The organism is Streptomyces sp. NPDC058646 (genome assembly GCF_042716875.1).
Taxonomy (GTDB): Bacteria; Actinomycetota; Actinomycetes; order Streptomycetales; family Streptomycetaceae; genus Streptomyces.
On sequence record NZ_JBHXRK010000010.1, the window covers coordinates 201,089 to 253,892 of the forward strand.

The following is a 52,804-nucleotide window of genomic DNA, read 5'->3' on the forward strand; positions in this document are numbered from 1 at the left end:
GCGGGCCAGGAGCTGACCTCCTTCGGCAGCCCCTCCGACCAGGTGTTCCTGCTCGCCCACGGCCGCATCGACCACGTCGGCCCGGGCCCCTACGGCGAGGACGCGGTCCTGAAGACCATCGCCGACGGCACCTACTTCGGCGAGGACTCCCTCGCCGACGAGGAGTCCATCTGGGAGTACACCGCCCGCGCCGCCACCGCCGGCACCGCGCTCGTGCTGACGCGCCAGGACTTCCAGCTGCTCGCCGACCGCGTCGACTCGCTGCGCGAACACGTGGAGCGCGTACGGTCCCAGCCCGCCAAGCACACCAACAAGTACGGCGAGGCCGCCATCGACCTCTCCGCCGGCCACCAGGGCGAGGCCGTCCTCCCCGGCACCTTCGTGGACTACGAGGCCCGCCCGCGCGAGTACGAGCTCTCCATTGCACAAACGGTCCTGCGGGTGCACACGCGCGTCGCCGACCTGTACAACCAGCCGATGAACCAGACCGAGCAGCAGTTGCGGCTCACGGTCGAGGCGCTGCGCGAGCGCCAGGAGCACGAGATGCTCAACAACCGCGAGTTCGGCCTGCTCCACAACGCCGAGTACGACCAGCGCATCCAGCCCCACGACGGCGCGCCCAGCCCCGACGACATGGACCAGCTGCTCAGCATGCGGCGCGGCTCCAAGTTCTTCCTCGCCCACCCCAAGGCCATCGCCGCCTTCGGCCGCGAGTGCAACCGGCGCGGGCTGTACCCGGAGTCGGTGGACATCGGCGGCAACCGGGTGCCCGCCTGGCGCGGCGTGCCGATCTTCCCGAGCAACAAGATCCCGATCAGCGACGCCCGCACCACGTCCATCCTGTGCATGCGCACCGGCGAGGACGAGCAGGGCGTGATCGGCCTCCACCAGCCGGGCATCCCGGACGAGATCGAACCGAGCACCTCGGTCCGCTTCATGGGGATCAGCGAGCAGGCGATCATCTCCTACCTGGTCACCGCCTACTTCTCCGCCGCGGTGCTGGTGCCGGACGCGCTCGGCGTCCTGGAGAACGTCGAGATCGGCCGTTGGCGCTGAGGCGGCAGGCCGAGGGACACCAGGGTCACCAGGGATACGGAGGCGCCATGGCGACCACCGAGGCGATCACGACCGGCGAGGGCCAGGAGGCCGTGGCCCTGCTGGAACGCACAAGAGAAACGGTCAACCCGGAACTGCGCCGGGCCGTCGAGAGCCTGCCCGGCACGACGCGGCGCGTGGCCATGTACCACTTCGGCTGGGAGCATGCGGACGGCTCCCCCGCCGCGGGCCATGCCGGGAAGGCCGTCCGGCCCGCCCTCGTGCTCGCGGCGGCCCAGGCCCTGCGGGGGTCGGCGGGCCGCCCCGAGGACCCCGTACGGGCGGCCGTGGCCGTGGAGCTGGCGCACAACTTCACGCTCCTGCACGACGACGTCATCGACAAGGACGCCCGGCGGCGCGGCCGGGCCACGGCCTGGACCGTGTTCGGGATGCCGGACGCGATCATCACCGGCGACGCGATGATGGCGCTCGCGCTGCGGGTCCTCGCGGAGGACGCGCATCCGGCCTCGGGGGCCGCCGCCGCACGGCTCGCGGCCTGCGTCATCGAGCTGTGCGCGGGCCAGCAGGCGGACTGCGCCTTCGAGCAGCGGCCGCACGTCTCGCTCGACGAGTGCCTGACCATGGCCACGGCCAAGACCGGCGCCCTCCTGGGCTGCGCGTGCGCGCTGGGGGCGCTGTACGCGGGGGCGGGACCGGACGAGGTCGACGCGATGGACGCCTTCGGCCGGGAGGCCGGACTGGCCTTCCAGCTGATCGACGACCTGCTGGGCATCTGGGGGGACCCGGGTCACACCGGCAAGCCCGCCGGGGCGGATCTGCTCGCCCGCAAGAAGTCCCTCCCGGTCGTGGCCGCCCTCACCTCGGGCACCGCGGCGGGGGAGGAGCTGGCCGCCCTGTACGCGGGCCCCATGGCCGCGGCCGAGGTGGCCCGGGCCGCCGACGCGGTGGACCGGGCCGGCGGGCGCGACTGGGCACAGGCCCACGCCGCCGACCGGATGGGCCGGGCGGTGCAGCAGCTGTCCCGGGCCGTACCCGATCTCGGGGCGGCGGGCGGACTGCTGGCGCTGGCCGAATTCGTGACGCGCCGCACGAGGTAGACGGAAGCAGGACGGCAGGCCCGTTCCGGTACCCCACGGTGCCGGAACGGGCCTTACGCCGTCCCCGGCCCAACTCTAGGATCACTCACGGTTGTTGACATGTGAGTGAAGGGTGTGACCAGTGGCGCTGGAGATACGTCAGGCGGATCAGTCGGACCGGGACGCGGTGACCCGGCTGCTCGACGAGGCCTTCCGCACCGACCCGGTCAGCAGCTGGGTCTTCCCGGACCCGGAGCACCGCGCCGCCGTGCACGGCAGGTTCCTCGGAGTCTTCGTGGACGTGGCCCTCGCGGAGGGGCGGATCGACTGCGCGGCGGACGGTTCGGCGGCCGCGCTGTGGCTGCGGGTCCCGGCCGGCGAACCGGAGGGCGAGGACGAGGTCCCGGCCAGGATGCGCGAGGTGGCCGACCCCGGCAACGAACGCTGCGAGCTGGTCGGCCGGCTCACGGGCGCGGTCCACCCGACCTCGGAGGAGCACGAGTACCTGCTCATGATCGCGGTGGCGCCGGGCCGGCAGGGCGAGGGGCTGGGCACCGAGCTGATCAGGCCGGTGCTGGAACGCTGTGACCGGGAGGGCGTACCGGCGTACCTGGAGGCCAGCAGCGAGCGCAGCAAGCGGCTGTACGAGCGGCTCGGCTGGGAGTTCACGGGCGAGGCGGTACGGCTTCCGGACGGCCCGCTGATGTGGCCGATGTGGCGCAAGCCGCAGGGGTGAACCCGCGGCACCGGGGCGGCGGATGACGCGGCGGATGTCCGGACGGGCGGCAGCGCGGGTCGCCGGCGCGGGTCGGAAGGCATCCGAAGGGGCTTGGCAAAGTACTTCAGGCACAGTACTTTGATCGACGTGCCCCGGAGCGGCGGCACCACCGGACGGAAGAGGACCGCTTGCGCAAGCTCACGTACTTCATCGCCACCACGGTCGACGGGTTCATCGGAGCCCCCGACGGCGAAGCCGATTTCATCTACGCCTTCCTCGACCCGGAGTTCATCGGCCACCTGACGGCCGAGTACCCCGAGACGATCTCCACACCGGGCCGCGAGCAGCTCGGGATCGCGGACGCCGCCCCGAAGCGCTTCGACGCGGTCGTCATGGGGCGGGGCACCTACGAGCCGGGCCTCAAGGCCGGCGTGAGCAGCCCCTACGGCCACCTGCGGGAGCAGTACGTCGTCTCGCGCTCCCTCACGGTCCCGCCCGACCCCCAGGTCGAGCTGATCAGCGGAGACGTCGCCGCCGAGGTCCGCGCGCTCAAGGAGCGGGACGGGCTCGGCATCTGGCTGTGCGGAGGCGCCGACCTCGCGGGGCAGCTGGCCGACGAGATCGACGAGTACATCGTCAAGACCTACCCGGTCGTCGTGGGGACCGGCATGCCCATGTCCCGGGCCGGCTTCGGGGTGCGCCCCCTGGAGCTGACCGGCTGCACCGCCCTCGGCGGAGGCCAGGTCGTCACCTCGTACGCCGTCAAGCGCTGACCCGGCGCAGGCGCGTCACCGGCCCTGCGCGGCGGCAGGGCCGGTGACGCGGCGCGACTAGCTCTTCGTCCCCAGGCCGGAGGCGACGAGGCCGTTGGCCCACAACTGGTTGACGCGCGCCCGCTCGGTGCTGTTCGGGGTGGCGTTCGTGCACGACGTGCCCGGGCCGCCGCCCGACATCAGCTCGCTGCACGGGCCCGAGTAGTGGTCCGGCAGGCCGAGCACGTGGCCGGTCTCGTGCGAGGTCACGCGGGTGGAGTTGTACTGCTGGTTCTGCCGGTAGTCCAGGAAGATGTAGCCCCGGCCGTGCCCGTCCGTGCTCGCGTAGGACCCGCGCGAGTCATTGCCCTCGCGGTACGAGAAGTTGCCGCCGGAGGAGACCTCCTGCAGCTTGACGTTGCTCACCGAGCTGTTCCAGATCTGCGTGGAACGGGCTATCTGGGTACGGAAGCTCGGCGCGTTGCGGGTGTTGTACGTGACGGTCACCGCCAGGGCGCCCGGGTTCGCGGCGCGCTGCTCGGCCACCGAGCGCTGCACGGCGTCGAAGAAGGCGCGGTTGGCGGTCTCGTTCTCCTGCGAGCGCTCGTACGCCGCGTAGCTCGCGGCGTTGCCCGGGGCGGGGGCGGAGGCTGCGCTGGCGCTGGGGACGGCGCCGAGCGCGGTGGCCATGCCGAGGCCGATCGTGGCGGCCAGCAAGGCCTTTCGGGAGTGGCGCATGTGGGGGGCTCCTACTCGTCCGGTGCGGTGGGGGGTGGTCGTTCGGTACCGGAGTCTGCGGGAGCGGATGGGCCGGGCGGATGATGTCAGCCACCGATAACGCCGGGCTATCGGGGAGTTTCGGATGGGCGACCAGGAAGAGAATGGCGGGATTCGGGGGGCTATAAGTGGCTGGTGCGGTCCACCCGGCCCGCCCTACTCTCGGGGCATGGAGCTCGAGGTGAGGCACCTGCGCGCACTGTGCGCCATCGCCGATGCCGGCAGCCTGCACAAGGCCGCCCGGCAGCTCGGCGTGAGCCAGCCCTCGCTGACGACCCAGCTGCGGCGGATCGAACGGGCCCTGGACGGCGAGCTGTTCCTGCGGGAACGCACCGGCTGCCGCCCCACGCCGTTCGGCCGCACGGTGCTGGGGCGGGCCCGCCCCCTGCTCGCCGAGATGGCCGCTCTGGTCGCCGAGGCCCGGGCGCTGGCCCGCGGTCCGCGGCTGCGCATCGGGTCCACGGCCAGCCGCGCGCTGCCGGGCTGGTTGCGCAGACTGCACCGGCGGCTACCGGACACCGAGACCTCGCTCGTGGTGGACGTCTCGGCCAACGCCCTGCTGCGGATGGTGGATTCGGGGCAGCTGGATGTCGCGTTCGTGCACGAGGTGGAGGGCAGCCCCCTGCGGGTGCCCGCCGGGTTGCAACTGCACGTGCTGATGGAGCGGGAGCCGCAGTTCGTGTCGATGGCCCGCGACCATCCCGCGGCGCGGCGGCCGGTGGTGGACTTACGGGACCTCGCCGCCGACCGGTGGACCGTGGATCCCTCGGTGGACGGTGAATGGGACGGCCTGCGGCGGATCTTCGCCGGGGCCGGGCTCGACCCGCCGGTCCTGCACGCCGACTACCACACCGCGACCTCGCTGATCGTCTCCGGCGAGGCGGTGGCCCCCTGCCAGCCCACCTCCGGGCCGCGGGACGACATGGCGATCCGGCCGCTGTCGGGCGACCCGCTGGCCGTCCGGCTGCTGCTGGCGACCCGGCCGGGCGCCCACGCCGAGGTCTACGGGGACCTCCGCGCCGCCTACCGCGAGGCCGCGCTGAGCACGCCCCCGTACCGGGCCTGGCTGCTCCACCACGCGAGCCCGCTGCTGAAGCCGGAGCCGGAGCCGGAGCCGGACCCCGCGGCCGCGGCGGAGGCACCCGCCCCGGCGCGAGCGGAGGCGGAGGCGGCCTGAGCGGCGGCGGGACGCCCTGAGCGCCGCCCGGGCCCGCTTCGGCGTGGGCCCGCTCCGGCCCCAGGCCTGGCGCGGCCCGGCTGACGCGGCTCGACCCGACGCGGCCCGGCCCGGCCCGCTCGCAGGCCGGGGTCCGGGTGCCGCACCCGGGTGCGGCGGCGCTGCCGGGCGTTGCCGCTCCGGGCCGCCGTGATCGCGTACGCCTGCCCGCTCCGGCAGCGGAGCCCCGGCCGCCGCGCCTTCGGCGGGCCGACCGGCTCGTGCGGGCCCCTCCTCCACCGCCGGCCCCGCACCCTCCACGAGCCCCCGCAGCCATGCGCAAACTCCCTGATCAGGCGTTTACCGGGAGAAACCACGCGCTTGACTTCCCCAGGCCGCGATATATCGTGTTATGCAGAAGACGCGATATGTTGCGTGCGTCGAGCCCCGGTCCGTGAACGCACGAGGAGGATCAGCACCATGGCAGAGCAGATGACGTGGTCGGTCGCCGAACCGCAGAAGCTCACCTTCGAGGAGCCGGTGACCGAGCTGCGGGTCCGTCTCGTGAGCGGCACGGTGAATGTCGTCGCCGCCGAGGCCGGACCCGCCCGCCTGGAGGTGACCGGGGTCGACGGACCGCCCCTGCACGTGGTGCAGGAGGACGGCGTCCTCACCGTCTCCTACGAGGACCTCCCCTGGAACGGCTCCCAGGGCTTCAAGCAGTGGGTCGAGGCCAAGCCCTGGAAGGCCTGGTCCGGTTCGGCCTCGGGGCGCAAGGCCTGGGAGCGCAGCGCGGCCGTCACCCTCACCGTCCCGGCGGCCACCCGCGTGCACGTGGCCGCGGTCGACGCCGCGGCCTTCGTCTCCGGCATCTCGGGCGGCACCGACGTGCACGGGGTCTCCGGCGACGCCACGCTGGTCGCGCTCTCCGGCCGGGTCAAGGCGCGCACCGTATCGGGCAGCGTCGAGGCCCAGTCGGTCACCGGCGACCTCGGCTTCCACTCGGTGTCCGGCGGTCTGACCGTGGTCGACGGCGTGGGCGTGAGCGTACGGGCCGACTCGGTCAGTGGCGACATGCTCATCGACCTGGACCTCGACCCGGCCGCCTCGCGTCCGGTGGACATCGCACTGAACTCGGTCTCCGGCCAGGTCGCGATCCGGCTGCCGCACCCGGCCGACGCCCGCGTGGAGGCCAACACGGCCACCGGCGGCGTCTCCAACGCCTTCGAGGACCTGAGGGTCTCCGGTCAGCTGGGTGCCAAGCGGATCACCGGCACGCTCGGTTCCGGTACCGGAACCCTGCGGGCCACCACCGTCTCGGGTGCGATCGCGCTGTTGCGCCGCCCGGCCGCGGACACCCCCCTGACGCTCGACAAGAAGGTGATCTGAGATGCCGCCCGTCTTCGCCCACGGCCGCTTGCGCCTGTACCTCCTCAAGCTGTTGGACGAGGCCCCGCGCCACGGGTACGAGGTGATCCGCCTGCTGGAGGAGCGCTTCCAGGGCCTGTACGCGCCCTCCGCGGGCACCGTGTACCCGAGGCTGTCCAAGCTGGAGGCCGAAGGCCTGGTCACGCATGCCAGCGAGGGCGGGCGCAAGGTGTACTCCATCACCGACGCGGGCCGCGCCGAACTGGCCGACCGGGGCGGTGAACTGGCCGACCTGGAGCTGGAGATCCGCGACTCCGTCTCCGAACTGGCCGCGGAGATCCGCGACGACGTCCGGGGCGCCGCGGGCGACCTGCGCCGCGAGATGCGGGCGGCGGCCTCGGCCTCCGCCACCCGGGTCGAGGACGAGTCCTGGAAGGCGGCCAAGGAGGAGCTGCGCAAGGCCAGGCAGGAATGGAAGGAGCAGGCGCGCCGGGCGAAGGACGAGAGTCGGCGGGCCCGCGAGGAGGCCCAGCAGGCCCGCCGCCAGGCCAAGGAGGCCCAGGAAAGAGCCCGCGAGGAGGTCCAGCGCATCGCGGGGCAGCTCCAGGAGCAGTTCGCGAAGTCGGGCGGAGTCCTGGGCAGCCTGGCCGGAGCCTGGCTCGGCGGCGGCCCCGGCACGCCCCCCGCGGGCCCCGGCGACCCCGCGGGCCCCGCCGCACCGCCGTCCCCGGCCTCGCCGGAACCGCAGGGGCCACGGGGATCCCAGGGCTCCCCGGGACCTCAGTGGGGCGAGGCCTCCGCGGCGGCGGACGGCTGGGCCGGGGACGTGACGCCGAGCGGTGACCCGGGCCGTGACCTGGACCGCCTGCTGGACCGCTTCCGCGACGAGGTACGGGACGCGGCCCGCGACCACGGGGTCACCCCGGCCCGGGTGGCCGAGGCCCGCGCGGGCCTCGCGGCGGCCGCCGCGAGGCTGACCGCGGTCCTCCGGGCCGGGGCGTAGGCCCGCCAGGCCGCGCTCAGGCCGCCAGCCGGGCCTCCGCCGCGGCGTAGGTGACGCCGTGGTCCGTCAGGACCTCGGCGGTCGTGCCGGGCCGGGAGAGCAGGGCGAGCAGCAGGTGCACGGTGCCGATGTGGCGGTCGTGGCGGCCCAGGGCGATGCGCAGGGACTGCTCCAGGACCTTCTTCGCGCCCTGGGTGAAGGGCACGTGGCGGCTGCCGGAGCGGTCGTCCCCGTCCCCGCGGCCGAGCGCCGAGCGGAGCGAACCGCCCAGGGTCCGCCGGCGCGGTGCCGGGGCGGCCAGGGCGCCCTCGCCGTGGGTCTCCTCCACGCGGGAGACGATCTCCGTGAGGTCGATCCCGAGGCCCGCCAGGGCTTCTTCCTCGGCCCGCGACATGCCGCCCCGGCGGCGGGCGGCCGCGAGGTCGGCGACCACGGCGGCACGGTCCACGCCCAGGGGGTCCAGGGCTCCCCGGGAGAGCAGGGAGAGCAGCAGGTGTTCCTCGGTGACCGTGGCGGCCCCGGCGCGCTGCGCCTCGGTCACCGCGCCCGTCACGGTGTCCCGGGCGTCGCGGGTGAAGCGTTCGAACATCAGAGCCTCCCGTACTTCTTGTGCACGGCCTGCCGGCTGACGCCCAGCTCGGCCGCGATCTCCTGCCAGGACCACCCCTGTGCGCGGGCACTGCGCACCTGTACGGCTTCCAGCTGTTCCAGCAACTTCCGCAGGGCGGCCACGGCGCGCAGGCCCACGCGCGGGTCACGGTCGCCGGCCCGCTCGGCGAGATCGGTAGCATCCGTCATGCCTGTCAATGTAGGTTGACACGGGAGGGGTGTCAACCCACATTGACAAACGGGGCCGGGCGGCCCGGACCGGCCCCCGAACGGCCTACGGGGTGAGGACGATCTTGCCGAACAGGTCACCCGACGCGAGCTTCTCGAACCCCTCCCGCGCCCGGTCCAGGGGCAGGACCTCGTCGATGACCGGCCGCAGCCCCGTCGCCGCACAGAAGGCCAGCAGGTCCTCCAGCTCGTCCTTCGAGCCCATCGTCGACCCGACCACCTTGAGCTCCAGGAAGAAGATCCGCGTCAGCTCGGCGTGCGCGGGGCGGTCACCGCTCGTCGCTCCGGAGATCACCAGCGTGCCGCCGGGACGCAGGGACTTCACCGAGTGGGACCACGTGGCCGCGCCGACCGTCTCGATCACGGCGTCCACCCGCTGCGGCAGCCGCGCCCCCGGCTCGAACGCCTCGACCGCCCCCAGCTCCACCGCCCGCTTGCGCTTGGCCTCGTCCCGGCTGGTGGCGAAGACCCGCAGGCCCGCCGCCCGGCCGAGGGCGATCGCGGCGGTCGCGACCCCGCCGCCCGCGCCCTGCACCAGGACGGAGTCCCCGGGCCTCACCCCGGCATTGGTGAACAGCATCCGGTACGCCGTCAGCCAGGCGGTCGGCAGGCAGGCGGCCTCCTCGAACGACAGCTCGGCGGGCTTGCGCAGGACGTTCCAGGCCGGGACGGTCACCTGCTCGGCGAAGGTGCCCTGGTAGCGCTCGGTCAGGATCGAGCGCGGCTCGTCCGGGCCCACCCCGTGGCCGCTCTGGCCGATCACGGAGTGCAGGACGACCTCGTTGCCGTCCTGGTCGGTCCCGGCCGCGTCGCAGCCCAGGATCATCGGGAGTCTGTCCTCGGCCAAGCCCACCCCGCGCAGCGACCACAGGTCGTGGTGGTTGAGGGAGGCGGCCTTGACGTTCACGGTCACCCAGCCGGGGCGGGCCTGCGGGGCCGGGCGGTCACCCAGCACGAGGCCGTTCAGCGGCTGGTCACGGTCGATTCGAGCAGCGTAGGCAGCGAACATGCCGCGACGCTACCGCTCGGTAGGGTGCCGTACCACCCCCTGCTTCGCCACACCGCCCCACCGGGCCCGGGCGGGCCGGCCCCGGGTACGGGAAGGGGCCCGGCCGGATGACTCCGGCCGGGCCCCTTCCCGTACAGCTCCGCTCGCGCTCAGCGCGGTCCTCAGGCCAGGCGGGCCACGCCGTCGGCCTTCGCGGCGGCGGCGACCGCCGAGGCGACGGCCTCCGCGACGCGCTCGTCGAACGGCGACGGGATCACGTAGTCGGCGGCGAGCTCGTCACCCACGACACCGGCGATGGCGTCGGCGGCGGCGATCTTCATGCCCTCGGTGATCCGGGTGGCGCGCACCTTGAGGGCGCCCGCGAAGATGCCCGGGAACGCGAGCACGTTGTTGATCTGGTTCGGGAAGTCCGAACGGCCCGTGGCCACGACCGCCGCGTACTTGTGCGCGACGTCCGGGTGGACCTCCGGGTTCGGGTTGGCCATGGCGAAGACGAACGCGTCCTTCGCCATCGAGGCCACCGCCGCCTCGGGGACCGTACCGCCGGAGACGCCGATGAACACGTCCGCGCCGGAGAGGGCCTGCTCCAGGGAGCCGGTCTGGCCCGTCCTGTTCGTCAGGCCCGCGATCTCCGCCTTGACGTCCGTCAGGTCGGAGCGGTCGGCCGAGACGACGCCCTTGCGGTCGGTGACGCAGACGTCGCCGATGCCCGCGTCCACGAGGATCTTGGCGATCGCGATGCCCGCGGCGCCCGCACCCGAGATCACGGCCCGCAGGTCGCCGAGGGTGCGACCCGTGAGCTTCGCCGCGTTGCGCAGCGCGGCCAGCGTCACGATGGCCGTGCCGTGCTGGTCGTCGTGGAAGATCGGGATGTCCAGCGCCTCCTGCAGGCGGCGCTCGATCTCGAAGCAGCGGGGGGCGGAGATGTCCTCCAGGTTCACCCCGCCGAAGGACGGGGCGAGACGGATGACCGTCTCGACGATCTCGTCCGTGTCCTTGGTGGCGAGCGCGATCGGAACCGCGTCCACGCCACCGAACTGCTTGAACAGAATCGCCTTGCCCTCCATCACGGGGAGGGAGGCTTCGGGACCGATGTCACCGAGTCCGAGCACGGCCGTGCCGTCGGTGACGACGGCGACCACGTTGGACTTCCAGGTGTACTCGTTCACCAGCTCCGGCTGCTCGGCGATGGCGCTGCACACCTTCGCCACACCGGGTGTGTACGCCAGGGACAGGTCGTCCTTGTTGTTGACCGGCACCGTGGCCTGGATGGCCATCTTGCCGCCCCGGTGCAGCGCGAACACCGCGTCCGGGTTGTTGTCCGTCACGCTGTCACTGCGAGGGTTGACGATCTCCGCTGCCACTTTGTGTGACCCCTTAGGTCCTTTGATCATTGAGGGTGGCCACTCCTGGTTAAGGGGTGGGCGGGCACCGCGTCCGTACTCCGCATCGACGGTTGGCCCGTCTCCGCGGAGGGGAGGTTCGTACGCGCGGGCGCGCCGCACGCGCGCCCTGAGCCCCGGATGAGGGGTGTAAGGATCTGTTCTACCCGAAGAACACTCACCCAGACGAGTCGATTCCAGCTCGACCCTAGGCCGCTTGTCCCGGTTTTGGCTAAAAGTCCAAACCTCTCTGTCCGATGGGCGAGACGCACCGCAAATCGTCCGCCGAAAGTGGCTGGTCACAGCGTTTTGTGCGGTCCAGATCCGCCTTGTCCGCAGTCCTGTTGGCTGACCAGGGGTGTCCGTTATCTGATTTTGACCTGACGGGCAGCCTGAATGCACCAGTCCGAATGGCAAGATGCCGTAATCACACAAGGTCGCGACACTCGATGGAGCGTGCCCGACCGTTTTTCGGTGCTTTTCCACCAGCCGGAGGAACCAGCTCATGACCGCAAGCATCACCCGTCGTACGACCGCCGCCCGGTCCCGGATCGCCGCGGTCGGCGCGATCGCGGTCGCCGGTGCTCTGATCCTCACCGGCTGTGGAGACCAGACCGACAAGAGCAGCACGACTCCGTCGGGTCAGGCGAACAACAGCAGCGCCCCCCTCTTCTCCAAGCTCCCGAAGAAGATTCAGGACGCCGGGGTCATCAAGGTCGGCACGGACGCCACCTACGCCCCGATGGAGTTCACCGAGGGCGGCAAGATCGTGGGTGTCGACCCCGACATCGCGGAGGCCCTGGGCAAGCAGCTCGGCGTGCAGTTCAAGTTCGAGTCCGGCACCTTCGACACCCTGATCGGCAGCATGCAGACGGGCCGCAGCGACGTGGTCATGTCCTCGCTCACCGACACCAAGGCCCGCCAGGAGGGCCTGGACGACAAGGGTGCCAAGACCGGCGCCGGCGTCGACTTCGTCGACTACTTCTCCTCCTCGACCGGCATCCTGGTCAAGAAGGGGAACCCGGAGGGCATCAAGACCCTCGACGACCTGTGCGGCAAGAAGGTCGCCGTCCAGCGCGGCACCACGTACGAGACGTCCGCCAAGGACCAGTCCGAGAAGTGCAAGGCCGCGGGCAAGGGCGAGATCGGCATCGAGTCGTACCCGACCGACGCCGAGGCCCAGACCCGCGTGAAGGCCGGCGGCGCGGTCGCCGACCTGAACGACTCCCCGGTCGCCGCGTACATCGCGAAGACCGCGGGCGGCGGCAACGACTTCGAGGCCATCGCCAACCCGACCGACGCCGGCCTCTTCGGCATCGCGGTCGACAAGAAGAACCCCGAGCTGCGCGACGCCCTCAAGGCCGCCCTCGACGCGATCATCAAGGACGGCACGTACAAGGCCGCCCTGGACAAGTGGAACGCCGGCTCCGGCGCCGTGACCGAGGCCAAGACCAACGCAGGCCAGTGACCTCCGCGGTTCGCCGCAGCACTCTGAAGGGCAGTCACTGTGACTGACAAGCTCGACAAGGTCCCGGGCCCGGCGGACACCCCGCCGGCCGGGGCCGTCCCCCCCGAGGCGATCCGCGCCATCCCGGTCCGCCACTACGGCCGCTGGATCAGCGCCGTGGTCGTCATCGCACTCGTCGTGGCGCTCGGCCTGGCCTTCTCGCAGGGCAACGTGCGCTGGGCGACGGTGCCGGAGAAGCTGTTCGACCCCTCCATCATCCGAGGCCTGTTCAACACCATCTGGATCAGCGTCGCCTCCATGGCGCTGGGCCTGGTGCTGGGTGTCCTCTTCGCGGTGATGCGCCTCTCCAAGAACCCGGTGACCAGCACCATCGCCTGGTTCTACATCTGGTTCTTCCGGGGCACCCCGGTCTACGTCCAGCTCCTCATCTGGTTCAACCTCGCCCTGATCTTCCCGATCCTGAACCTCGGGTTCTACAAGGACGAGATGACCCAGGTCATGACGCCGTTCCTGGCCGCCCTTCTGGGCCTCGGCCTGAACGAGGGCGCGTACATGGCGGAGATCGTCCGGGCCGGCATCCAGTCGGTCGACGAGGGGCAGAGCGAGGCCTCGCACGCGCTCGGCATGACCCGGACGCAGACCATGCGCCGGGTGGTCCTGCCGCAGGCCATGCGGGTGATCGTGCCGCCCACGGGCAACGAGTTCATCAACATGCTCAAGACCTCGTCGCTCGTGGTCGCCGTGCAGTACTTCGACCTGCTGCGCGCGGCCCAGGACATCGCGTCCACCTCGTTCGCGGTGATGGAGATGTTCTTCGTCGCCTCGATCTGGTACCTGGCGCTCACCAGCGTCTTCTCGGTCGGCCAGTACTACCTGGAGCGGCACTACGCGCGCGGTTCGCTGCGCTCCCTGCCGCCCACGCCGCTGCAGAAGATCAAGGCGAACCTGACCCGCTTCTCGACCCGCAAGGCGGTGGCCTGATGACGACTGCCATGGTGAAGGCCGAGGCCGTCCACAAGTCCTACGGTGCGGCGCACATCCTGAAGGGCGTCGACCTGGAGGTCGCCCCGCGTGAGGTGTTCTGCCTGATCGGACCCTCGGGTTCGGGGAAGTCGACCTTCCTGCGGTGCATCAACCACCTGGAGAAGGTCAACGGCGGCCGCCTGTACGTCGACGGCGAACTCGTCGGCTACCGCCAGAAGGGCGACAAGCTCTACGAGCTGAAGGACAGCGAGGTCGCGGCCCAGCGCCGGGACATCGGCATGGTCTTCCAGCGCTTCAACCTCTTCCCCCACATGACGGCCATCGAGAACGTCATGGAAGCTCCCGTCATGGTCAAGGGCGAGTCCAAGGCCGTGGCCCGCGAGCGCGCCGTACGCCTCCTGGACCGGGTCGGCCTCGGGGACAAGGGCGGGAACTACCCCTCCCAGCTCTCCGGCGGCCAGCAGCAGCGCGTGGCCATCGCCCGCGCGCTGGCCATGGAGCCGAAGCTGATGCTCTTCGACGAGCCCACCTCGGCCCTGGACCCCGAGTTGGTCGGTGACGTCCTCGACGTCATGCGCGACCTCGCCGAGTCGGGCATGACCATGATCGTGGTCACCCACGAGATGGGCTTCGCCCGCGAGGTCGGCGACAGCCTCGTCTTCATGGACGGCGGCGTGGTCGTCGAGGCGGGCAACCCCCGCGACGTCCTGGGCAACCCCCAGCACGACCGCACCAAGGCCTTCCTCTCCAAGGTCCTCTGACCAGGACCGGCCGAGACCGGGCACACACGTGAGGGGCGGTACGGGGTTCCCGTACCGCCCCTCACGCATGCGTGCCCCGTCCTACCTGAGGGCCAGCACCAGGGCGTCCGAAGGCGAGCGCCACACGGTGCGCGCCTCGGCGAAGCCCGAGTCCAGGAGGGTGCGGGCGTGCCAGGCCTCGGAGGGGGTGTCCCCGTCGGCGTGCTCCCCGTAGATCGCGAAGCGCTCTTCGACGGCCCCGGCCAGTACCGGGTCCTCGGCGGCGGTGGCCCACCATTCGCGCCAGTCCAGCGCCCCCGCCGCCTTGGCCCGGTCCATCGCGGCGTGCCGGTGGGCGTGCTCGGCCGCGTCGATGCGCGGGGTGGCAGGGTCGGGCATGTGGTCGGCGTTCATGAACACCCCGCCCGGCCGCACCAGCGGGGCGAGCTGCCCGTACAGGACGGCCAGGTCCTCGCCGGGCAGCCAGTGCAGGGCGGTGGCCGTCAGGACGGCGTCGTACGTGTCGTGGGGCAGCGCCGCGCGCCAGTGCGGGTCCTTGAGGTCGGCGGTCACGAAGGAGGCCCGGCCGTCGCCCGCGAAGTGGCCCCGGGCGACGGCCAGCAGCGCCGGGTCCAGGTCGACGCCGGTGCAGGTGGCGTCCGGGAACCGCTTGAGGACCCGGTCCGTAATACTTCCCGTACCGCACGCGAGATCCAGCACCCGGGGGGCGGGTCCGGTCAGCGCCTCGACCATGTCCAGCATCACCCGGAACCGCTCCTCGCGGTCGGGCATGTACCACTCCTGCTGCCGGTCCCAGCTGTCCTGCCACGCCTGCCAGTACGCCGCCGTCTCCGTCGTATCCGCCATCACGAACCCCTCCGTACGTAATACCCTCGAACACGTCTCAGCCGTTACCGAGACACTAATCCGCAGTCGTAAGGACTACAAGTGGAACTGGCCCATTACTCGGACTATGCCGTGCGCCTGGTCAACACCGAGGAGCCGGCCCGCAACAAGGACGCGCTCACCTCGGCGGACGCCGTCCGCGCCCTTTTCGGCGCCAGCACCCAGATGGCCCGCCGGGTCACCGACACCGACGTCACCCGCTTCCGCAACGTCCGCGGCCGGCTGCGCGCCGTCTTCGAGGCGGCCGACGGCGGCGACCACGTCCTGGCCGTCGACCTGCTGAACTCCCTGCTCATGGAGTTCCCCGTCAGCCCCCAGGTCTCCGGGCACGACACCCCGCGCGAGGACGGCGCTCCCGACTGGCACATCCACCTCGCCGAGCACCCCTCGAACGCCTCCGCGGGCTACGCCGCGATGGCCTCCTTCGGCCTGGCCTTCCACCTCACCGAGCACGGCCCCGACCGCCTCGGCCTGTGCCAGGCACCGCCCTGCCGCAACGCCTACCTCGACACCTCCACGAACCGCTCCCGGCGCTACTGCTCCGACCGCTGCGCCACCCGGGCCAACGTGGCCGCCTACCGCGCCCGCAAGCGGCGCGAGGCCGAGGGGTCGGGCCACAGCGGCCGCAGCGCGGACGCCGCCCAGGACAGCCGCGCCCTCAGCGACCGCTGATCCGCCGGCGCCGGCCGGAACCGCAGCACCGCCGTCGCCAGCACCAGGTCGCCGGGCACCGGCCCGTACACGGTGCTGTCGCCAGTCTCGTTGTACGGGTTGTCGCCGAGCACCCACCAGGCACCGCCCGGCCGGCGCTCCGCCGCCCGCTTGACGACCAGCAGGTCCTGCTGGAAGGGATGCCGCAGCACCACCACGGCACCCGGGCGGACGGCAGCCCCGTACCGGACCACCAGCCGGTCCCCGTGCAGCAGCGTCGGGACCATCGACGGCCCCGTCACCTCCAGCACCTCGAAAGCGAACCGTCGGCGGCGGTTCTCCACCATGCGTGACCTCCTCATCCCTTCCGCATGCTGCCGTACCGCCCCGTACATTCGCTCACCGGTCCGACCGCGACGCTGGACTTTTGTCCTAAGCCCATGGGGCCGACCGCGAAATCCGGTTCCCCAGCGAGTAATCTCCCCCTTGAGAAGACGATCACGAGGAGGACACACCCCATGCTTTCCCGCCTCTTCGCCCCCAAGGCGAAGGTCTCCGCTCACTGCGATCTGCCGTGCGGCGTGTACGACCCGGCCCAGGCCCGCATCGAGGCCGAGTCCGTCAAGGCCGTCCAGGAGAAGTACCAGGCCAACGACGACGCCGACTTCCGCGCGCGCGCCATCACCATCAAGGAGCAGCGCGCCGAGCTGGCCAAGCACCACGTCTCGGTGCTGTGGAGCGACTACTTCAAGCCTCCGCACTTCGAGAAGTACCCGCAGCTGCACACCCTGGTCAACGACACCCTGAAGGCCCTCTCGGCCGCCAAGGCGTCGAACGACCCGGCGACCGGCCAGAAGGCCCTCGACCTCATCGCCGAGGTCGACCGCATCTTCTGGGAGACCAAGGCCGCCTGATCCTGGCGATCTCCGTGCGCTGCTGGTCAGAGCGCGCATGACAACGGCCCGACCGCTGCGCGCGGCTGGGCCGTTGTCATGCGGAGGTTCGTTCCGGAACGCAGGGAAGAGGCCCGCCCCCCGACCTGTCAGTGACAGCTGCGAGGCGGTCGCTCCCGCGTCCGCCTACGCGTCGTCCTCGTCGTCCTCGTCGTCCAGGCGGGCCAGCCAGGTGGCGAGGCGTTCCACCGGGACCTCGAAGTCCGGGTTCAGGTCGACGAACGTGCGCAGCTGCTCGGCGAGCCACTCGAAGGTGACCTCCTCCTCGCCGCGCCGCTTCTCCAGCTCCTCGATGCCGCGATCGGTGAAGTACAAGTCGGGCTCCGTGCCGTGATGGGGGTGTTTCCCGCCAGGATAATCCGCGGCTCGGAGTGACCTCCCGCCCGCGCCGCCGCCGGCGCTAGCCTGGACGTCTCACGAGCGGGGGCGCGGATGACGGAGGGGCGCACGACCGGCGCGGCGCGCGCCTTCGAGCTCCTCGAACCCCTCGTCCGGGCAGCGACCGTACGCGTCCACGCCCCTCCGGACGGGTATGAAACCCCCGGTGGCGACGCGTACGGACCCACCTGGGGGAGCGGCTTCTTCGTCGCCCCCGGCTGGATCCTCACGTGTGCCCACGTGGTCGGCGAAGGGGGTGCCGCCGTGCGGCTGACCGGGCGCGAGGTCGGCATCACCTTCCAGTCCGGCAGCTACGCCGGGAACGAGGCGGCCACCGGGACGGTCACCGGACGCGTGGAATGCGTCCTGCCCGAACGGCTCGACGAGCGCCGCCCCGGCCGCCGGGCCCTGTGGGACCTGCCCGACCTGGCCCTCGTCCGGGTCCTCGCCCCTGTCTCGCACGCCTGCGTCTGGCTCACCGACCGCTCCCGGCCCCGCTTCGACGAGGTCGCGTACTTCGGCTGCACCGAGGAACTCGGCGCCCCCGAGATCACCGGCCGCACCACCCGGCTGCGCGGCACCGCCGGCAACGGCGCGGCCATCCGGCTCGGCGACGACGACGAGATCGACCCCGGAATGTCCGGCGGGCCCGTCGTGGACCTGGCCCGCGGCGAGGTCGTCGGCGTGGTCAAGGCCCGCCGCAACACCGGGGGCGGCGGGCTGGCCGTCTCCGTCGTGCAGCTGCGCACCCTGCCGACGGCCGGGCGCGGCCAGACCGGGCTCTACCGCCGGGTCATGCAGGCCCACGACCTGCACCACTACGACCAGCACCTCAGCGACCTCAACACCCGCCGGACCTGGACCGACACGCACGGCGAACTCCCCGCGCCGGAGGGCGGCCCGTACGGCGGCCGGGCCCGGCTCACCCCCGGCGAGCGCACCACCCTGTGCGGGCTGCTCGCCGAACTGCCCCCGCCCGGCTCCTCGGAGGTCGTCCGGGCGCTGGTCGAGGCGGCCCGCGGGGAGGAACCGGACCCGCATCCGGCGGCCCCGCTCAGCTGGCGCGACGGACTCGGCCTCCTGTACGACCCGCCCGGCGGCGCCGGGGAAGCCGCGGCGATGCTCCGGTACGCGACGGACGTCAGCGTCGCCGAGTACCGCGAGCCGCCCACGCCCGGCGCGGACGAGGAACTCTGGGACTGGACCCGCGCCACCGCCGAGCGCCTGTGGCGGCCGCTGCGGCGGGAACTCGGAGAGCGGCACGAGCGGGGTCTGGCCGAACGGGACCGCCGCCGCCGGGCCTCGGCCGTCCGGTCGGTGCACGGCCCGGCGCGGGCGGCGGGCGGACCGCTGCCGGGGACCTCGGTGCTCCTGGAGGTGTGGGCGCACGGCTGGGAGGACGTCTTCGACTGGCGGGTCTCGGTGCTCGCCGGCCCGGCGCGACCGGGCCGGGTCACCCCCGTGGACTCCGCCGTGCGCATCAGCCCGTCCCGGCTGCCGGAGGCGCTGCGGGCCCCGCTCGCCGAAGCCTTCCGGCGTTGCGACACCCACGAGGCGGCGGCCCTGCTCGAAGTCGCCGTCGAGCCGGAGCTGTTCGGGCTGGCGGTGGACGAGTGGGCGGTGGCGGGCGGGGTGCCGCTGGGCGTGCAGCGGCCCGTGGTGCTGCGCCATCCCGTCGGCGGCGCACCCCCCGACGCGGCCGTCCGGTGGGCCCGGGTGCAGGCCGGACCCCTGCTCGACGAACGGGCGGACTGCATACGGGGCCGTCCGCGCAGCCCCTCCGCGCAATGGCTCGCGGGGCTGGCGGACAACACCGTGCCCGTGCACTGCCGGGCCGCCGGCCAGGAGCCCACGCTGGGCTCGCTGCACGCGGTCCGGGAGGCCGGATACGGGGTGGTGGTGTCGCGGCGCCCCCCGCCGGACCCGGGGGCCTCCTGCGCCCCGTTCCACCGGGGGCTGCGGGAGGAACTGGCCGACGCCGGACGGGCGCACATGCTGCCGCTGCGGCTCCAGGCCCTGCGGGCGCGGGCGTACGGCGCGGACCCGGACGCCTACTGGGCGGCGGGGGCCGCACTCGTGTGGGACGACCCGGCGAGGGCCCTGCCCGAGGACGAGCCGCTCCAGGGCGACCTGTGACCGGCAGGAGGGAGCAGCACCCATGAACGACGAGTGGCTCATCTACCGGGGTGTCGGCGAGCCCCACGACGGGATCGACGCCCTGCCGGACCCGCCGCCGTGGCGGGACTTCGACGGCGGGCCGGTGGACGGGGCCGGCCCCCCGGCGGGCGCGGCCGGCGCCGCCGACGGGGCCGTCGCCCGGCGGCTCGGGGCCCACCGGCAGGCCGCTCAGCTGCACCGGCCGGAGCCCGAGGAGCTGGACGCCGTCAACGCCGCCCTGTACCTGCGGCGGCCGCTGCTCGTGACGGGCTTCCCCGGGACCGGCAAGTCCACCCTCGCGCACGCCGTCGCCCACGAGCTGAAGCTGGGCCGGGTGCTGCGCTGGCCCGTGGTCTCGCGGACCGTGCTCCAGGACGGGCTCTACCGCTACGACGCCCTCGCCCGGCTTCAGGACGTCCAGCTCGCGGCCGGCGGCGGGACCCCCGGCGGGGCGCCCGGCATCGGCAAGTACATCCGGCTCGGACCGCTGGGCACCGCCCTGCTCCCGACCGGGCGGCCGCGCGTGCTGCTGATCGACGAACTCGACAAGAGCGACGTGGACCTGCCGAACGACCTGCTGAACGTGCTGGAGGAAGGGGAGTTCGCGCTCCCCGAGCTGGAGCGGGTCGCCGACACCGAGCCCGAGGTCCAGGTGCTCACCGACGACGGGGCGAAGGCCACCGTCCAGGGCGGCCGGATCCGCTGCCGGGCCTTCCCCTTCATCATCCTGACCAGCAACGGGGAGCGGGACTTCCCGGCCGCCCTGCTGCGGCGCTGCATCCAGCTCAAGCTCGGCCAGCCGGGCGAGAAACGGCTCGCCACCATGGTCCGGGCGCACCTGGGGGAGGAGGCCGCCCGGCTCGGCGCCGACCTGATCCGGGAGTTCCTCAGCCGCTCCCAGTCCGAACTCGTCGCCGCCGACCAGCTGCTGAACGCCGTGTACCTCACCCACTACGCCGCCCCGCCCACCCGGGAGGACCTCGCGGACCTGCTCATCCAGCGCCTCGACCGCCCGAGGTGAGGGGACGTGCCCATCCGTGAACTGGCCGCCCTGCTGCGCACCTGCGGGATCGACCCGACCGCCGAGGAGCTCGCCGACGCCCTGTGGCTGGCCGGGAAGATCCACGGGCCCGGACCGGTAGCCTCCCGGCCGGCCGTCCCCGGGGCGGAGGAGCAGGCTCCCGGGACGGAGACGGAGCCGGATGCCGGTACGGAGGCTGAGGATCCCGTCAGCCTGCCGGTGGGGCCCGTACGGGAGCCGACCGGGACGGAGGCGGGGGCCGAGGCTCCGGTCAGGCTCTATCCGGCCGGAGCGCGCCGCACCGCAGGGCCCGAGGGGGAGCTGCCGCAGGAACCGGGGGCACCCGTCCGCGTCCCCCGGGCCGCCGCACTGCCACGGATCCTCGACATCCAACGGGCCCTGCGCGCCCTCCAGCGGCACCGGCCGCCCGGACCGCCCGCCCGCACCGTGCTCGACGAGGACGCCACCGCCGAGGCCAGCGCCCGCGCACTCGGACTCGTCATCCCCGTCTTCCGCCCCGACACCCGCCGCGAGGCGACCGCACGGCTGGTCATGGACGCCTCCCCGTCGATGGCCGTCTGGCACGACATGTTCGAGGAACTGCGCGCCGTGTGCGAGCACCTGGGGGCCTTCCGGGACGTCCAGGTCCACTATCTGCACCGGCTCGCCGACGGCACGCCCGCACTCGGCCGCTGCCCCGTCCCCGCCCCCGGCCTGCGCTCCGGCGAACAGCTGCGCGACCCGACCGGACGCGCGCTGACCATGCTGGTCTCCGACTGCACCGGACCGCTGTGGCGGGAGGGTCAGGCACAGCGGCTGCTGCACCGCTGGGCCCAGTGCACCCCGTGCGTGGTCGTACAGCCGCTGCCGCAGCGGCTGTGGGGCCGGAGCTGGCTGCCGACCGAGCGCGGCACCCTCACCCGAATCGAGGGCGGCGGTGGGAAGCTGAAATTCCGGTCGGACCGGCCGCCGAGATCCGGACGGCCCACCGGCGGACTGGCCGTGCCCGTGCTGCCGCCCGGCGCCACCGCCCTCGGCGCATGGGCCCGCCTCGTCGCCGGGCTGGGGGCCGGGCCGGTACCGGCCGAGGTGGGCCGGGTCCTCGCCGGCCATCCCGCGGCCCCCGCGCCGCCGCCCGCGGCCGTACGGCCCCCGGCCGAGCTGGTGCGGCGCTTCCGCGCCTCGGCCGCCCCCCGCGCCGTCCAGCTCGCCGTGTACCTGTCGGCGGCCCCGCTGACGCTGCCCGTGATGCGGCTGGTGCAGCGCACCATGCTGCCGGACTCCGAACCGTCGGACCTGGCGGAGGTGCTCCTGAGCGGGCTGCTGCGGCGCAGCGGACCGGCTCCCGGGCAGTGGTACGAGTTCGTCCCCGGCGTGCAGGACGTCCTGCTGGGACCGCTCGGGCGGGACGAGGCCGCGCTGGTGCTGAAGCACTGTTCGGAGTACGTCCAGGCGCACTTCGGGCGGGGCGTGCGCAACTTCCCCGCCCTCGCGGTCTCCCAGCTGACCGGGGCGCCCGTGGCGGCGGACCCGGACGGCCCGCCCGACGCCGGGCGGCCACCCGCCGGGCCGCTCCCGCAGGCCTTCGCGCAGGTGTCGGCCAAGGTCGTACGGCGCTACCTGCCGGACGTCCCCGGCCTTCCCGGCCCGCCGGGCCCCGCAGAAGGAGACGCTCCGGCCGTACGGGAACCCGCGGCCGCGGCCCCGGGGCCCGGCAGGGCCTGGGCGGTGGCCACCGCCCGGGACCGGCTCGCCGACGCCGACGCCGACGAGCGGGCGCTGCACGAGGCCGTGGCGGTGCTGCGCCGCGCGGTCGCGGCCCCGGCCGGGCCGGGCGACCCCCCGGAGGAGGCGGAGACCGAGCTGGCGCGGGCCCTGCTGCGGCTGTGGGCGGCGGAACGCGATCCGGAGCTGCTCATCGAGGCCGGCCGGGCCGTCACCGGACTGCGGACGGCGGCGGCGCGGCTCGTACGCGGCCAGGTCCTGTACGAGCGGGCCCTGGCGGCCGCACCCGACGCGGAGCTGCTGGCGGCGGCCGACCGGGAGTTCGCGGCGGCGGGCACCCTCCCCGGACTGGACGGCCGGCTGCGCCGGGACTGCGCGGTGCGGCGCGCCCGGACCCTGATCCGGCTCAGCGAACTGCGGGACGACCCGGGGGCACTGCGGGAGGCCCGGGCCGCCCTGGAACCCCTCGTGGGCCCCGCCCCTGCCGCGGGCTCCGGCCCCGTTCCCGGACGCCGGGCACCGGAACCCGACCCGTACCCGGGGGACCCGCCCGGCGCGGCCGCGGGCCCCGAACTGCACCTGGCCCTGGGCCGGGTCCTGCTGGCCCTCCTGCCCCGCACCCCGGACCCGGCCGAGCGCGCGGAGCTGGCCGCTGGGGCCGCGGCCCGGCTGACCGCGGACCCGGCCGCCCCGCCCGAGGAGCGGGCCCGGGTCCGGGTCGAGCTGGCCACCGCCCTGCAACACCTGCCCGGCCGGCTGGAGGAGGCCGCCGAGCAGCTCGCCACGGCCCTGCAGGAGGCCGCTGGCGACCCGGAACTGCGGGTGGCGGCACTCCTCGGCATGGCCCGGGTGCGCCGGGCCCGGTACGAACGGGACGGGGACCCGGCGGCGCTGGAGGACGCCGCCGAGGCGTACGGCCGGGCCCGGCGCCTGATCCCCCGGGACGCCGACGCCTTCGGGGAACTGCTGCCCGAGTGGGGCGACGTACTCCTGGACCGGGCCGGCGCCACCGACGGGCGGCCCTTCACGGGGGCCGCCGTACGGGTCCTGCGCGACAGCCGGGCGGCCGTGCCGCAGTCCGACCCCCGGGCCGCGCACCGGCTGGCGCGGCTCGCCGCCGGGCTCAGGCTGCGCCACGCGTACGAGCGCGACCTGGTGGACCTGCGGGAGGCGGAGCACCTGCTGGAACTGGCGGTCCGGCAGAGCCGCAGCCCCCTGGAGCAGGCCCGGGCCTGGCGGGACCACGGCGACGTCCAGCAGGAGATCCACGGCCACACCCGGGCGGCCGACCGCCTGGACCGGGCGGCGGACTCCTACCGGCGGGCCTGGCGGTCGGCACTGGAGGCGGACCGGGAGGAGGACCGCGAGGAGGACCGGGACGCCGCGGTCGAGCTGGCCGCCCGGGTGCAGGAGCTGCGCGGGGAGGTGCTGGAGCGGCTGGCCCGGCCCCGGGCGGCGCTGGACGCGTACCGCTCCGCGCTGGAGCTGTGGACGCGGCACGCCGCGGGGCCCGCCGACGACCGGTACGAGGCGCTGCGCGCGCGGGTACGGGCCCTGGAGCCGGGCTCCTGAGGAACGCGCCGCCGGGCCGGTCCGCCGTTTCCGGGGACCGGCTACGGGGAAAGGGCAGGGCACCGTCGACGGTGCGACAACAGGGGGACGGGCGACGTATGGTGACGAAACGTCAGGACGTGTCCGCTACGGCCTCCCGGGCGGACTGCCCCGGGCGGCTGCCGGACCTCTCCGGGCTGGACCTGGCCGCACTGCGCGGCATCGACCATCCCGTGCTCGCCCAGGTGATCGAAGGCATGGTCGAGCGCGTGACGCACCCGGCCGAGATCCTGAACGCCTTCGACTCCGGGGTGGTCTGATCTGTCCCGGCCGCACGCGGATTGACCACTTTTCGCCGTTAGCGGGGGCCGCCCGGAGGGCAGGGATGGACCGTTCCCCGGGGTACCTCCCGGCGGCAGCTGGGGCAGGGAGGTGCGAGGCGATGAGGCGACCGGTACCGACCCCCGCCGCCCCGCCCGCCGCCTCGGACCCACCCGCAGCACCCCCCGGCCCGGCCGCCGCCCCCACCGTCCCCACCCCGGCGTCCGCCGGCGGCCCGGGGGCAGGTCCCGCGGGGCCCGGGTCCGACCCCCAACGCCCCGCGCCCGGCTCCTCCGGCCACGCCCCGGGGCCCTCCGGTTCCGGCCCGGGCCACGGGGGTCTACCCGCAGGAGCCCCGGACGCTGCCGCAGGCCCCGTCGGCCACTCAGGCCCCACGAGCCCCGTAGGCCCTGTCGGCCACTCAGGCCCCACCCCGCCGCCTTCCGGCCCGGCCGCCCGCCCCTCCGGCCCCGCCCCCGAGGCGGCGGCGTCCGGCCCCTCCGGCCCCGCCCCCGAGGCGGCGGCGTCCGGCTCCTCCGGCACCGCGCCCGAGGCGGCGGCGTCCGGCTCCTCCGGCCCCGCGCCCGACCCGGCGGCCAATGGCTCCTCCGGCCCCGCCCCCGAGGCGGCGGCGTCCGGCTCCTCCGGCCGTGCCGCGCAGTACCGGCGGCATGTCCTGCATGCCCCCTGGCCCTATGCCCGGCTCGACGTGCCGGCCCTGCGGGCCGCCGGGCACCGTCCGCATCCGATACGCCAGTTCGTGCTCAAGACCCGCAGCCGCTGCAACCTCGCCTGCAGTTACTGCTACGTCTACGAGATGGCCGACCAGAGCTGGCGCGGGCAGCCGCCCACCATGACCGCGGCCACCGCCGCCCGCGCCGCCGAGCGGATAGCCGAGCACGCCGCCACCCACCGCCCCGCCCGCATCGACCTGGTCCTGCACGGCGGCGAGCCGCTGCTCACCGCCCCGGCGGGGCTCGCCGCACCCGTGGACGCCGTACGGGCCGCCGTGGCCCGGGCCGCACCCCGCACCCGGGTCACCGCCACCGTCCAGACCAACGGCACCCTGCTCACCCGCGGCCGGCTCGCCGCGCTGCGGGCCGCCGGGATCCGGGTCGGGGTCAGCCTCGACGGGGGCCTGCCCGCACACAACACCCGGCGCGTGGACCGCGCCGGGCGGCCCGGCTTCGGTGCGGCCGCCCGCGGACTGCGCCTGCTGGCACGGCACCCGGACAGCTACGCCGGGGTGCTCTGCGTCATCGACCTCCGCCAGGACCCGGTGGAGACGTACGAGTCCCTGCTCGCCTTCGCCCCGCCCAGCCTCGGCCTGCTCCTCCCGCTCGCCAACTGGAGCTGCCCGCCGCCCGGCCACGGACCCGGCCGCCCCGCCCCGTACGCCGACTGGCTCGTCGCCGTCTTCGAACGCTGGTGGCACGACGGGGTGCGGCGCACCCGGATCCGGATCTTCGAGGAGATCATCGCCCTGCTGCTCGGTCTGCCCGCCGCCACCGAGACCCTCGGGCTCGCGCCCGCCACCACCGCCGTGATCGAGACCGACGGCTCCATCGAACAGGCCGACTCCCTGAAATCCGCGTACGAAGGCGCCGCCGCCACCGGCATGACCCTGGACACCCACAGCTTCGACCAGCTCCTGGACCACCCCGGCCTCGCCGCCCGCCAGCTCGGACGCGACGCACTCGCCCCCGGCTGCCGCGCCTGCGAACTGGTGGAGGTCTGCGGCGGCGGTCACTACCCGCACCGCTACCGCGCCCGGCAGGGCTTCCGCCAGCCGTCCGTGTACTGCGCCGACCTCACCGCCCTGATCCGCCACGTCGCCGCCGCCGTGCAGCGCGCCGCGGCCGTCCCCCCGGCGGCCGCCTCGTGACCACCTCGCTGACCTCCTTCACCGTCACCTCCGCGACCCTGCGCGCCCTCGCCTCCACCGAACCATCCGCGGAAGGGAGCCGCCTGGTCCGCGACGTACGCCGCTCCAAGCGCCTCGTCCTCCTGCGCGCCGTCCTCGACGCCGCACCCGGCGGCCCGGCCGGCGAGGCCGCCCACCACTGGGCCCTGCTGGAGGAGGCCGAACGGCGCGACCCCTGCGCCGTGCGCGACGTACTGCACTACCCGGCCACCGGCGTGTGGGCCGAGGAGACCCTGCGCCGGCTGCACGCCCCGTACGGCCCCGCCCCCGACCTCGCCCACCTCGGCGCCCTCGCCGCGGCCGCCGCCCTGCGCGCCGCCGTCTCCTTCCGCCTCACCCTGCGCCCCCAGCACGGCCGGCTCCTGCTGCCCACGCTGGGGCTGCTGCGGCCGGACCGGCCCGGCCCCCTCACCCTCACCGAACGCTCCTGGGACGCCGACGACCCCGCGACCCTGCCCCTGCACGCCCTGCCCGGAGGCGGGACCGCCCTCGACGACCTCGACCCCTACCGGGCCCCCGGAGCCGCGCACCCCGTCCCCGCCGTCCGCCCCGCCCGCCGGCTCACCCCCAAGGGGCACAAGCGCTGGGACACCCAGTGGTCGGGCGCGCTCACCCTCCTCCAGCGGTACGACACCGTCCGGGCCGAGGAGACCGTCCAACTGCTGCGCTCCGTCGTCCCGCTGGCCGGCGCCTCCCGCTCCCACGGCGCCACCCTGCCCGCGGCAGCCGGCTCCGTACTGGCCCGCGCACAGGCCCCGCCCGCGCTGGCCGCGACCCTCGTCCACGAGGTCCAGCACGGAAAGCTCAGCGCCCTCACCGACGTCCTGACCCTGCACACCGCCGACCGCACGCCCCGGCACTGGGCCCCCTGGCGCACCGCCCCGCGCCCCTTCGACGGCCTCCTGCACGGCGCGTACGCCCACCTCGCCCTGGCCGGGTACTGGCAGCGCGCCGCCCTCTACGGGGCCCGCGGCGCCTGGGCCCAGCACGCCAGGATCCGCGCCCAGGTCGCAGCCGTCCTCCCCGTCCTGCGGGCCCATCCCCGACTGACCACGGCCGGACGGGAGTTCACCGACGCCATGGCCGCCGCCGAGCTGGCCATGGACGACCTGCCGCCGCCGGCGGACCAGCACGCCACCGCCCGCCGGGCCGTGGAACGCGAACGCCTCGCCTGGTGCGCGGCCCACCCCGAACTCGCTCCGTTCACCCAGGTCTGACCGGGTCCGTACGGGTACCTGCTGCGGTACCTTTTCAACCCCGTCCACCGCCCGTATCCAGGGAGACGGCCGCATGACCGGTAGCCGGCAGGACTCCAGCCCGGCGGCTCAGCCGCCCCACCCGCCGCAGCACCAGGCGCAGCGCTTCGTCATCAGCTTCGCGGGATTCAACCGCCCCTGGGCCGTCTGGATCGCCCACCGCCTGGAAGAGCACGGACACCGCGTGGCCCTCCAGCGCTGGGACCCGCAGAACAGCCCCGGCCTCGCCCCGGCCCTCGACGACCTGGCCCGCTCCGGCAGCCGGGTCCTCCTCGTCCTCAGCGAACGCTACTTCTCCGCCGGCACCCACACCGAGGAGGCCTGGAACACCGCCCTGCGCACCGTCACCGACAGCCACCCCGACCGCTTCGCGGCCGTCTGCCTCACGGACGCCCCGCTGCCCAGCGCCGTCGCCGTACTGGAGAAGACCGACCTGTGGGGCGTGGACGCGTACGAGGCGGAGTACCGGGTGCTGCGCCGGCTGGAGCTGCCCACCGACCGGATCGGCACCGAGACCGGCCGCCGCGGCCCCCGCTTCCCCAACGACCCGCCCGAGATCTGGGGCCGCGTCCCGCGCCGCAACCCGCGCTTCACCGGCCGCAACGACGTCATCACCACCCTGCGCACCGCGCTGACCGAAGCCCCGCCCGGCGCCTGCGTCGTCACCCTCCTCGGCATGTCCGGCGTCGGCAAGACCCAAGTGGCCACCGAGTACGCCTACCGCTTCGCCTCCGAGTACGACCTGGTCTGGTGGGTCCCCGCCGAGGACCGGCCCACCCTGCGCGAACGCCTCGCCGAACTCGCCCCCGCCCTCGGACTGCCGCGCGGCGCGGGCAGCTACGGCGAACAGATCCGGGCCGTCCTCGAAGCACTGCGCCGCGGCTCCCCCTACCACCGCTGGCTGTTGGTCTTCGACGGCTGCGACAACCCCGACGACCTGACCGACCTCCTGCCCTCCGGCGCGGGCGACGTCATCATCACCTCCCGCAACCGTGCATGGGCCGCCCGGCACAGCAGCCTCGTCGAGGTCCCGCTCTACGCCCGGCCCGAATCCGTCACCTTCATCCGGCGGCGGGCGGTGCGCCTCACCGACCGGGAGGCCGACCAGCTCGCCGAAGCCCTGGAGGACTACCCCCTCGCCCTCGACCAGACCGCCGGCTGGCTCGCCGACTCCCCGCTCAGCGTCGGCGACTACCTCGCCCTGCTCCAGCGCCGCCTGGACTCCCGCGAGGCCGTCACCGTCTCCGACGACTACCCGCTGCCCTTCCCCACGGCCCTGGCCGTCCTCCTCAACAACATCCGGGAGAACCACCCCGACGCCCTGGCCCTGCTCCGGCTGTTCGTCTTCTTCGCCCCCGGACCGGTACCGCTGCGGCTGCTGCGCGAGTTCCCCGCCGACAACGTCCCCGAACGGCTCGCCGGACTCATCAACGACCAGATCCGGTGGAACGCGGCCCTCAACAAGCTCGTCCAGTTCTCCGTGGTCCGCCTGGAGTACTCCGACCTGCCGGTGGACGAGGGCGGCGGCGGCCTGGAGACCGTCCAGCTGCACCGCATGGTCCACGGCATCGTCCGCGAGAACCTCTCCGAGGCCGAGGCCGGACCGCTCGCCCGCGCCGTCCGCCAGGTCCTCGCCGCCGCCGACCCCGGCCACCCCTCCGACGCCCGCCTGTGGCCCCGGTACGCCGAACTCGTCCCCCACCTGGCCCCCTCCGGGGTGCTCACCAGCAGCAACCCGCGCATCCAGAACTTCCTGCTGCACTGCCTGCGCTACCTGATCCTCGCCGGGGAGTACCGCACCTGCCTGCGGCTGTGCGAGGACACCGACCGGTCCTGGCGGGCCATGCTCGGCGAGGACCACCCCAAGGTCCGCGAACTCAGCTACCCCTACGGCGGAGCCCTGCGCAACCTCGGGCTCTTCCCCCGCGCCGGAGTCCTCACCCGGGCCGTCGCCGACCGGCTCACCCGCGAACGCGGGGAGCGGGACCTGCAGACCCTGCGCGCCCGCAGCGCCTACGGCGGCGTCCTGCTGTGCACCGCCGCCTTCGAACCGGCCCGCGAGATCTTCGAACACTGCCTCGCCACCTACCGGGAACTCCTCGGCGAGGACGACTCCACCACCCTCGACGCCCAGAACAACCTGGCCGCCACCTACCGGCTGCTCGGCCGCTACCAGGACGCCTACGACCTCGACCTGGACACCCTGCGCCGCCGCGAGCGCGTCCTGCGGCCCCTGCACATCTCCACCCTCGCCTCCGGCATCGCCTGCGCGATGGGGCTGCGCCTGATGGGCCGCTACCGGGAGGCCCAGACCCGCCAGGAACAGGGCGTCAAACTCAACACGCAGGTGCTCGGCCCCGGCCACCCGCAGACCCTGCGCGCCGAGCACAACCTCGGGCAGTGCCTGCGCCGCTCCGGAGACGTCCCGGGAGCCGGCCTGCGGCTGCGGACCGTGTGGGAGCGGGCCACGAGGGTCTTCGGCGCCGACTACCCGTGGACCCTGATGGTGGCCTCCGACTACGCCACCTACCTCAGGGAGTACGGGGACGTCGGCGAGGCCCGCCGGATCTCCGAGGACGTGGTCCGCGGCTACCGCTCGCAGCTCGGCCCCGGTCACCCGTACAGCATCGGCACGCTCGGGAACCTCGGCCTGGTGCTACGGGCCCAGGGCGACCGCCAGGAGGCCCTGGACCTCGCCGAACGCGCCCTCACCGGGATGCGCGGAGCCCTCGGCGGCCGGCACCCCTGGACGCTGGGCTGCGCCCTGAACGCCACCGGTCACCGCAACATCACCGGCCGCCTGCAGGACGCGCTGTCCCTGAGCCGGGACACGCTGCGCACCGCCGAGCGGGTCCTCGGGCCCGACCACCCGATGACCCTCAGCGCCCAGATCGCCCTCGCCGCGGACCTCCGGTCGGTACGGGAGGACGCGGAGGCGGCCGAACACGAGGACGCGGGCATCAAGGGCCTCACCCGCACCCTGGGCGCCCAGCACGTCCACACCGTCTCGGCGAAACAACGGACGAGGCCGTACTGGGACTTCGAGCCCCAGCCGTGACACCCAGGCCCGGAGCCCGGAACGGCCGGAAGGCCCGGCCCCCCGAGGGGAGGCCGGGCCTTCCGTACTGCTGAGCCGCGCAGCGACTACGCCTCGAAGACCTCGTTCAGCAGGAGCTGCTGCTCGGCCTGGTGGCGCTTGGCCGAGCCCACCGCCGGGGACGAGCCGTGCGGCCGCGAGATGCGCCGCAGACGCTCGCCCGCCGGGACCTCCGCGCCGACCGCCAGGTCGAGGTGGTCGATCAGGTTCAGCGCGATGAACGGCCACGCACCCTGGTTCGCCGGCTCCTCCTGCGCCCAGATGTACTTCGCCGCGTTCGGGAACTTGGCGATCTCCGCCTGGAGTTCCGCACCGGCCAGCGGGTACAGCCGCTCGATGCGGATGATCGCGGTGTCGGTGATGCCGCGCTTCTCCCGCTCGGCCTCCAGGTCGTAGTAGACCTTGCCCGCGCAGAAGACGACCTTGCGGACCGCGTTCGGGTCGACCGTGCTGTCACCGATGACCGGACGGAACGAACCGTTCGTGAACTCCTCCGCCTTCGACGCCGCGGCCTTCAGACGCAGCATCGACTTCGGGGTGAAGACGATCAGCGGCTTGTGGTGCGGGTTGTGGACCTGCCAGCGCAGGAGGTGGAAGTAGTTCGACGGAAGGGTCGGCATCGCGACCGTCATGTTGTCCTGCGCGCACATCTGGAGGAAGCGCTCCGGGCGGGCGGACGAGTGGTCCGGGCCCTGGCCCTCGTAGCCGTGCGGCAGGAGCAGCGTGACGCCGGAGGTCTGGCCCCACTTCTGCTCGGCCGAGGAGATGAACTCGTCGACGACGGTCTGCGCGCCGTTGACGAAGTCACCGAACTGGGCCTCCCAGAGGACCAGCGCGTCCGGACGGGCCAGCGAGTAGCCGTACTCGAAGCCCATGGCCGCGTACTCGGAGAGCAGCGAGTCGTAGACGTTGTAGCGGGCCTGGTCGTCCGACAGGTACTGCAGCGGGGTGTAGTCCTCGCCGGTCTCCCGGTCGATGAGGACCGCGTGACGCTGGCCGAACGTGCCGCGGCGGGAGTCCTGGCCGGACAGCCGGACCGGGGTGCCCTCCATCAGCAGCGAACCGAAGGCCAGGGTCTCGCCCATGCCCCAGTCGATCGTGCCCTCGTCGATCATCGCCGCGCGGCGCTGCAGCTGCGGCAGCAGACGCGGGTGGACGGTGACGTGGTCGGGGATGTTGACCTGGGACTCGGCGATCCGCTTCACGACCTCCTGGGAGACCGCGGTGTTCACGGTGACCGGGAACTCCTGCGCGGTCTGCGCGGGCGCCACCGGAGCGCCGGCGGCGGGCTGCGCGGCGGCCTCGCGGACCTCCGCGAAGACCTTCTCCAGCTGGCCCTGGAAGTCCTGGAGCGCCTGCTCGGCCTCTTCCAGCGTGATGTCGCCACGACCGATGAGGGACTCGGTGTACAGCTTGCGCACCGAGCGCTTCTTGTCGATCAGGTCGTACATCAGCGGCTGCGTGAAGGCCGGGTTGTCGGACTCGTTGTGGCCGCGGCGGCGGTAGCAGATGAGGTCGATGACCACGTCCTTGTTGAACGCCTGACGGAACTCGAAGGCGAGCCGCGCGATGCGGACCACGGCCTCCGGGTCGTCGCCGTTCACGTGGAAGATCGGCGCCTCGATCATGCGGGCCACGTCGGTCGCGTACATCGACGAACGCGAGGACTCCGGGGCGGCGGTGAAGCCGACCTGGTTGTTGATGACCACGTGCACGGTGCCGCCGGTGCGGTAGCCGCGCAGCTGCGACATGTTCAGGGTCTCGGCGACCACACCCTGGCCCGCGAAGGCCGCGTCGCCGTGCAGGGCCAGCGGGAGGACCGTGAAGTCCGTGCCGCCCTTGTTGATGACGTCCTGCTTGGCGCGGGCGACACCCTCCAGGACCGGGTCCACGGCCTCCAGGTGGGAGGGGTTCGCGACGAGCGAGACCTTGATCTGCTCGCCGTCCAGGCCCGTGAAGGTGCCCTCGGCACCCAGGTGGTACTTGACGTCGCCGGAGCCGTGCATCGACTTCGGGTCGAGGTTGCCCTCGAACTCGCGGAAGATCTGCGCGTACGACTTGCCGACGATGTTCGCGAGCACGTTCAGGCGGCCGCGGTGGGCCATGCCGATGACGACCTCTTCGAGGCGGGCCTCGGCGGCCGAGTCGATGACGGCGTCGAGCAGCGGGATGACGGACTCGCCGCCCTCCAGCGAGAACCGCTTCTGGCCCACGTACTTCGTCTGCAGGAAGGTCTCGAAGGCCTCCGCAGCGTTCAGCCGGCGCAGGATGCGCAGCTGCTCCTCGCGCTCCGGCTTGGAGTGCGGGCGCTCGATGCGGTCCTGGATCCAGCGGCGCTGCTTCGGGTCCTGGATGTGCATGAACTCGACGCCGGTGGTGCGGCAGTACGAGTCGCGCAGCACGCCGAGGATGTCGCGGAGCTTCATCATCGACTTGCCGGAGAAGCCGCCGACCGCGAACTCGCGCTCCAGGTCCCACAGGGTGAGGCCGTGCTCGGTGATGTCCAGGTCGGGGTGCTTGCGCTGCTTGTACTCCAGCGGGTCGGTGTCGGCCATGACGTGGCCGCGGACCCGGTAGGAGTGGATCAGTTCGAAGACGCGGGCGGCCTTCGTGACGTCGTCGTCGTGCGAGGCGTCGATGTCCCGGTTCCAGCGGACCGGCTCGTACGGGATGCGCAGCGCCTCGAAGACGTCGTCGTAGAACCCGCTCTCGCCGAGCAGCAGGTTCGCGACGATCCGCAGGAACTCGCCGGAGGCCGCGCCCTGGATGACCCGGTGGTCGTAGGTCGAGGTCAGGGTCATGACCTTGGAGATGCCCAGCTTGTTCAGGGTGTCCTGCGAGGTGCCCTGGAACTCGGCGGGGTAGTCCATGGAGCCGACGCCCATGATGACCGACTGTCCGGGCATCAGGCGGGGCACGGAGTGCACGGTGCCCAGGCCGCCGGGGTTGGTCAGCGAGACGGTGACGCCGGTGAAGTCGTCCATCGTCAGCTTGCCGACGCGGGCGCGGCGGACGATGTCCTCGTAGGCCTGCCAGAACTCGAAGAAGTTGAGGGTCTCGGCCTTCTTGATGCCGGCGACGACGAGCTGGCGGTCGCCGTTGGGCTTCACCAGGTCGATCGCGAGACCGAAGTTGATGTGCTCCGGCTTGACCAGGGTCGGCTTGCCGTCCTTCTCCGCGAAGGAGTAGTTCATGGCCGGCATGGCCTTGATCGCCTGCACCATCGCGTAGCCGATGAGGTGCGTGAAGGAGATCTTCCCGCCCCGGGCGCGCTTGAGGTGGTTGTTGATGACGATGCGGTTGTCGAACAGGAGCTTCACCGGGACGGCGCGGACGGACGTGGCCGTCGGGACGTCGAGGGAGGCGTTCATGTTCTTGGCTACGGCGGCAGCCGGGCCGCGGAGCGTCACCAGCTCGGGGCCGGCGGGGGCCTCGGTGGCGGGCGCGGCCTGCTTGGCTGCGGGAGCGGGGGAGGCGGGCGCGGCAGCCGGTGCGGCGGCGGCCGGGGCCTGGGAGGTGACAGTCACAGCAGGGGCACCAGAGGGGGTGGCAGGAGCAGGGGCAGGAGCTGACACAGGCGGAGGGGTCGGCGCGGCGACAGCCGCTCCGGAGGGGCTGTTGCCCGCACCGGGCGCGGAGGCCGGGGCGGACGCTGCGGCGCTCGCCGCCCCCGTGGCGGCGGCGACGGCGGCCTGCGGGGCTACGGCGACGGTGGTGGCGGCCTGTGCGGAGGCGCCGTCCGTCGTCGTCGGGGACTTCTTCGGCTCTTCGGCCTTCACCGGAGCGGCAGCGCCCCCCGGCTGGTAGTCGGCGAAGAAGTCCCACCAGGCCCGGTCGACCGAGTTCGGGTCCTGGAGGTACTGCTGATAGATCTCGTCGACGAGCCATTCGTTGGCACCGAAGCCTGAGGCAGGGTTCTTCCCGCCCTCTGCTGCTTCGGTCGTGGTGCTCGGGTTACTGGGGGACTGTGGCGACACGGCGGCAACCGCCCTCTTCCGCTTCACAAGGTATGGACAGCGGGAATAAAGGCTACGCCTCCTGGACCGCCTGATGCAGACCGGGCGGGACATCCGTCACGTAGGTCACATCGAACGGCGGGTTTCATCACCTGGAATGGCGGGAAACCAGCAGGGTTCGGGTAGGGGGCACCGAGGTTGCGGCCCCCTTGGCTTCGCACCCCTGACGACCCCGGGCACGTGTGGCCGAGATCATGTCCTTCCCACTCGAACCCTACGTCAACCCGGCGCCTGCGAGCTGCCCGGAAGCGTGACAAGGATGCGGCAGCCCCGTGACGATTCGGCCACCCCGATGTGCCCGCCGTGCAGCTCCACGGCCCACCGGGCGATCGCCAGGCCCAGCCCGGTGCCGCCGTCCCCGCCCCGTGCGCTGCCCCGGTTGAACCGCTCGAACACCAGGTGCCGCTCCGACTCCGGGATGCCGGGCCCCTCGTCGCGCACCTCCAGGGCCAGGCTCCCGGGCTCCTCGCCCGCCCGGGCCCGGACCGTCACCCGGCCGTGCGCGGGACTGTGCTTGACCGCGTTGTCGATCAGATTGGCCACCACCTGGTGCAGGCGCTCCGCGTCCGCGTACGCCCACAGCTCCGGCGGGAACACGTCCAGGTGCAGGTGCACGTCGTTGCGGGTGTGCCCGCCCGAGCCGGAGGACAGCCCCGGCCGCCCGGCCGCCGCCAGGGCCGACTCCTTCAGCACCCCCGACAGGTACGGCCACACCTCGAACCGGCGGGTCCGCAGCGGGACCACCCCGTTGTCCACCCGCGACAGGTCCAGCAGGGTCTCCACGAGCCGGCCCAGGCGCTCCGTCTGCTTCAGCATCGTCCGCATGGTCTCCGGATCGGCGGCCGAGACCCCGTCCACCACGTTCTCCAGCACCGCCCGCAGCGCCGCGATCGGCGTGCGCAGCTCGTGCGAGACGTTGGCCACCAGCTCCTTGCGGTGCCGGTCCACGGCCTCCAGGTCGTCCGCCATCAGGTTGATCGTCGAGGCCAGGTCGCCCAGCTCGTCCCGGCGCCCCGCCCCGCGGACCCGGCGGGTGTAGTCCCCCCGGGAGATCGCCCGGGCCACCGTCGTCATGTCGTCCAGCGGCGCCGTCAGGCTGTGCGCCACGAACTGGGTGATCAGCATGGAGGCGATCACCGAGAAGACCGTGATGAACCGCAGCTCGGTGTCCGTGCGCAGGGCCACCAGCAGCAGCCCCGTGGTGATGAACACCGACACCACGACCAGGGTGCCCAGCTTGGTCTTGATCGAGAAGGGCGAGAAGGGCCGGAGCCCCGCCCCGGACCGCTGCCCGGGCCGGCCGCTCATGCCTGGGCCGGGGTCTCCAGGGCGTACCCGACGCCGTGGACCGTACGGATCCGCTCCGCGCCGATCTTGCGCCGCAGGGCCTTGATGTGGCTGTCGACCGTACGCGTCCCGGAGGCGTCGGCCCAGTCCCACACCTCCGCCAGCAGCTGCTCCCGGGAGAGCACCGCCCGCGGGGTCCCCGCCAGGCACACCAGCAGGTCGAACTCGGTCGGCGTCAGGTGCACGTCCTCGGCCTGCACCCGGACCCGGCGCTGCGCGTGGTCGATCTCCAGGTCGCCCAGGCGCAGGGTGGCCCCGCGCGGGGCGTGCGCGGCGAGCGTGGCCCGCTCGACGCGCCGCAGGAGCACGTGGACCCGCGCGGCCAGCTCGCGCATCGAGAACGGCTTCGTCATGTAGTCGTCCGCGCCGACCCCGAGCCCGACCAGCAGGTCGGTCTCGTCGTCCCGGGCGGTGAGCATCAGCACCGGGACCGGCCGCTGCGCCTGGACCCGCCGGCAGACCTCCAGCCCGTCGAAGCCCGGCAGCATGATGTCCAGCACCAGCAGCTCCGGCAGCCAGCTCTCGGCCGCGGCCACGGCGGCCGGGCCGTCCGGAGCCGTCTGCACCTGGAAGCCCTCGGCGCGCAGCCGGGCCGCGATGGCCTCGGCGATGGTGCGGTCGTCCTCGACGACGAGCACACGCCGCTGGGCGCCGGGGGTCGCCGCAGCGCTGTTGTGGGTCGTGTGTGTCTGTTCCATGTCCGGTCCCGCCCCGTGATGATCCCGCGTGATGGGGTGCAGCGTAGAGGAGGCACCGGCCTGCGGCTATGCGGGGTTCGGACAGGCCGGGCTCCGGCCGGGCTCGGAGGATGCGCCGGGCGGCCCGTCCCGCGGCGCTCTAACCCGCGGTAAACGGAGGCAGGGCGTCCAGTATCTTGGCCAGAACCGGAGGCAGGGCTTCCTGCTCAGCGGCCACCTCGTGGCCGCCGTGCACGAAGGCGTACACGAACCCGTCGTACACCTTGGGGCTGCCCGTCGAGAGCCTCGGCAGCCCCGCGAAGTCCGCCTCCCGGAGCGCGGTGCGCAGCTGCCCGAGCCGGTCCGGGGACAGCTTCCCGGCGCCCTCCGGTTTCGCCGTCCGGTCCAGCCGGCTCCACGAGCCGTCGCCCTTGACGGCCAAGGTGTGCGTGTCGCCCGCGAAACCGCCGCTGCGGGAGACCCGGACGAGCGTCTCCGTGGCCGCCGGGGTCCCGCCCGCCGTCGCGGAGGCGGCCGGGGGCTCCGTGACCGTCGGGGCAGCGGGCGAAACCGACGGGGACGCAGGGGCCGACGCAGCCGGCGGCGGGCTCGTGCTCGCGCCGGAGCCCGGCTCCGAGCCGGCCGCCGGGGCCGTGGCCGACGCCGGGGGCGCGTCGTCGCCGCCCCCGCCCCCGTCCCCGGACGACCCGCACCCCGCCAGGACCGCCGTACTCAGCAGCACCGCCGCCACCGCTCGGAACGCGCGCACACCCACCTCCACGGGTACGGGGCCGAACCCCGAGTATGGAGTCCCCGTACCGGGACCGACAGCACCTGGAGGCCGCCATCCGCCGCATCGCTCCCTGGCGCGTGCTGCCGCCGCTGCTCGCCGCGGCCCTCGGCGTCTGGGGCCTGCCGCGCGAAGGCAGCATGTGGCGCGACGAATCCGTCACCTGGCAGGTCGCCCACCGGCCCCTGGGCCAGCTCTGGGAGCTGCTCGGCCAGGTCGACGCCGTGCACGGCCTGTACTACCTGCTGATGCACGGGGCGTTCCTGGCCTGGGACGGCGGCCTGTGGACGCTGCGGCTGCCCTCCGTCGCCGCCACCGCCCTCGCGGCCGCCGGGGTCGCCGCCGTCGCCCACCGCCTGGCGGGGGAGCGGGCCGCGCTGGTCGCCGGACTCGCCTACGCCGCACTGCCGCCCGTCCAGATGTACGCCCAGGAAGGCCGCTCCTACGCCCTGGTCGCGGCGGCCGTGGTGTGGGCCACCTACCTGATGCTGCGCGAGCGCTGGACGGCGTACGCCGCGGTACTGCTGCTCGGCTGCTGGCTGCACGAGTTCGCGGTCCTGGCCCTGCTCGCCCACGCCTTCACCGCCCGGCGCTCGCGCGGCTGGCGGTGGAGCGCCGCGGCCGTCGTCGTCCTGCTGCTGCCGCTGGCCCTGGTCAGCGCCCGCCAGGCCCAGCAGCAGCTCGGCTGGCTCGGGCGGCCGAGCTGGCAGGACTGGACGGCGTACGGGGTCCTCGCGGCCGCCGCCCTGCTGCTCGCCCGGGGCGCCCCCCGGGACCTCGTACGGGTCGCCCTGCCCCTGGCCCTGCTCCCGCCCGGCCTGCTGATGGCGGTCTCCCTGCTGCACCCCTGGTACGTCGACCGGTACGTGCTCTACGCCCTGGCCGGGCTCGCCCTGCTCGCCGGGGCCCGCCTGGCCGCGGCACGGCACTGGTGGCCGTGGCTGGTCGTCGCCGCGCTGCTGGTGCCCTTCGGCTGGTGGTCGGCCTGGCTGCGCACCCCGCAGAGCCGCAAGGACGACGTCCTCGCCGTGGCCGCGGCCGTCCGCGAGCGGGCCCGGCCCGGGGACGCCGTGCTGTTCATGCCGTCCCGGCGCCGCGAGTGGCTGCTCTCCTCGCCCGGGGCGTACGAGGGCCTGCGCGACGTGGCCCTGGCCCGTTCCCCGGCGGCTTCGCGCAGCCTCCAGGGCACGGAGCTGACCGCGGAGCGGATCCGTGCCGCCCTGGCGGGCGCGGACCGGGTGATCGCCCTGCAGGACCCGGAGGACCAGCCCCTGGACCCGTACCCCGCCGAAGCGGCCAAGCGCGCCGCCCTGGCCTCCGGCTTCGACCTCTGCTCGGCCACCGGGGTACGCGGCGCACGCGTCACCGTGTACGCCCGGCCGGGCGGGTGCGGCTAGGGGCTGTCCGGCGGGCCCCGTCGGTGTCGCGGCCGGCGCGGGTGCCGGGGTGTGCGGGCGCCGGGGTGTGAAGCCCCCGCGTCGCCGTGCGGGCCCGGCCGGGCGGGTGCGGCCCCGGGGTTTCCCCGGGGGTGGGGTCGGTACAGGGCGTAGGGTTCCGCGGCTCGCGGGGGGTACCGGGGGTCGACGGCGTTCCGCGTCGCGGTGCACGGCACCGGACGACCCGGGCTGATCCCGCCCCGACCGGCGAGGCGCCTCCGAGGGCGGGGGCCGTGCCCCCTCGGCCCGCACCACCGGGGTGGCTGCGGGGGCGAGGCGGGCGCGGGCGAGGATGGGGCGACCCACGTCGCACTGGAGCCGGACCGCACCCGGGCCCACCCGGCCCGGGTGCGGCCGGCCGAGCCCGGAGGTGCCGCATGCCCCCAACTCCCCACGCCGCCCCCCAGCCGCAGGCGTCCGAGCCGCCCGCGCCCTGGAACTCCGAGCACGCACCCGGGCCCCCTGCGCCGCCGGAGCCGGAGGGTGCGCCGCCGGCCTCCGCGTCCCCGGAGGCCTGGCACGCGCCCCAGCACCCTGCGTCCCCGGAGCCCGGGCGGGCGCCGTCGGGCGGCGGGACGGGGGGACCGGGGCCCGGGCCGTTGCCCGGGGTGCTCGTCGGGGTCGGCTGGGTCGCGGAGCGGCTCGGGGCCCCCGGGCTGGTGCTCTTCGACGCCTCCGTCGGCGCCCACCGCGGTGCGGACCACCGGATCCCGGGCGCCCGCCCGTTCGACCTCGACGGCGCCCTGTCCGACCACGACGCACCCGCCCCGCACACCATGCCCGGCCCGGCCGCGTTCACCGAGGCGCTGCGGGCCCTCGGCGTCGACGACACCGACACCCTCGTCGTCTACGACGCGGCCGGCGTCTACTCCAGCGCCCGCGCCTGGTGGATGCTGCGCGCCATGGGCTTCGACCGGGCGGCCGTGCTCGACGGCGGACTGCCCGCCTGGACGGCCGCGGGCCTGCCCGTCGAGGCCGCCGGCCCGGCCTACGAGGGCCCGCGCGGCTCGTTCACGGCCCGCCCCCGTGCCGGGCTGCTCGTCGGCAGCGCCACCGTCACCGCCGCCCTGGCCGACCCGGCCGCGGCCGTCCTGGACGCCCGGACCCGGGGGCGGTTCGCCGGCATCGCGCCCGAACCCCGCCCCGGCCTGCGCGGCGGCCACATGCCCGGCGCGGTCAACCTGCCGTTCGGCGAGCTCCAGGGACCAGACGGGCGCATGCGGCCGCCCGCCGAACTCCGCGAGGCCTTCGGGGCGGTGGCCGGGGACCGGCGGCGGCTGTACTTCAGCTGCGGCTCGGGCGTCACGGCCTGCGTGCTGGCCCTCGGCGCGGACCTCGCCGGGTACCGGGACCTGGCCGTGTACGACGGCTCCTGGAGCGAATGGGGCATGCCCTCCGACCTCCCGGTGACCACGGGCCCGGCAGCAGGCCCCGCGGCGGAACCGGTGGCGGGACCGGCGACCGGGGGATAACCCCACCCGGGGCCCGGGTACCGGCCCCATCGGCTGCGCGGCGCCCGCTGCCCCAGGATCGAGACATGAGACCTCACGCCCCGTCACATCGCCTCGCGCGCACGGCAGCCGCCGCCCTCGGCGCCGGACTGCTCCTGGCAGGCTGCTCCTTCACCGACGGCCCGGAGCGGACGGCGAGCGCCGACGCCACCGTCACCGAGGCCGTCACCGAGGTGGAGCTGACGGGTGCCCGCTCCGGTTCCATCGAGGTGGTCCCCGGCGCCGGCACGGGCGTCACCGTCCGCCGTACCGTCCACTACCGCGGCGACACCCGGCCCGCCCCCGGCCAGCAGGTCTCGTCCGGAGTCCTGACCTTCACCGACGGCTGCTCCGGCAGCTGCGTCATCGACTACCGCCTGGAGGTCCCCGCCTCCGCCACCGTCCGGCTCGGCAACAGCAGCGGGAAGATCGCCGTGACCGGGGTGGCGGCCGCCGACCTGACGTCCGGCTCCGGCGCGGTCCGGGCCGACCGGGTCGCGGGCCCGCTGAAGATCCGCACCTCCTCGGGCGAGATCACCGCGACCGGCCTGGCCGGTCCGAGCGCCGACGTCCGCTCCGGCTCGGGCGACGCCCGCCTGGACTTCACACGGGCGCCGGCCTCGGTCGCCGCCGAGACCACCTCCGGCGACGTCACCCTCGAGGTCCCCGCGGCCGCGTACCGCCTCGCGGTCTCGACGACCTCCGGCGACCGCGAGGTCTCCCTCCCCGCCGACCCGGCGGCCCCCTCCTCCCTCTCCGCGAAGACCACCTCGGGCGACGTGCGCATCTCCGCCGCCGACTGACCGGCGCACGGCCGCCGCGGGCTGTTCGCCCGGGGCGAACGGGTGTTGGGGAACACCAGGGGGCGCAGATGCATTGAGTCGGCATAGCTCAACTTCACTGCCGGAGGGAAGATCATGGCTTCGACGTCCGTAACGCTCACCCTGCCCGTGCTGCCGCTTGACGACGAGGTCGTGCTGCCCGGAATGGTGGTCCCCCTCGACCTGTCCGACGCCGAGGTGCGGGGGGCCGTCGAGGCCGCCCAGGCGGCGGCCGGGACCGGGAAGCCCCGGGTGCTGCTGGTTCCGCGCATCGACGGCAAGTACACGGGCACCGGGGTGCTGGGGACCGTCGAGCAGGTCGGCCGCCTCTCCGACGGGGACCCCGGCGCACTCATCCGCGGCCGCGGCCGCGTCCGCATCGGCGCCGGGACCACCGGCCCGGGCACCGCGCTCTGGGTCGAGGGCGAAACCGTGGAAGAGAACGTGCCGGACCCGCTGCCCGGCGCGGTCGCCGAGCAGGTCAAGGAGTACAAGGCGCTGGCCACCAGCTGGCTCAAGAAGCGCGGGGCCTGGCAGGTCGTCGACCGGGTCCAGCAGATCGAAGGGGTCTCCGCCCTCGCCGACAACTCCGGGTACTCCCCCTTCCTGACGGTCGAACAGAAGGTCGAGCTGCTGGAGACCGGTGACGCCGTCGCCCGCCTCGGGCTCGCCGTCAAGTGGCTCCGCAACCACCTCGCCGAGCAGGACGTGGCCGAGTCCATCGCCAAGGACGTCCAGGACGGCGTCGACAAGCAGCAGCGCGAGTTCCTGCTCCGCCGCCAGCTGGAGGCGGTCCGCAAGGAACTCCGCGAGCTGAACGGCGAGAAGGAAGGCGAGGAGTCCGACGACTACCGGGCCCGCGTCGAGGCCGCCGACCTCCCCGAGAAGGTGCGGGAGGCGGCGCTCAAGGAGGTCGAGAAGCTGGAGCGGTCCAGCGACCAGTCGCCCGAGGGCTCCTGGATCCGGACCTGGCTCGACACCGTCCTGGAACTCCCCTGGAACGAGCGCACCGAGGACCGGTACGACATCCAGGGCGCGCGGGCCGTCCTCGACGCCGAGCACGCGGGCCTCAGCGACGTGAAGGACCGCATCACCGAGTACCTCGCCGTGCGCAAGCGGCGCTCCGAGCGCGGCATGGGCGTCATCGGCGGACGGCGCGGCGGCGCGGTCCTCGCCCTCGTCGGACCGCCCGGGGTCGGCAAGACCTCGCTCGGCGAGTCGGTGGCCCACGCCATGGGCCGCAAGTTCGTCCGGGTCGCACTCGGCGGCGTACGGGACGAGGCCGAGGTGCGAGGACACCGGCGGACCTACGTGGGCGCCCTGCCGGGCCGTATCGTCCGCGCGATCAAGGAGGCCGGGTCCATGAACCCGGTGGTGCTCCTCGACGAGATCGACAAGGTCGGCTCCGACTTCCGCGGCGACCCGGCCGCCGCCCTGCTGGAGGTCCTCGACCCGGCCCAGAACCACACCTTCCGGGACCACTACCTGGAGGTGGAACTGGACCTGAGCGATGTGGTGTTCCTGGCCACGGCCAACGTCCTGGAGGCCATCCCGGAAGCCCTCGCCGACCGGATGGAGCTGGTCCGCCTGGACGGCTACACCGAGGACGAGAAGGTCGTCATCGCCCGCGACCACCTCCTGCCGCGCCAGCTGGAGCGCGCCGGGCTCGGCACCGACGAGGTGGTCCTGGAGGAGGACGCCCTGCGCAAGCTGGCCGGGGAATACACCCGCGAAGCGGGCGTACGCACCCTGGAGCGCTCCCTCGCGCGCCTGCTGCGCAAAATGGCCGCACAGCACGAACTGGGCGAACGCGAGCTGCCCTTCCGTATCGGCGCGGACGATCTGCGCGCCCTGATCGGGCGGCCGCACCACGTACCGGAGTCCGCCCAGGACCCGGCCGAGCGGCGCACCGCCGTACCCGGTGTGGCCACCGGCCTCGCCGTCACCGGTGCCGGCGGCGACGTGCTCTTCGTCGAGGCCTCGCTGGCCGACCCGGAGACGGGCGCGGCGGGCCTGACCCTGACCGGCCAGCTCGGCGACGTCATGAAGGAGTCGGCGCAGATCGCCCTCAGCTTCCTGCGCTCGCACGGCGCGGAACTGGAACTCCCCGTCGCCGACCTCAAGGACCGGGGCGTGCACATCCACTTCCCGGCGGGCGCGGTCCCCAAGGACGGCCCGAGCGCGGGCATCACCATGACCACCGCGCTCGCCTCGCTGCTCTCCGGGCGGCAGGTGCGCACCGACGTGGCGATGACCGGCGAGGTCTCGCTCACCGGGCGGGTCCTGCCGATCGGCGGGGTCAAGCAGAAGCTGCTCGCCGCGCACCGGGCCGGACTGACCACGGTGATCATCCCGAAGCGCAACGAGGCCGACCTGGACGACGTCCCGGCCGAGGTGCTGGCGGGGCTGGAGGTGCACCCGGTGACGGACGTGCGCCAGGTCCTGGAACTCGCCCTGGAACGGGCGGAGGTCCCGGTCGCCGCGGCCGCCTGACCGCCGCTCGACCGGTGCTCCGCCGGGCCGCCACGGCCCGGCGGCACCGGCGGCCGGGCGGACGGCCCGGGAACCCGCCGCGGCGGGGCCCCGGGCCGTCGCCGCGCGCGCTGCGAAATACTGGCCGCTCACACCACCGATGGGAGCGGGACGTGCACGGGAGCGAAGACCAGGAGTTCCTTGCCCTGGAGCGGGAGCTGTCCGTCTTCCTCCGGCGCGCCCGCGCCTCGTCCGGGGAGATGGCCCGCGCGCTGCACCCCGAGCTGGAGCCCGCCGCGTACGGGCTGCTCACCCGTCTGGAGGCCGCCGGCCGCCAGCGGGCCACGGAACTCGCCGCGTACTTCGGGGTCGGCAAGGCCACCATGAGCCGCCAGCTGCGCGCCCTGGAGGTCCTGGGCCTGGTGGCCCGCGAGCCGGACCCCGCGGACGGCCGGGCCTTCCTGATCGGCCTCACGGAGGAGGGCCGGGGGCGCTTCCTGCGGGTCCGCGACGCCCGCCGCGAGCAGTACATGCGCAAGCTCGCCGACTGGGACCGCGGAGAGGTCGCGGAACTGGCCCGCCTGCTGAACCAGCTGAACGCAGGAGCCGAGACGGACTGAGCCCGCCCCCTCCGGCCCCCGGGACGGGAGGGCCTCCCGGCCCCGGCCCCCGGCTCCGGCAGGGCCTTCCGGCCCCGGCTCCGGCAGGGCCTTCCGGGGCCACCTGGCTTTCCGGGCACCTGGCTTTCCGGGCACCCGGCCTTGCCGGGCCCCGGAGCCCTGCCGGCCCCCGGACCCCGTTGGGCCTGCCGGATCCTTCCGGGCCCACCGACCCACCGGCCGGCTCGGCCCGCGGTCTGGCCCACCCCGCGGCCCGGCACGCCCCGCGGCCCGGCCCGACTCGGCCCGTACCGACTCGGCCCGGCCCGACTCGGCCCGTCCCTTCGGTCCGGACCCCGCCTGGGGCGGAGCCCTCGGCCCGGCGCGCGCCCCGGACCCGGACGTGCCCGGCGGTCCCGTCCGCTACAGCTCCGCGTACGCCGCCGACGCGTCGTCGTGGCGCTTGTGACGGGCCGGCGGACGGGACGGGTCGGACTCGAGCGTGCGGACGCGGGTGATCAGCCCCTGCGCGCCCTCCTTGCGCAGCACCCCCAGGCACTCGGCCCAGTCGCCCTCCCGGAACATGTCCGTCCACCGGCTCGCGCCGTCGGTGAGCGCCGCCACCGCCCGGACCTGCCCGCGCGGGGTGTGCCCGGTCACCGCCCGGGCCGCCACCGCGGGATCGGCCGCCGCGGTGAAGAAGCCGCCCTCCGCGTTGCGCAGGGCGTCCGTGGCCGCCACCGACCGCAGCACCTCGCGGGGGACCCGGTCCAGCCGGTCGTCGAGCACGGGCGTCACCTCGCCCCCGGGCGCCTGGAGCAGCAGCACCGAATCCGAGAGCACGAGGTGCTCCACGCCGGTCTCGTCCCAGCGGACCACGACCACCGTCGCCTGCGGCGTCCGTGTGTGAGAAAGGTCACAGGTGTCGCGGTGCGCCTCGGCCGTCGAGCCGACCGCCTCCGCCAGGATCCGGTCCAGCCGCATGTCCCGCCGCGATCCGGACAGTTCGGTCAATCGGCCGCCGAGGCGGGCCACGAACCACGGCACTCCGTGCACGCACCCGTCCCCGCCCCCCGGCGGGGTGACCCCGTCCAGGGCCACCAGGACACCCCCGCCGCAGGCGGGCAGCGCCGCCGACAGCCAGTCCTCATTGGGGCGTTCCGGGTCACCGGGGGCGGAGGCGAGGTCGATGCGCATGCGCGCATTCTGCCCGGTGGGCACGGTGGGAGCCGGGAGACTTCGTACCGGAGCGGGCGGGGCGGGACGGCCCTCCGCCGCCCCGCCGGCCCGCCATCGCCGGGGCCGGGCGCACGATGTGGGCGGGCATCCTGCCAAAGCCCGCATCGATCTTTCAACCGCCCGTCCACGGAGGTGCTCTGACACGGGGTGCCCGAGTTGGATGCCAACTCTTCCGTGATGTTCACTCGTTCGAGTGGCCGGGTGGGCGATGTGCGGCTCTCTCCCCATCACACTGCAAAGGTCTGAGGCGGTACGAGGGGGCAGGGAGCGTTTACTTGTTGACCGGCCGTTACCTCGGCCACACGAGTAGACGAGCCAGAGCACACGTACAGGATTGCGAGCACCGGTGCAGAAGAAGCGGTCTCGGAAGAACGGCACCGCCACAGACGGCCCGGCCCCCGCAGGACGCCGCGTCCGCGTGCGCCGCAGGCTGGTCGTAGGCGTCGCCGTCGCCGGCCTCACCGTCCTCGCGGCCGGCGCACCCGCCGTCGTCACCGCCTCGACGGAACTCAACGATTCCCAACGCCTGGTCACCCTCGCGGAACAGACCAGGCAGACCCTCACCCTCGCGCACCTCCTCGGCGACGAGCGCGACGCCGTCATCGAGTACGTCGCCAAGGGCCGCCCCGGCGCCGCCAAGGGCGCCGTCCAGGAGCGTGCGACCCGGACCGACCGGCAGCTCGCCGAGGTCCGGGCCGAGGCCGACGAGGAACTCGCCCGAGCCCTCGCCCGCGTCCAGGCCGTGCGCACCGAGGCCGTCGACGGCAAGGGCGCCGCCCTCGCCGCCCACCAGGCCTACGCCGGCGTCATCGCCGAACTCCTCGCCCCCGGCGACCGGCTCACCGAACTGACCCCGCCGCGCGCCGAGGCCGCCCTGGCCACCGTCCGGCCGCTGGCCCCGCTGGGCCAGGCCGTCGAACAGGCCTCGGCAACCCGTGGACTGCTGCTCGCCGCGCTGGCCGTCCCCCGCGGCGAGCAGCCCCCCAACTCGGCCGTCGTGGACGAACTGACCACCGCCGCGCAGCGGGCCCGCGTACGGGAACAGGCCGCCCTGGAGGACTTCGCGCGGGTCTCCCGGCCCGACGTGCGCCAGACCCTCGCCGCGACCGTCACCGGACCCGAGGTCAAGGCCGCCGACGACCACCTCAAGCGGCTCACCGAGCGGCCCACCCTGGCCCCCGCCGACCGCAGGACCGACGGCTCCACCATCGCCCCCGCGCTCACCGCCCGCATCGACCGGATGCGGTCGGTGGAGTCCACCCTCGCCGGCCAGCGGGCCACCGCCCTCGCCGGCCTGCGCGACGACGACGTGACCCGCCTGGAGACCCTGGTCGGCCTGCTGGGCGTGCTGTTCCTGGTCACCGTCGGCGTCTCGACCGCCGTGGCACGCTCGCTGACCCGCCCGCTGTCGGTCCTGCGCCGCGGCGCCGAGCGGCTGGCGACGCCGGAGGGCTCGGTGGAGCCGGTCCGCTTCACCGGCCGCAACGACGAGTTCGCCGAAGTCGTCCGCCATTTGAACGCCGTCCGCGACCAGACGGTCTCCCTGCACACCCGGATCGCCGGGCTCGACGCCGACCGCCGCCGGCTCATCGGCCGCAACGAGGCGCTCACGTCCAGCCGGGAAGTGCTGGACGAGGAGCTGACGAAGCTCCGGGCGGGCCTGGAGGAACACCGCCGCATCATGTCGACGACCTCGGTCTCGCTGTCGCTGCGGACCCTCGGCCTGGTCGAGCGCCAGCTCGCGGTCATCGAGGAGCTGGAGTCCAAGGAGCAGGACCCGGACCGGCTCGCGACCCTGTTCAAGCTGGACCACCTGGCCACCGTGATGCGCCGCCACAACGAGAACCTGCTGGTCCTCGCCGGGCAGGAGCACGGCCACGGCCAGGGGCTCCCGGTACCGCTGGTCGACGTCATGCGGGCCGCCGTCAGCGAGATCGAGCGCTACGAGCGCGTCGACCTCGCGGAGCTGCCCTCGTACACGCAGGTCGCGGGGCACGCCGCCGACGACATCTCGCACGTGCTCGCCGAACTGCTGGAGAACGCGACGACCTTCTCGCCGCCGGACGCCACGGTCAAGGTGTCCGGCCGGCTCCTCGACTCCGGCGAGGTGGTGCTGTCCGTCGTGGACGCGGGCATCGGCGTCAGCGGGGACCGGCTGGAAGCGCTGAACTCCCGGCTGTCCACGCCCGAGGCGTACGACGAGGAACCCGAATCCGAACACGGCCTGGGCCTCGGCCTGTACGTGGCCGGGCGGCTCGCGGCCCGGCACGGCGTCACCGCGGAACTGCGCGCCCCCCAGCACGGCGGCACCGAGGCCCTGGTCGTCGTCCCCGCCTCGCTGCTCCCCACCACTCCGCCGGTGTCCCCGGTCCACACCCTGACCACGCCGGGCGCGCCCGCGCTGCGCCTGCCGGGCGTCGTCGCCGAGGCGAACGAGAACACCCTGCCCAGCAGCCTGCGCGGAGCCGGCGCGGCGGACCCCGCGCCGGAGCAGGAGCCCACCGGGCAGGCCCCCGCGCCCGAGCCCGCCGAGGAACTGCTCGCCCGGGTGGTCCCCGATGCCGCCCCGGAGGCCTACGCGGCTCCGGCGGAAGGCTTCGGGGTTCCGGCGGAGGACTACGGGGTTCCGGCTGAGGGCTACGAGGCTCCGGCGCAGGCCTACGCGGCCACCGTGCCCGAGTCCGAGCCCGAGTCCCTGCCTGGGTTCGAGCCCGCGCCCGTGGAGCCCGCCCCGGCCGAGCCCGCTGCCGTGGAGCCCGCCCCGGCCGAGCCCGCTGCCGTGGAGCCCGCCCCGGCCGAGCCCGCTGCCGTGGAGCCCGCCCCGGCCGAGCCCGCCGCCGTCGAGCCGCTGCCCGAGCCCGCTGCCGTCGAGCCGCTGCCCGAGCCCGCCGCGGCCGAGGAGCTGCTGGCCCGGGTCGTCGCAGAGGCGGACCCGGTGGCCTTCACCGACCCGCTGGACGGCCCGCTGCCGCCCGCCGAGCAGGTGTTCACCGTCCCGGCCCCGGCCACCTCGGCGCCGGAGCCGGAGCCGGAGCCGGCGCAGGCGCAGGCGCAGGAGCCGGACCCGCACAGCCACACCGCCGACGAGGGCAACTGGCTCCCCCGCCAGGGCAGCCATCCCCACCACACGGCGGACCACGCCGAGGCCGAGGCAGGACCCGCCCCGACCGTCACCGACAAGGGCCTTCCGAAACGGACCCCGCGCACGGTGGCCACCGGGCGCACGGCCGGTGACGACGGACCGCCCGCCGCACGGCCCGAGCCGCCCCGCAAGGTGGACGCCGAAGAACTGCGGCGCCGCCTCGGCGGGTTCTACCAGGGCGCCCAGGACGGCCGGCGCGTCGTCGCCGCCGAGCTGGCACAGGGCCAGGGCCAGGACCAGGGGCAGGGGCAGACCGACCGGGGGGACAGCGCACAGGAGGCACGCACATGACCGCGCCCAGTACGTACGGACTGAGCACCCAGGCCCGCAACCTGCAGTGGCTGCTGACCGATCTGGTCGAGGAGGTGCCCGGCGTCAACTCCGTAGCCGTCGTGTCCTCCGACGGGCTCCTGCTGCTGTCGTCCGAACCAACCGGACCGGCCGGACCCGGGGGCCCCGCCCCGGCCCCGCAGCGACCCAAGGGCCCGCGCGGCGCCTCCGCCGACCTCGCCACCATCGTTTCCGGCCTCGGCAGCCTCACCACCGGCGCCGCGGCCCTCATGGACGGCGGATCCGTCAAGCAGACCATGGTGGCGATGGAGCACGGCTCCGTCTTCGTCATGGCCATCAGCGACGGCTCGCTGCTCGGGGTGCACGCCACCCCCGACTGCGACATGAGCGTCGTCGCCTACCACATGGCCCTGTTCGTCGGCCGCGCCGGCCACGTCCTGACCCCCGAAGTCCGCAGCGAGCTGCGCCAGTCGATGGAGAACACCCCGTGAGGAGTCCGGCCTCCGACCGGCTGCCGATACGCGGCGCCGACCGCCGCCCCGCCCGCGTCCGCCCCTACTCCCTCACGGGCGGACGCACCCGCTTCACGCAGGTTCTGCTGGTGGAGACCTTCGTCGCCGCCCTGGAGACCAAGGCGTCCGAGCCGCAGAAGCCCGACCGCATGCCCGAGATGCCCGCCATCGTCGAGGTCTGCCGCCGCATGCGCACGATCGCCGAGATCGCCGCGCTGCTGAAGCTCCCGCTCGGCGTGGTCCGCGTCCTCGTCAGCGACCTGGCCGACCAGGGAAGGATCCGCGTCTACGGGACCGGCCACGGCACCGGCCGCCCCGAACGCGCACTGCTCGAAAGGGTGCTCAGTGGCCTTCGCCGTCTCTGACCGTCCGGTCCCGCCGGCCGTGGACGACGAGCCCGTCCAGCCCTGGCAGTACGACCGCTCCCGCGCCCCCGTCGCCGTCAAGGTCCTGGTCGCGGGCGGCTTCGGCGTGGGCAAGACCACCTTCGTCTCCTCCGTCTCGGAGATCACCCCGCTGCGCACCGAGGCGGTGATGACCCAGGCCGGCGCCCCCACCGACGACCTCTCCTGCACCCCGGACAAGACCACCACCACCGTCGCCATGGACTTCGGCCGCATCACCCTCGACGACGACCTCGTCCTCTACGTGTACGGGACCCCGGGCCAGGAACGGTTCTGGTTCATGTGGGACGACCTGGTGCGCGGGGCCGTGGGCGGCATCGTCCTGGCGGACACCCGCCGCCTGCGCGACTGCTTCCCCGCGCTCGACTACTTCGAGAGCTGCGGGCTCCCGTACGCCGTCGCCGTCAACCACTTCGAGGGATCGCGGTCGTACGAACCCGAGGACGTGCGCGAGGCACTCACGATCCCGGCCGCGGTACCCGTGGTGATCATGGATGCCCGGCGCCGCACCACGGTGGTCGAATCCCTGCTGACCCTCGTGGGCCACGCCCTCGACAGCACCCCCGACTAGACCCGAATCGAGAACGTGAGATGCGCAAGATACTCGTCGTGGGAGCCGGCCAGTCCGGTCTCCAGCTCGCCCTCGGCCTCCAGGCGAAGGGGTACGAGGTCACCCTCATGTCCAACCGGACGGCGGACGAGATCCGCACCGGGCGGGTCATGTCCACGCAGTGCATGTTCGACACCGCGCTCCAGCACGAACGCGACCTCCAGATCAACTTCTGGGAGCGCCAGGCCCCGAAGATCCAGGGCCTCGGCGTATCCGTCGCCGCGCCCGACGCGACGCGTCCCATCGACTGGCTCGGCCACCTCAAGGGGTACGCGCAGTCCGTCGACCAGCGGGTGAAGATGGCCGGCTGGCTGGACGCCTTCACGCAGCGCGGCGGACAGCTCGTCATCCACGCCGCCTCCGTCGCCGACCTCGACTACTTCTCCCGCACCTACGACCTCACCCTGGTCGCCGCCGGCAAGGGCGAGCTGGTGTCGATGTTCGGCCGGGACGCCGCGCGTTCCCCGTACGACTCCCCGCAGCGCGCACTCGCGGTCGCGTACGTGCACGGCCTCGGCCCGCGCCCGGAGCACCCGGACACCGAAGCGGTCCGCTGCAACCTGGTCCCGGGCGTCGGCGAGCTCTTCGTGATGCCGACCCTCACCACCTCCGGCCGGGCGGACATCCTGTTCTGGGAGGGCATCCCGGGCGGCCCGCTGGACGTGTTCGACGGCGTCAAGGACCCCGCCGAGCACCTGGCGCTGACGCTGGACCTCATGAAGACGTTCACGCCGTGGGAGTACGCCCGGGCGACCGAGGCGGAGCTGACGGACGCGGGCGCCACCCTGGCCGGCCGCTACGCGCCGGTGGTCCGCAACCCGATCGGCCGCCTCCCCGGCGGCGGCGTCGTGCTCGGCGTCGCCGACGTCGTCGTCGCCAACGACCCGATCACCGGCCAGGGCTCGAACTCCGCCGCCAAGTGCGCGGCCTCGTACCTGTCGTCGATCCTGATGCACGGGGACAAGCCGTTCGACGAGTCGTGGATGAAGGCGACCTTCGACAAGTACTGGTTCACGACGGGCAAGCCGGTCACCCAGTGGACCAACGCGATGCTGGGCGTCCCGCCGGAGCACGTGCTGAACCTGATCGGTGCCGCCGGGCAGCTCCAGCCGGTGGCGAACCGATTCGCCAACGGCTTCGACAACCCGGCCGACTTCGACACGTACTTCTACGACCCCGAGGACACGGCGGATTACCTGGCGGAGGTCGCCGCTTCGGCGACGCCGTCCGATCAGTCCTCCTCGGCGGCCCGGCCGGAGCCGCCCTCCGGCGCCGCTTCGGCCGAGTAGCCCGCGTCGTCCCCCGCCGCCGCCCCCTCGGGCAGCGCCGGGGGCACATAGCGGTCGAGGGGGGTCCCGGCCGGATCCGGGCGCACCGCCCCGAGCAGCGGATTGGCCGCGACGGGCGACACCTTGACCCGCGCTCCCGGACGCGGCGCCTGGATCACCTTGCCGTCACCGATGTACAGGCCGACATGGGTGGCCTTGGGGAAGTAGACCACCAGGTCACCGGGGCGCAGCTGGTCGAGGGGCACCTTCGGCAGCTGCGCCCACTGTTCCTGGCTCGTCCGCGGAATGCTCCGCCCCGCGTGCGCCCAGGCCCGCGAAGTGAGCCCGGAGCAGTCGAAGGAGCCCGGCCCTTCCGTGCCCCAGACATACGGCTTGCCGATCTGGGCCGCCGCGTACGTCAGCGCCACGCTCCCGGCGGCCGTGGGCGTACGGGCCGCCGCCGCCCCGGGACTTCCCAGCCGACCGGAGTCCATCAGCTTCCGCTGGGCCTCGGCGGTGTCCGCGGCCTCCCGCGCGCCCAGCTGTGTGAGCTGGGCGGGACTCAGCGCAGCCAGCGTCCGCTCCACCTCCCGCAGCTGCGAGGCCACTTCCTCCTTGTGCCGCTTGCGCTGCGCGGCCAGCGTCTGCTCCGCGTCCAGCGCCTTGCGGGCCCGGGTCGCCAGCGCCCCCGCCTCCCGCTCACCCCGCGCGAGCCGCGCCAGTACGGCGGCCCGCCGCGCGCCCTCGCGGGCGACGAGCCGCCGCTGGTCGAGCGCGACCCGGGGGTCCCCGGTGAGCAGCATCCGGGCGTACGGGGACAGGCCCCGGGACGCCTGGTACTGCTCCCGGGCCAGTCGCCCCGCGGCGGCCTTCTCGGAGGCGAGGACGGTACGGGCCTTCCCCAGCTCGGCGGCCAGCCGCCGCTCCTCACCCTGCCGGGCCCCCAGCGCGACCTCGGTGGCGTTGTACGCCTCGGTCGCCTCCTCGGCCTTCTGGTACAGCCCCTGCAGGCGGGTGAGGAGCGCCCCGACGGACTCACCGGGCCCGGCGGGTTCGGCGTGGGCACCGGGGAGCGGCCCGGCCGTGACGAGCACGGGTACGAGCACTGCGGCGATGCAGGCGGCACGAAGCGGCCGACGTGACATGGGGTCACCTCCGAGCCACCGATGCTGCCACCCCCGGTATGACAAATCCCCCACCCGAGTCGGCCAGCCGCCCGAACTCCCCCGAGTGGCCCTGGGGGGTGGGGGGGGTTGGGCTTCGGGTGGCCTGTTACTGCTTGGCGGGATCAGGGAGGGTTTGGGGGGTTCCCGCCAGTCCTATCGTCTTTCCGTGGCGGGGCGGGCCCTCAAGGGCGCTCCTTCGTCGCGTCGCTTCGCGATGGCCTTCGGCCCCCCTTGACCGCCCGCCCCGCCACGGAAAGA

At 74.0% G+C, this 52,804-nt stretch carries 43 protein-coding genes (1 of these 43 only partly in view); 29 read left to right on the top strand and 14 right to left on the bottom strand.

Features of this window, described 5'->3' with window-relative positions; genetic code table 11:
* The 4 genes from ACFWUZ_RS15125 to ACFWUZ_RS15140 form a co-directional block, all read left to right on the top strand.
* A protein-coding gene (locus ACFWUZ_RS15125) for a family 2B encapsulin nanocompartment shell protein (RefSeq protein ID WP_384372126.1) crosses the window boundary here: on the top strand, positions 1-1,056 show its 3' portion. Its footprint begins 351 nt before the window's first position; 1,056 of the gene's 1,407 nt are visible here — the last part of the coding sequence; the start codon falls outside the window, past its left edge; it ends in the stop codon at positions 1,054-1,056.
* A 47-nt stretch (positions 1,057-1,103) separates the two neighbouring features.
* A complete protein-coding gene (locus ACFWUZ_RS15130; RefSeq protein WP_384372128.1) occupies positions 1,104-2,153 on the top strand; it encodes a family 2 encapsulin nanocompartment cargo protein polyprenyl transferase in 1,050 nt (349 codons plus the stop codon).
* Between the two features lie 121 nt (positions 2,154-2,274).
* On the top strand, positions 2,275-2,868 hold the full coding sequence (locus ACFWUZ_RS15135; protein ID WP_384372130.1) for a GNAT family N-acetyltransferase: 594 nt from the start codon (positions 2,275-2,277) through the stop codon (positions 2,866-2,868).
* Between the two features lie 170 nt (positions 2,869-3,038).
* Positions 3,039-3,623 (top strand): dihydrofolate reductase family protein, encoded by a 585-nt coding sequence (locus ACFWUZ_RS15140; protein WP_384372132.1) that lies wholly within the window; start codon positions 3,039-3,041, stop codon positions 3,621-3,623.
* Between the two features lie 57 nt (positions 3,624-3,680).
* Here the strand turns inward: ACFWUZ_RS15140 and snpA are convergent, their stop codons facing one another.
* A complete protein-coding gene (gene snpA, locus ACFWUZ_RS15145) occupies positions 3,681-4,340 on the bottom strand; it encodes a snapalysin (protein ID WP_384372134.1) in 660 nt (219 codons plus the stop codon).
* Between the two features lie 208 nt (positions 4,341-4,548).
* Here snpA and ACFWUZ_RS15150 point away from each other — a divergent pair, with 208 nt between their 5' ends.
* From ACFWUZ_RS15150 to ACFWUZ_RS15160, 3 genes are all read left to right on the top strand, one after another.
* A complete protein-coding gene (locus tag ACFWUZ_RS15150; protein WP_384372136.1) occupies positions 4,549-5,556 on the top strand; it encodes a LysR family transcriptional regulator in 1,008 nt (335 codons plus the stop codon).
* A gap of 459 nt (positions 5,557-6,015) precedes the next feature.
* Positions 6,016-6,924, top strand: a complete 909-nt coding sequence (locus ACFWUZ_RS15155; RefSeq protein WP_384372138.1) for a DUF4097 domain-containing protein — start codon at positions 6,016-6,018, stop codon at positions 6,922-6,924.
* Position 6,925: 1 nt separating this feature from the next.
* Complete coding sequence (locus ACFWUZ_RS15160; protein WP_384372140.1) at positions 6,926-7,906, top strand: helix-turn-helix transcriptional regulator; 981 nt, start codon at positions 6,926-6,928, stop codon at positions 7,904-7,906.
* A 16-nt stretch (positions 7,907-7,922) separates the two neighbouring features.
* On the opposite strand, the gene ACFWUZ_RS15165 is transcribed toward ACFWUZ_RS15160, so the two are convergent.
* The 4 genes from ACFWUZ_RS15165 to ACFWUZ_RS15180 form a co-directional block, all read right to left on the bottom strand.
* The gene (locus tag ACFWUZ_RS15165; protein ID WP_384372142.1) at positions 7,923-8,495 is read right to left on the bottom strand and encodes a Clp protease N-terminal domain-containing protein; all 573 of its coding nucleotides are present in this window, start codon (positions 8,493-8,495) and stop codon (positions 7,923-7,925) included.
* Positions 8,495-8,704 carry a helix-turn-helix domain-containing protein gene (locus ACFWUZ_RS15170; RefSeq protein ID WP_384372144.1) on the bottom strand — a complete coding sequence of 70 codons (210 nt, stop codon included), beginning with the start codon at positions 8,702-8,704 and terminating at the stop codon, positions 8,495-8,497. The genes ACFWUZ_RS15165 and ACFWUZ_RS15170 overlap by 1 nt, the downstream gene beginning before the upstream one ends.
* Before the next feature lie 85 nt (positions 8,705-8,789).
* Complete coding sequence (locus ACFWUZ_RS15175; RefSeq protein ID WP_384372146.1) at positions 8,790-9,752, bottom strand: zinc-binding dehydrogenase; 963 nt, start codon at positions 9,750-9,752, stop codon at positions 8,790-8,792.
* Positions 9,753-9,913: 161 nt separating this feature from the next.
* Complete coding sequence (locus ACFWUZ_RS15180) at positions 9,914-11,116, bottom strand: NADP-dependent malic enzyme (RefSeq protein ID WP_384372148.1); 1,203 nt, start codon at positions 11,114-11,116, stop codon at positions 9,914-9,916.
* Between the two features lie 523 nt (positions 11,117-11,639).
* On the opposite strand from ACFWUZ_RS15180, the gene ACFWUZ_RS15185 reads away from it, so the two are divergent.
* From ACFWUZ_RS15185 to ACFWUZ_RS15195, 3 genes are read left to right on the top strand one after another with little or no spacing between them, the layout of a single operon-like run.
* On the top strand, positions 11,640-12,602 hold the full coding sequence (locus tag ACFWUZ_RS15185; RefSeq protein ID WP_384372150.1) for an ABC transporter substrate-binding protein: 963 nt from the start codon (positions 11,640-11,642) through the stop codon (positions 12,600-12,602).
* A gap of 39 nt (positions 12,603-12,641) precedes the next feature.
* Positions 12,642-13,583, top strand: coding sequence for an amino acid ABC transporter permease (locus tag ACFWUZ_RS15190; protein WP_384372152.1), 942 nt, complete (start codon positions 12,642-12,644; stop codon positions 13,581-13,583).
* Positions 13,583-14,347 carry an amino acid ABC transporter ATP-binding protein gene (locus tag ACFWUZ_RS15195; RefSeq protein WP_384372154.1) on the top strand — a complete coding sequence of 255 codons (765 nt, stop codon included), beginning with the start codon at positions 13,583-13,585 and terminating at the stop codon, positions 14,345-14,347. Before ACFWUZ_RS15190 ends, ACFWUZ_RS15195 begins: the two co-directional genes overlap by 1 nt.
* Before the next feature lie 81 nt (positions 14,348-14,428).
* Here the strand turns inward: ACFWUZ_RS15195 and ACFWUZ_RS15200 are convergent, their stop codons facing one another.
* Positions 14,429-15,193 (bottom strand): class I SAM-dependent methyltransferase, encoded by a 765-nt coding sequence (locus ACFWUZ_RS15200; protein WP_384372156.1) that lies wholly within the window; start codon positions 15,191-15,193, stop codon positions 14,429-14,431.
* A gap of 81 nt (positions 15,194-15,274) precedes the next feature.
* On the opposite strand from ACFWUZ_RS15200, the gene ACFWUZ_RS15205 reads away from it, so the two are divergent.
* The gene (locus ACFWUZ_RS15205; protein ID WP_384372158.1) at positions 15,275-15,904 is read left to right on the top strand and encodes a CGNR zinc finger domain-containing protein; all 630 of its coding nucleotides are present in this window, start codon (positions 15,275-15,277) and stop codon (positions 15,902-15,904) included.
* On the opposite strand, the gene sodX is transcribed toward ACFWUZ_RS15205, so the two are convergent.
* Positions 15,808-16,230 carry a nickel-type superoxide dismutase maturation protease gene (gene sodX, locus ACFWUZ_RS15210; protein WP_384372160.1) on the bottom strand — a complete coding sequence of 141 codons (423 nt, stop codon included), beginning with the start codon at positions 16,228-16,230 and terminating at the stop codon, positions 15,808-15,810. The genes ACFWUZ_RS15205 and sodX overlap by 97 nt on opposite strands.
* A 171-nt stretch (positions 16,231-16,401) precedes the next feature.
* On the opposite strand from sodX, the gene sodN reads away from it, so the two are divergent.
* A complete protein-coding gene (gene sodN / locus ACFWUZ_RS15215; RefSeq protein ID WP_384372162.1) occupies positions 16,402-16,797 on the top strand; it encodes a superoxide dismutase, Ni in 396 nt (131 codons plus the stop codon).
* Positions 16,798-16,962: 165 nt separating this feature from the next.
* On the opposite strand, the gene ACFWUZ_RS15220 is transcribed toward sodN, so the two are convergent.
* Positions 16,963-17,151, bottom strand: a complete 189-nt coding sequence (locus tag ACFWUZ_RS15220; protein WP_030681317.1) for a DUF6104 family protein — start codon at positions 17,149-17,151, stop codon at positions 16,963-16,965.
* A gap of 117 nt (positions 17,152-17,268) precedes the next feature.
* Between ACFWUZ_RS15220 and ACFWUZ_RS15225 the strand changes: the two genes are divergently transcribed.
* From ACFWUZ_RS15225 to fxsT, 7 genes are all read left to right on the top strand, one after another.
* Complete coding sequence (locus ACFWUZ_RS15225; RefSeq protein ID WP_384372165.1) at positions 17,269-19,350, top strand: trypsin-like peptidase domain-containing protein; 2,082 nt, start codon at positions 17,269-17,271, stop codon at positions 19,348-19,350.
* Positions 19,351-19,372: 22 nt separating this feature from the next.
* Positions 19,373-20,392: an AAA family ATPase gene (locus ACFWUZ_RS15230; protein WP_384372167.1), complete on the top strand. Its 1,020-nt coding sequence runs from the start codon at positions 19,373-19,375 to the stop codon at positions 20,390-20,392.
* A gap of 6 nt (positions 20,393-20,398) precedes the next feature.
* Positions 20,399-23,689 (top strand): SAV_2336 N-terminal domain-related protein, encoded by a 3,291-nt coding sequence (locus tag ACFWUZ_RS15235; protein ID WP_384372169.1) that lies wholly within the window; start codon positions 20,399-20,401, stop codon positions 23,687-23,689.
* 98 nt (positions 23,690-23,787) lie between these two features.
* Positions 23,788-23,988: an FxSxx-COOH cyclophane-containing RiPP peptide gene (fxsA, locus tag ACFWUZ_RS15240; protein ID WP_384372171.1), complete on the top strand. Its 201-nt coding sequence runs from the start codon at positions 23,788-23,790 to the stop codon at positions 23,986-23,988.
* Between the two features lie 710 nt (positions 23,989-24,698).
* Entirely contained in the window at positions 24,699-25,874 is a 1,176-nt protein-coding gene (locus ACFWUZ_RS15245) for an FxsB family cyclophane-forming radical SAM/SPASM peptide maturase (protein ID WP_384372173.1), read from the top strand.
* Entirely contained in the window at positions 25,871-27,130 is a 1,260-nt protein-coding gene (locus ACFWUZ_RS15250; protein WP_384372175.1) for an aKG-HExxH-type peptide beta-hydroxylase, read from the top strand. The genes ACFWUZ_RS15245 and ACFWUZ_RS15250 overlap by 4 nt, the downstream gene beginning before the upstream one ends.
* 73 nt (positions 27,131-27,203) lie before the next feature.
* Positions 27,204-30,227: an FxSxx-COOH system tetratricopeptide repeat protein gene (gene fxsT / locus ACFWUZ_RS15255; protein ID WP_384372177.1), complete on the top strand. Its 3,024-nt coding sequence runs from the start codon at positions 27,204-27,206 to the stop codon at positions 30,225-30,227.
* Positions 30,228-30,313: 86 nt separating this feature from the next.
* Here fxsT and ACFWUZ_RS15260 read toward each other — a convergent pair whose 3' ends face one another.
* The 4 genes from ACFWUZ_RS15260 to ACFWUZ_RS15275 form a co-directional block, all read right to left on the bottom strand.
* Positions 30,314-34,243 (bottom strand): multifunctional oxoglutarate decarboxylase/oxoglutarate dehydrogenase thiamine pyrophosphate-binding subunit/dihydrolipoyllysine-residue succinyltransferase subunit, encoded by a 3,930-nt coding sequence (locus ACFWUZ_RS15260; protein WP_384372179.1) that lies wholly within the window; start codon positions 34,241-34,243, stop codon positions 30,314-30,316.
* Positions 34,244-34,501: 258 nt separating this feature from the next.
* On the bottom strand, positions 34,502-35,590 hold the full coding sequence (locus tag ACFWUZ_RS15265; RefSeq protein WP_384372181.1) for an ATP-binding protein: 1,089 nt from the start codon (positions 35,588-35,590) through the stop codon (positions 34,502-34,504).
* Positions 35,587-36,327 (bottom strand): response regulator transcription factor, encoded by a 741-nt coding sequence (locus ACFWUZ_RS15270; protein ID WP_384372183.1) that lies wholly within the window; start codon positions 36,325-36,327, stop codon positions 35,587-35,589. Before ACFWUZ_RS15270 ends, ACFWUZ_RS15265 begins: the two co-directional genes overlap by 4 nt.
* Positions 36,328-36,466: 139 nt before the next feature.
* On the bottom strand, positions 36,467-37,075 hold the full coding sequence (locus ACFWUZ_RS15275) for a hypothetical protein (protein WP_384372185.1): 609 nt from the start codon (positions 37,073-37,075) through the stop codon (positions 36,467-36,469).
* Positions 37,076-37,110: 35 nt separating this feature from the next.
* On the opposite strand from ACFWUZ_RS15275, the gene ACFWUZ_RS15280 reads away from it, so the two are divergent.
* From ACFWUZ_RS15280 to ACFWUZ_RS15300, 5 genes are all read left to right on the top strand, one after another.
* On the top strand, positions 37,111-38,493 hold the full coding sequence (locus tag ACFWUZ_RS15280; protein WP_384372187.1) for a hypothetical protein: 1,383 nt from the start codon (positions 37,111-37,113) through the stop codon (positions 38,491-38,493).
* Between the two features lie 638 nt (positions 38,494-39,131).
* Positions 39,132-40,004, top strand: a complete 873-nt coding sequence (locus ACFWUZ_RS15285; RefSeq protein WP_384372189.1) for a sulfurtransferase — start codon at positions 39,132-39,134, stop codon at positions 40,002-40,004.
* A gap of 65 nt (positions 40,005-40,069) precedes the next feature.
* The gene (locus ACFWUZ_RS15290) at positions 40,070-40,825 is read left to right on the top strand and encodes a DUF4097 domain-containing protein (RefSeq protein ID WP_384372191.1); all 756 of its coding nucleotides are present in this window, start codon (positions 40,070-40,072) and stop codon (positions 40,823-40,825) included.
* A gap of 114 nt (positions 40,826-40,939) precedes the next feature.
* Entirely contained in the window at positions 40,940-43,336 is a 2,397-nt protein-coding gene (gene lon, locus ACFWUZ_RS15295) for an endopeptidase La (protein WP_384372194.1), read from the top strand.
* 152 nt (positions 43,337-43,488) lie between these two features.
* A complete protein-coding gene (locus tag ACFWUZ_RS15300; RefSeq protein ID WP_384372196.1) occupies positions 43,489-43,935 on the top strand; it encodes a MarR family winged helix-turn-helix transcriptional regulator in 447 nt (148 codons plus the stop codon).
* A 402-nt stretch (positions 43,936-44,337) separates the two neighbouring features.
* Here the strand turns inward: ACFWUZ_RS15300 and ACFWUZ_RS15305 are convergent, their stop codons facing one another.
* Positions 44,338-45,111: a hypothetical protein gene (locus ACFWUZ_RS15305; protein WP_384372198.1), complete on the bottom strand. Its 774-nt coding sequence runs from the start codon at positions 45,109-45,111 to the stop codon at positions 44,338-44,340.
* A gap of 460 nt (positions 45,112-45,571) precedes the next feature.
* Between ACFWUZ_RS15305 and ACFWUZ_RS15310 the strand changes: the two genes are divergently transcribed.
* Genes ACFWUZ_RS15310 through ACFWUZ_RS15330 form a run of 5 tightly spaced genes read left to right on the top strand, consistent with a single transcriptional unit; the run spans position 45,572 to position 51,401 of the window.
* On the top strand, positions 45,572-48,586 hold the full coding sequence (locus tag ACFWUZ_RS15310; protein WP_384372200.1) for a nitrate- and nitrite sensing domain-containing protein: 3,015 nt from the start codon (positions 45,572-45,574) through the stop codon (positions 48,584-48,586).
* Positions 48,583-49,077, top strand: coding sequence for a roadblock/LC7 domain-containing protein (locus ACFWUZ_RS15315; RefSeq protein WP_384372202.1), 495 nt, complete (start codon positions 48,583-48,585; stop codon positions 49,075-49,077). The genes ACFWUZ_RS15310 and ACFWUZ_RS15315 overlap by 4 nt, the downstream gene beginning before the upstream one ends.
* Positions 49,074-49,463, top strand: a complete 390-nt coding sequence (locus tag ACFWUZ_RS15320; protein WP_266934276.1) for a DUF742 domain-containing protein — start codon at positions 49,074-49,076, stop codon at positions 49,461-49,463. Before ACFWUZ_RS15315 ends, ACFWUZ_RS15320 begins: the two co-directional genes overlap by 4 nt.
* Positions 49,444-50,073: an ATP/GTP-binding protein gene (locus ACFWUZ_RS15325; RefSeq protein ID WP_384372204.1), complete on the top strand. Its 630-nt coding sequence runs from the start codon at positions 49,444-49,446 to the stop codon at positions 50,071-50,073. Before ACFWUZ_RS15320 ends, ACFWUZ_RS15325 begins: the two co-directional genes overlap by 20 nt.
* A 20-nt stretch (positions 50,074-50,093) precedes the next feature.
* Entirely contained in the window at positions 50,094-51,401 is a 1,308-nt protein-coding gene (locus ACFWUZ_RS15330) for a styrene monooxygenase/indole monooxygenase family protein (protein ID WP_384372206.1), read from the top strand.
* Here ACFWUZ_RS15330 and ACFWUZ_RS15335 read toward each other — a convergent pair.
* The gene (locus ACFWUZ_RS15335) at positions 51,344-52,525 is read right to left on the bottom strand and encodes an NlpC/P60 family protein (RefSeq protein ID WP_384372208.1); all 1,182 of its coding nucleotides are present in this window, start codon (positions 52,523-52,525) and stop codon (positions 51,344-51,346) included. The two genes, ACFWUZ_RS15330 and ACFWUZ_RS15335, sit on opposite strands and share 58 nt — an antisense overlap.
* Positions 52,526-52,804: the final 279 nt, after the last annotated feature.

What these genes read in the sequence shown, in the direction of transcription:
- fxsT (WP_384372177.1), top strand. Translation starts at nt 27,204, where the DNA reads ATGACCGGTAGCCGGCAGGACTCCAGCCCGGCGGCTCAGCCGCCCCAC.
- ACFWUZ_RS15175 (WP_384372146.1), bottom strand. Translation starts at nt 9,752, where the DNA reads ATGTTCGCTGCCTACGCTGCTCGAATCGACCGTGACCAGCCGCTGAAC.
- ACFWUZ_RS15150 (WP_384372136.1), top strand. Translation starts at nt 4,549, where the DNA reads ATGGAGCTCGAGGTGAGGCACCTGCGCGCACTGTGCGCCATCGCCGAT.
- ACFWUZ_RS15265 (WP_384372181.1), bottom strand. Translation starts at nt 35,590, where the DNA reads ATGAGCGGCCGGCCCGGGCAGCGGTCCGGGGCGGGGCTCCGGCCCTTC.
- ACFWUZ_RS15160 (WP_384372140.1), top strand. Translation starts at nt 6,926, where the DNA reads ATGCCGCCCGTCTTCGCCCACGGCCGCTTGCGCCTGTACCTCCTCAAG.
- lon (WP_384372194.1), top strand. Translation starts at nt 40,940, where the DNA reads ATGGCTTCGACGTCCGTAACGCTCACCCTGCCCGTGCTGCCGCTTGAC.
- ACFWUZ_RS15315 (WP_384372202.1), top strand. Translation starts at nt 48,583, where the DNA reads ATGACCGCGCCCAGTACGTACGGACTGAGCACCCAGGCCCGCAACCTG.
- sodX (WP_384372160.1), bottom strand. Translation starts at nt 16,230, where the DNA reads ATGGTGGAGAACCGCCGCCGACGGTTCGCTTTCGAGGTGCTGGAGGTG.
- ACFWUZ_RS15270 (WP_384372183.1), bottom strand. Translation starts at nt 36,327, where the DNA reads ATGGAACAGACACACACGACCCACAACAGCGCTGCGGCGACCCCCGGC.
- ACFWUZ_RS15170 (WP_384372144.1), bottom strand. Translation starts at nt 8,704, where the DNA reads ATGACGGATGCTACCGATCTCGCCGAGCGGGCCGGCGACCGTGACCCG.
- ACFWUZ_RS15130 (WP_384372128.1), top strand. Translation starts at nt 1,104, where the DNA reads ATGGCGACCACCGAGGCGATCACGACCGGCGAGGGCCAGGAGGCCGTG.
- ACFWUZ_RS15230 (WP_384372167.1), top strand. Translation starts at nt 19,373, where the DNA reads ATGAACGACGAGTGGCTCATCTACCGGGGTGTCGGCGAGCCCCACGAC.
- sodN (WP_384372162.1), top strand. Translation starts at nt 16,402, where the DNA reads ATGCTTTCCCGCCTCTTCGCCCCCAAGGCGAAGGTCTCCGCTCACTGC.
- snpA (WP_384372134.1), bottom strand. Translation starts at nt 4,340, where the DNA reads ATGCGCCACTCCCGAAAGGCCTTGCTGGCCGCCACGATCGGCCTCGGC.
- ACFWUZ_RS15155 (WP_384372138.1), top strand. Translation starts at nt 6,016, where the DNA reads ATGGCAGAGCAGATGACGTGGTCGGTCGCCGAACCGCAGAAGCTCACC.
- ACFWUZ_RS15335 (WP_384372208.1), bottom strand. Translation starts at nt 52,525, where the DNA reads ATGTCACGTCGGCCGCTTCGTGCCGCCTGCATCGCCGCAGTGCTCGTA.
- ACFWUZ_RS15330 (WP_384372206.1), top strand. Translation starts at nt 50,094, where the DNA reads ATGCGCAAGATACTCGTCGTGGGAGCCGGCCAGTCCGGTCTCCAGCTC.
- ACFWUZ_RS15225 (WP_384372165.1), top strand. Translation starts at nt 17,269, where the DNA reads ATGACGGAGGGGCGCACGACCGGCGCGGCGCGCGCCTTCGAGCTCCTC.
- ACFWUZ_RS15305 (WP_384372198.1), bottom strand. Translation starts at nt 45,111, where the DNA reads ATGCGCATCGACCTCGCCTCCGCCCCCGGTGACCCGGAACGCCCCAAT.
- fxsA (WP_384372171.1), top strand. Translation starts at nt 23,788, where the DNA reads ATGGTGACGAAACGTCAGGACGTGTCCGCTACGGCCTCCCGGGCGGAC.
- ACFWUZ_RS15165 (WP_384372142.1), bottom strand. Translation starts at nt 8,495, where the DNA reads ATGTTCGAACGCTTCACCCGCGACGCCCGGGACACCGTGACGGGCGCG.
- ACFWUZ_RS15185 (WP_384372150.1), top strand. Translation starts at nt 11,640, where the DNA reads ATGACCGCAAGCATCACCCGTCGTACGACCGCCGCCCGGTCCCGGATC.
- ACFWUZ_RS15200 (WP_384372156.1), bottom strand. Translation starts at nt 15,193, where the DNA reads ATGGCGGATACGACGGAGACGGCGGCGTACTGGCAGGCGTGGCAGGAC.
- ACFWUZ_RS15290 (WP_384372191.1), top strand. Translation starts at nt 40,070, where the DNA reads ATGAGACCTCACGCCCCGTCACATCGCCTCGCGCGCACGGCAGCCGCC.
- ACFWUZ_RS15280 (WP_384372187.1), top strand. Translation starts at nt 37,111, where the DNA reads ATGGAGTCCCCGTACCGGGACCGACAGCACCTGGAGGCCGCCATCCGC.
- ACFWUZ_RS15195 (WP_384372154.1), top strand. Translation starts at nt 13,583, where the DNA reads ATGACGACTGCCATGGTGAAGGCCGAGGCCGTCCACAAGTCCTACGGT.